Source organism: Brevundimonas sp. Leaf168 (assembly GCF_001423685.1).
Lineage (GTDB): Bacteria > Pseudomonadota > Alphaproteobacteria > Caulobacterales > Caulobacteraceae > Brevundimonas > Brevundimonas vesicularis_C.
This window is the reverse complement of record NZ_LMOY01000007.1, coordinates 439,461-488,943: the sequence shown is the minus strand read 5'-3', so window position 1 is coordinate 488,943 and position 49,483 is coordinate 439,461. Positions and strand designations below refer to the sequence as shown.

The 49,483-nt window shown below is 67.4% G+C and carries 41 protein-coding genes (1 of these 41 running past the window's edge); 19 read left to right on the top strand and 22 right to left on the bottom strand.

Annotated features, from left to right (window positions below; translation table 11 throughout):
- The first annotated feature begins 1,356 nt into the window (after positions 1–1,356).
- Genes ASF81_RS07290 through ASF81_RS07280 form a run of 3 tightly spaced genes read left to right on the top strand, consistent with a single transcriptional unit; the run spans position 1,357 to position 5,848 of the window.
- Positions 1,357–2,214: a fimbria/pilus periplasmic chaperone gene (locus ASF81_RS07290; RefSeq protein WP_162237581.1), complete on the top strand. Its 858-nt coding sequence runs from the start codon at positions 1,357–1,359 to the stop codon at positions 2,212–2,214.
- Positions 2,211–4,922, top strand: coding sequence for a fimbria/pilus outer membrane usher protein (locus tag ASF81_RS07285; RefSeq protein ID WP_156363175.1), 2,712 nt, complete (start codon positions 2,211–2,213; stop codon positions 4,920–4,922). Before ASF81_RS07290 ends, ASF81_RS07285 begins: the two co-directional genes overlap by 4 nt.
- Before the next feature lie 17 nt (positions 4,923–4,939).
- A complete protein-coding gene (locus ASF81_RS07280) occupies positions 4,940–5,848 on the top strand; it encodes a hypothetical protein (protein ID WP_055806855.1) in 909 nt (302 codons plus the stop codon).
- A 78-nt stretch (positions 5,849–5,926) separates the two neighbouring features.
- On the opposite strand, the gene ASF81_RS07275 is transcribed toward ASF81_RS07280, so the two are convergent.
- The 4 genes from ASF81_RS07275 to ASF81_RS07260 all read right to left on the bottom strand — a co-directional run bounded on the left by ASF81_RS07275 (position 5,927) and on the right by ASF81_RS07260 (position 10,914).
- Positions 5,927–6,349, bottom strand: coding sequence for a hypothetical protein (locus tag ASF81_RS07275; RefSeq protein WP_055753852.1), 423 nt, complete (start codon positions 6,347–6,349; stop codon positions 5,927–5,929).
- A gap of 188 nt (positions 6,350–6,537) precedes the next feature.
- The gene (locus tag ASF81_RS07270; protein ID WP_055806852.1) at positions 6,538–7,533 is read right to left on the bottom strand and encodes a bile acid:sodium symporter family protein; all 996 of its coding nucleotides are present in this window, start codon (positions 7,531–7,533) and stop codon (positions 6,538–6,540) included.
- Between the two features lie 68 nt (positions 7,534–7,601).
- Positions 7,602–9,557 carry an acetate--CoA ligase gene (acs, locus tag ASF81_RS07265; RefSeq protein WP_055807029.1) on the bottom strand — a complete coding sequence of 652 codons (1,956 nt, stop codon included), beginning with the start codon at positions 9,555–9,557 and terminating at the stop codon, positions 7,602–7,604.
- 4 nt (positions 9,558–9,561) lie between these two features.
- Positions 9,562–10,914, bottom strand: coding sequence for a DcaP family trimeric outer membrane transporter (locus tag ASF81_RS07260; protein ID WP_055806849.1), 1,353 nt, complete (start codon positions 10,912–10,914; stop codon positions 9,562–9,564).
- A gap of 161 nt (positions 10,915–11,075) precedes the next feature.
- Between ASF81_RS07260 and ASF81_RS07255 the strand changes: the two genes are divergently transcribed.
- Positions 11,076–11,684, top strand: coding sequence for a response regulator transcription factor (locus ASF81_RS07255; RefSeq protein ID WP_055806844.1), 609 nt, complete (start codon positions 11,076–11,078; stop codon positions 11,682–11,684).
- Here the strand turns inward: ASF81_RS07255 and ASF81_RS07250 are convergent.
- From ASF81_RS07250 to folE, 4 genes are all read right to left on the bottom strand, one after another.
- Positions 11,681–15,046 carry a PAS-domain containing protein gene (locus ASF81_RS07250; RefSeq protein WP_055806841.1) on the bottom strand — a complete coding sequence of 1,122 codons (3,366 nt, stop codon included), beginning with the start codon at positions 15,044–15,046 and terminating at the stop codon, positions 11,681–11,683. The genes ASF81_RS07255 and ASF81_RS07250 overlap by 4 nt on opposite strands.
- Positions 15,047–15,136: 90 nt before the next feature.
- Positions 15,137–16,810, bottom strand: a complete 1,674-nt coding sequence (locus ASF81_RS07245) for an MFS transporter (protein ID WP_055806838.1) — start codon at positions 16,808–16,810, stop codon at positions 15,137–15,139.
- A 159-nt stretch (positions 16,811–16,969) separates the two neighbouring features.
- Entirely contained in the window at positions 16,970–18,127 is a 1,158-nt protein-coding gene (locus ASF81_RS07240; protein WP_055806835.1) for an acyltransferase, read from the bottom strand.
- A gap of 63 nt (positions 18,128–18,190) precedes the next feature.
- Positions 18,191–18,775, bottom strand: coding sequence for a GTP cyclohydrolase I FolE (gene folE / locus ASF81_RS07235; protein ID WP_055806832.1), 585 nt, complete (start codon positions 18,773–18,775; stop codon positions 18,191–18,193).
- 298 nt (positions 18,776–19,073) lie between these two features.
- Between folE and fliQ the strand changes: the two genes are divergently transcribed.
- The 4 genes from fliQ to cckA are packed head-to-tail and all read left to right on the top strand — an operon-like array spanning position 19,074 to position 23,282.
- The gene (gene fliQ, locus ASF81_RS07230) at positions 19,074–19,337 is read left to right on the top strand and encodes a flagellar biosynthesis protein FliQ (protein WP_017505641.1); all 264 of its coding nucleotides are present in this window, start codon (positions 19,074–19,076) and stop codon (positions 19,335–19,337) included.
- A complete protein-coding gene (gene fliR, locus ASF81_RS07225) occupies positions 19,337–20,110 on the top strand; it encodes a flagellar biosynthetic protein FliR (RefSeq protein WP_055806829.1) in 774 nt (257 codons plus the stop codon). Before fliQ ends, fliR begins: the two co-directional genes overlap by 1 nt.
- The gene (gene flhB, locus ASF81_RS07220) at positions 20,103–21,179 is read left to right on the top strand and encodes a flagellar biosynthesis protein FlhB (protein WP_055753861.1); all 1,077 of its coding nucleotides are present in this window, start codon (positions 20,103–20,105) and stop codon (positions 21,177–21,179) included. Before fliR ends, flhB begins: the two co-directional genes overlap by 8 nt.
- Positions 21,180–21,230: 51 nt before the next feature.
- Positions 21,231–23,282 carry a cell cycle histidine kinase CckA gene (cckA, locus tag ASF81_RS07215; protein ID WP_055806826.1) on the top strand — a complete coding sequence of 684 codons (2,052 nt, stop codon included), beginning with the start codon at positions 21,231–21,233 and terminating at the stop codon, positions 23,280–23,282.
- Positions 23,283–23,303: 21 nt separating this feature from the next.
- On the opposite strand, the gene ASF81_RS07210 is transcribed toward cckA, so the two are convergent.
- The 3 genes from ASF81_RS07210 to chpT form a co-directional block, all read right to left on the bottom strand.
- Positions 23,304–24,119, bottom strand: a complete 816-nt coding sequence (locus ASF81_RS07210; RefSeq protein WP_055806824.1) for a protein-glutamate O-methyltransferase CheR — start codon at positions 24,117–24,119, stop codon at positions 23,304–23,306.
- Positions 24,116–24,493, bottom strand: coding sequence for a response regulator (locus ASF81_RS07205; protein WP_017505646.1), 378 nt, complete (start codon positions 24,491–24,493; stop codon positions 24,116–24,118). The genes ASF81_RS07210 and ASF81_RS07205 overlap by 4 nt, the downstream gene beginning before the upstream one ends.
- A 91-nt stretch (positions 24,494–24,584) precedes the next feature.
- The gene (gene chpT, locus ASF81_RS07200; protein WP_055806821.1) at positions 24,585–25,256 is read right to left on the bottom strand and encodes a histidine phosphotransferase ChpT; all 672 of its coding nucleotides are present in this window, start codon (positions 25,254–25,256) and stop codon (positions 24,585–24,587) included.
- A gap of 96 nt (positions 25,257–25,352) precedes the next feature.
- Between chpT and cysQ the strand changes: the two genes are divergently transcribed.
- Positions 25,353–26,180, top strand: coding sequence for a 3'(2'),5'-bisphosphate nucleotidase CysQ (gene cysQ / locus ASF81_RS07195; protein ID WP_017505648.1), 828 nt, complete (start codon positions 25,353–25,355; stop codon positions 26,178–26,180).
- Between the two features lie 3 nt (positions 26,181–26,183).
- On the opposite strand, the gene ASF81_RS07190 is transcribed toward cysQ, so the two are convergent.
- From ASF81_RS07190 to ASF81_RS07180, 3 genes are all read right to left on the bottom strand, one after another.
- Complete coding sequence (locus ASF81_RS07190; RefSeq protein ID WP_055806818.1) at positions 26,184–27,398, bottom strand: hypothetical protein; 1,215 nt, start codon at positions 27,396–27,398, stop codon at positions 26,184–26,186.
- 106 nt (positions 27,399–27,504) lie between these two features.
- Positions 27,505–27,849 (bottom strand): hypothetical protein, encoded by a 345-nt coding sequence (locus tag ASF81_RS07185; RefSeq protein WP_055806815.1) that lies wholly within the window; start codon positions 27,847–27,849, stop codon positions 27,505–27,507.
- Positions 27,850–27,903: 54 nt separating this feature from the next.
- Positions 27,904–29,547 carry a peptide chain release factor 3 gene (locus tag ASF81_RS07180; RefSeq protein ID WP_055806812.1) on the bottom strand — a complete coding sequence of 548 codons (1,644 nt, stop codon included), beginning with the start codon at positions 29,545–29,547 and terminating at the stop codon, positions 27,904–27,906.
- A 175-nt stretch (positions 29,548–29,722) separates the two neighbouring features.
- On the opposite strand from ASF81_RS07180, the gene ASF81_RS15255 reads away from it, so the two are divergent.
- Positions 29,723–29,869 carry a hypothetical protein gene (locus tag ASF81_RS15255; RefSeq protein WP_165113816.1) on the top strand — a complete coding sequence of 49 codons (147 nt, stop codon included), beginning with the start codon at positions 29,723–29,725 and terminating at the stop codon, positions 29,867–29,869.
- Between the two features lie 18 nt (positions 29,870–29,887).
- Here the strand turns inward: ASF81_RS15255 and ASF81_RS07175 are convergent, their stop codons facing one another.
- Positions 29,888–30,262, bottom strand: coding sequence for a hypothetical protein (locus ASF81_RS07175; protein ID WP_055806809.1), 375 nt, complete (start codon positions 30,260–30,262; stop codon positions 29,888–29,890).
- A 228-nt stretch (positions 30,263–30,490) separates the two neighbouring features.
- Here ASF81_RS07175 and ASF81_RS07170 point away from each other — a divergent pair, with 228 nt between their 5' ends.
- Positions 30,491–32,635, top strand: coding sequence for a malate synthase G (locus ASF81_RS07170; RefSeq protein WP_055806806.1), 2,145 nt, complete (start codon positions 30,491–30,493; stop codon positions 32,633–32,635).
- Here the strand turns inward: ASF81_RS07170 and ASF81_RS07165 are convergent.
- The 3 genes from ASF81_RS07165 to cysD are packed head-to-tail and all read right to left on the bottom strand — an operon-like array spanning position 32,623 to position 36,579.
- Complete coding sequence (locus ASF81_RS07165; protein ID WP_055806804.1) at positions 32,623–33,672, bottom strand: mechanosensitive ion channel family protein; 1,050 nt, start codon at positions 33,670–33,672, stop codon at positions 32,623–32,625. The genes ASF81_RS07170 and ASF81_RS07165 overlap by 13 nt on opposite strands.
- A gap of 40 nt (positions 33,673–33,712) precedes the next feature.
- Positions 33,713–35,626 (bottom strand): sulfate adenylyltransferase subunit CysN, encoded by a 1,914-nt coding sequence (gene cysN / locus ASF81_RS07160; protein WP_055806801.1) that lies wholly within the window; start codon positions 35,624–35,626, stop codon positions 33,713–33,715.
- Positions 35,626–36,579: a sulfate adenylyltransferase subunit CysD gene (gene cysD / locus ASF81_RS07155; RefSeq protein ID WP_162237583.1), complete on the bottom strand. Its 954-nt coding sequence runs from the start codon at positions 36,577–36,579 to the stop codon at positions 35,626–35,628. The genes cysN and cysD overlap by 1 nt, the downstream gene beginning before the upstream one ends.
- A gap of 163 nt (positions 36,580–36,742) precedes the next feature.
- On the opposite strand from cysD, the gene ASF81_RS07150 reads away from it, so the two are divergent.
- Both ASF81_RS07150 and ASF81_RS07145 read left to right on the top strand, forming a co-directional pair.
- A complete protein-coding gene (locus ASF81_RS07150) occupies positions 36,743–37,294 on the top strand; it encodes a lipocalin family protein (RefSeq protein WP_055806795.1) in 552 nt (183 codons plus the stop codon).
- A 12-nt stretch (positions 37,295–37,306) separates the two neighbouring features.
- The gene (locus ASF81_RS07145; RefSeq protein WP_055806792.1) at positions 37,307–38,629 is read left to right on the top strand and encodes a sorbosone dehydrogenase family protein; all 1,323 of its coding nucleotides are present in this window, start codon (positions 37,307–37,309) and stop codon (positions 38,627–38,629) included.
- Positions 38,630–38,687: 58 nt separating this feature from the next.
- Here ASF81_RS07145 and ASF81_RS07140 read toward each other — a convergent pair whose 3' ends face one another.
- Positions 38,688–39,251: a hypothetical protein gene (locus tag ASF81_RS07140; protein ID WP_156363174.1), complete on the bottom strand. Its 564-nt coding sequence runs from the start codon at positions 39,249–39,251 to the stop codon at positions 38,688–38,690.
- Positions 39,252–39,576: 325 nt separating this feature from the next.
- Here ASF81_RS07140 and ASF81_RS07135 point away from each other — a divergent pair, with 325 nt between their 5' ends.
- The 6 genes from ASF81_RS07135 (at position 39,577) to ASF81_RS07110 (ending at position 45,589) form a co-directional block, all read left to right on the top strand.
- The gene (locus tag ASF81_RS07135; protein ID WP_055806787.1) at positions 39,577–41,376 is read left to right on the top strand and encodes a long-chain-acyl-CoA synthetase; all 1,800 of its coding nucleotides are present in this window, start codon (positions 39,577–39,579) and stop codon (positions 41,374–41,376) included.
- Between the two features lie 86 nt (positions 41,377–41,462).
- Positions 41,463–42,329 carry a flagellar motor stator protein MotA gene (gene motA / locus ASF81_RS07130; protein ID WP_055754172.1) on the top strand — a complete coding sequence of 289 codons (867 nt, stop codon included), beginning with the start codon at positions 41,463–41,465 and terminating at the stop codon, positions 42,327–42,329.
- Positions 42,330–42,427: 98 nt separating this feature from the next.
- Complete coding sequence (locus ASF81_RS07125) at positions 42,428–42,733, top strand: hypothetical protein (RefSeq protein WP_045811531.1); 306 nt, start codon at positions 42,428–42,430, stop codon at positions 42,731–42,733.
- 85 nt (positions 42,734–42,818) lie between these two features.
- Complete coding sequence (gene mnmD / locus ASF81_RS07120) at positions 42,819–44,648, top strand: tRNA (5-methylaminomethyl-2-thiouridine)(34)-methyltransferase MnmD (protein ID WP_055806784.1); 1,830 nt, start codon at positions 42,819–42,821, stop codon at positions 44,646–44,648.
- A 26-nt stretch (positions 44,649–44,674) separates the two neighbouring features.
- Positions 44,675–45,061: a DUF6491 family protein gene (locus ASF81_RS07115; protein ID WP_156363173.1), complete on the top strand. Its 387-nt coding sequence runs from the start codon at positions 44,675–44,677 to the stop codon at positions 45,059–45,061.
- Positions 45,062–45,148: 87 nt separating this feature from the next.
- Positions 45,149–45,589 (top strand): hypothetical protein, encoded by a 441-nt coding sequence (locus tag ASF81_RS07110; RefSeq protein WP_055806779.1) that lies wholly within the window; start codon positions 45,149–45,151, stop codon positions 45,587–45,589.
- Positions 45,590–45,605: 16 nt separating this feature from the next.
- Here ASF81_RS07110 and gyrB read toward each other — a convergent pair whose 3' ends face one another.
- From gyrB to dnaN, 3 genes are all read right to left on the bottom strand, one after another.
- A complete protein-coding gene (gyrB, locus tag ASF81_RS07105) occupies positions 45,606–48,032 on the bottom strand; it encodes a DNA topoisomerase (ATP-hydrolyzing) subunit B (RefSeq protein WP_055806776.1) in 2,427 nt (808 codons plus the stop codon).
- A 144-nt stretch (positions 48,033–48,176) separates the two neighbouring features.
- On the bottom strand, positions 48,177–49,298 hold the full coding sequence (gene recF / locus ASF81_RS07100) for a DNA replication/repair protein RecF (protein ID WP_055806773.1): 1,122 nt from the start codon (positions 49,296–49,298) through the stop codon (positions 48,177–48,179).
- Positions 49,299–49,327: 29 nt separating this feature from the next.
- On the bottom strand, positions 49,328–49,483 hold the 3' portion of the coding sequence (dnaN, locus tag ASF81_RS07095; RefSeq protein WP_055806769.1) for a DNA polymerase III subunit beta. 963 nt of this gene lie beyond the right edge of the window; the window shows 156 of its 1,119 coding nt (coding positions 964–1,119); its start codon lies off the right edge, out of view; the stop codon is at positions 49,328–49,330.

Here is a 49,483-nt window from a genome sequence, read left to right as displayed (position 1 = left end):
ATGTCGCTGGACGTCAACATCCCGGTCCCCTCGAAGTCGCTGCTCGCCGGCAACTACGAAGGCCAACTGACCGTCAACATCGCCGCTTTCTGATCTTTCAGAACGGCTTGAGACCCAAGGGCGTCGACATTCCGTCGGCGCCCGCTTCTCGTTAAGGGAGAACTACTGTGAAGCTTCAAGCTCTTCTCGCCGGAGTCGCCGCTCTCGCGCTGACCGCCGCTCCGGCCCTGGCCGGCGCCCCGCTCTACCAAGGCTCGGCCAGCGGCCCGTATGACGCCAACGGCAACGCGCAAAGCACCATCGGCACCTACACCGGTACGGCCCAACTGAACCTGGCTGAAAACTACGTCAACGGCCCGAACAACCAAGGCGACGTGTCGCTGCTGCTGATCACGGGCGGCGCCGCAGACAACAACGGCACGGCCTCCAACCAGGCCGGCGCGACCTTCACCCTGAAGGGCGCCGTGTCGACGGACTGCGCCTACTACACCGGCAACGCCTCGACCACGATCGACTTCGGCACCATCGGCATCTANCGGCGCGACCTTCACCCTGAAGGGCGCCGTGTCGACGGACTGCGCCTACTACACCGGCAACGCCTCGACCACGATCGACTTCGGCACCATCGGCATCTACGCCTCGGACAACACCGGCCCGGCCAACGCCTTTGACATGACCGCCCCGGCGAACGTGTCGATCGACACCAACCTGGCCGGCTGCAACACCTCCAACACCGTGACCGTGTCCAAGAACGACATCCGCGGCCTGGTGAACAACTCGGGCGCCGGTTATGACTCCAACGTCTTCCAGGCCAACCTGCCCTACTCGGTCCAAGGCAACTACACCGCCGGCGCCGTCGGCTCGGCCACGCCCGCGACCAACGGCAACTGGATCAACCTGGGCCTGAACGCCAACTCGACCCAGGCCAGCCACGGCGCCTGGAAGTCGGCCATGTCGCTGGACGTCAACATCCCGGTCCCCTCGAAGTCGCTGCTCGCCGGCAACTACGAAGGCCAACTGACCGTCAACATCGCCGCTTTCTGATCTTTCGGATCGGTTAGATCGGAAGAGCGTNATGTCGCTGGACGTCAACATCCCGGTCCCCTCGAAGTCGCTGCTCGCCGGCAACTACGAAGGCCAACTGACCGTCAACATCGCCGCTTTCTGATCTTTCGGATCGGTTCGTCGACCTGACGCGACAGGGGGGCCTTCGCGCCCCCCTGTTTGCGTTTCGGTCACCATTGTTACGCCATGCTGGGGGTCGGCTGGCGCGACGCTTGCAAAGGATTCGGCGCGACGGCTCGCGACGGGATTCCAAAAGCCGGCGCCAGATCGGCCTTCGGGGGAAAGACTGCCATGTTTTCATCGCTGAAGCTTCGTTTCGGCCGCGCGGCCGTGACGGCGGCCTGCCTGCTGGGCGCCGGGATCTTGATCCTGGCCACCGCCGGCGCCGCCTGGGCCATGCGCGTCTCGCCAATGGTCTCGGAGCTGACCACCACCGGCGCCGGATCGGCCGCCCGGATCGAGGTCGGCAACGTCGGCTCGGCCGCCCTGCCGTTCGAGACGCGCATCACCCGCATGGACATCGACGCCGACGGCAACATCGTCGAGACCGATGCCGACGAGGATTTCCTGGTCTTCCCGCCGCAGGGCGTGGTGCCGGTGGCCGGCCGCCAGGTCGTGCGCGTCCAGTGGGTCGGCGACGCCGCCATCGACACCTCGCGCGCCTACTATCTCTGGGTCCGCCAGCTGCCGGTGGCCACCGATCCCGACGCCGTGCCCGAAGACAGCGGCGCCGTCTCGGTGCAGGTGCTCTACACCATGAAGGCGCTGATCGTGGTCGCGCCGCCTGGGGCCGAACCCAGGGTCGAGGTGGTTTCCGTGACCCCCGCCATGGTCAGCCCGCCCGCGCCCGAGATCGACCCCAGCCTGTCGAACGGCGCTGCCCCGCCGCCCCCGCCCGAGGAGCCGGGCGTCGAGGTCGTCGTCTCCAACACCGGCAAGCGCTACGCCCTGATGAGCGGCGCCACCTGGATCGTCGAAGGCACCGACACCGCCGGCCAGCCCTTCCGCCGCGAATACGACAGCGGCGAAATCTCCAAGACCGTCGGCGTCGGCTACCTGGCCCCCGGCGGCGCCAAGCGCACCTTCAAGCTGCCCACCGGCGTGGCACTGGATCCGGCCAAGCCCGTCACGCTTCGGTTCGGACGATGAGACGCCTCGGGGGAAGCGTCTCGGCGTTGGCGTTGGCCTGGGGGCTGGCGTGCCTGCCGAACACGACCGCCCAGGCGGCGGTCCAGGGCATGGGCCAGGCGGTCGACGACGCCGCACAGACCGCGCGTGACGCCACCGCCGCGTTGAACCGCGCGAGCCTGGCCGCCGCCCAGGCCGCCGTCGCCGCCGTCGAGGACGCCCCGGCGCCGGTCCAGTCGACTTCGCCGACGCCCGAGCCCGCCCCGGCCCCGGCCGAAACGCCGGCGCCGCCCGCGACCCCGGCGTCGGTTCCCGCCGCCGCGCCCGCGGCCCGTCGCGACATCAACCCCTACGACCGCGACATCCCGATGACGGTGCCGCTGAACTTCAACAGCCGCGTGCTGGGGGAACTGCCCGTCGTCCTGACCCGCGACGACCGCTTCATCGTCGAAAGCGCGGGCTTCAAGACCCTGATCGACCCGCTGCTGACGCCCGAGGCGCAGCAGGAGCTGGCCGCCCGCCTGCAGGGCGTCGACTCCTTCGCGCCGGAAGAGATCAACGACACCGGCATCCAGCTGGACTACGACCCGGAGCAACTGGCGGTCCTGGTGCTGCGCATCGACCCCACCAAACGCTCGGTCGAATCCCTGTTCCGCGGCGGCAGCCCCGAGGAACCCGGCCTGCCGCCCGAGAATTTCAGCGCTTATCTAAACACCAACCTGTCGGTCCAGCGCCGGGAATCGACCGGCGACGTTCAGACGCCCAGCGTCTTCCTGAACGGCGCCATCCGCTTCAAGCGCCTGGTGTTCGAGGCGGACGTGCAGGGCCGCGAGGACCTGTTCACCGGCGACTACGAGGTCGAGCGTCGCTACGCCCGCTTCGTCTATGACCAGCCCGAGGACTATCGCCGCTGGTACTTGGGGGATCTGGAGCCGGAAATCCGCGGCCGCCAGGGTTTTTCCGAACTGGGCGGTGTCGGCGTGTCGCGCCAGCGGATGCGGTTCGATTCCTTCCGCAACAACGTCCTGGCCGGCGGCCGCCAGCTGGTGCTGCAGGAGGCCTCGACCGTCCGTGTGCTGAGGAACGGCGTCTTCGTGCGCGAATTTCGCCTGGACCCCGGCCAGTACGACCTGACCAACCTGCCGCTGGAAACCGGCTCCAACGACATCCAGCTGGAGATCCAGAACGATTCCGGCCGCGCTGAGACCGTCTCCTACAGCGCCTATCTGGACGCGATCGAGCTGGAACCCGGCGACTATGAATACGGCGCCTATGTGGGAGCGGTGAACAACGGGGTGTTCGGCTCGCCGGACTATTCCGAGGGCAAGGTCGCTTTCACCGGCTTCTGGCGCAAGGCGTTCGAGAACCGCCCCGCCGTGGGCATCGGCCTGCAGGCGTCCGAGGACGCTCAGACCGTTTCGGGCCAGAGCCAGCTGATCCTCAAGAACGGCGCGCGGGTGCGCCTGGACGCCGCCGTCAGCAACGGCGATCCCGGCGCGGGCTACGCCTTCGCCCTGGGCTTCGACCACATCGTCGACCTGGGCGACACCTACGACAGCTGGACGGTGGTGGCCGACTACACCTCCGAGGATTTCGCCACCATCGGCAATCCCACGGCCCAGAATCCCACCTCGTGGATCTTCTCGGGCGGCTATTCCCACCAGTTCTCGCAGGACTGGCTGGCCAACGTCAGCGCCTCCTATCGGATGAGCCGCAGCGACTTCATCGACGATTCCTATTCGATCAACGCCACCAGCACCTATCGCTTCGCCCCGCAATGGAGCGCGCAGCTGGGCCTGGAGTATTCGGACTTCGGCTCGACCTTCGGCGGTTTCCGCTCGGACGGCTTCGGCGCCACCTTCGCCCTGATCTGGCAGCCGCGCTACGATCGTCGCGCCGAGGCGCGCTACAACACCGCGCGCAACAGCGGCAGCGTGCGCTTCCAGCAGTCGACCGAGAACCGCGTCGGCTCCTACGGCTATTCGCTGACCTCGACCTATGACGACGGCCCGTCGACCCTGACCGGCCAGGTCGACTACGTCGCCAACCGCTTCGACGCCAGCCTCAGCCACACCACCTTTGGCCAGAACTTCTCCGACATCACCGAAGAGCAGGTCACGACCCTGCGCGTCGGCTCGTCCCTGTCGACCACGGGCGGCAAGGTGGCGGTCGGGCGCAACATCTACGACAGCTTCGCCATCGTCTATCCGCATGAGACGATCCGCGATCACTCGGTCATCGTCGGCGACAGCTTCCAGGGCGGCCGCTACACGGGCCGCAGCGGCCTGCTCGGCGGCGCCGTCGCCAACAACCTGACCGCCTACGTAAACCAGTCCGTCCGCTACGACGTGTTGGACGCGCCGCTGGGCTACAACATCGGCGACGGCATCGCCCGCGTGCGCCCGACCTATAAGAGCGGCTACGCCATCGAGGTCGGCAGCGCCAAGTTCGTCAGCGCCCTGGGCCGCCTGGTCGGCAACGCCGGCCGGCCCGTGGCCCTGATGTCCGGGCGCATCCGCCCCGCCGACTATCCGACGGCCGCGCCGGAGCTGTTCTTCACCAACTCCGTCGGCCGGTTCGCCATGCAGAACCTGGAGCCGGGCAAGCGTTATCGCGTCGAGCTGTTCTCGACGCCCGCCCTGGGCTTCGAATTCACCGTTCCCGCCGACAACGAGGGCCTGCTCGACCTGCAGGTCGTCAATGTGCCGCTCGACGTGCCCGAAGACTGAGAGCCGAGGAGGCTGAAATGACCCGTGTCCGCACCGCCGTCCTGATGACCGCCGCCGCCGCGGCGACCCTGATCGGGGCCGCGCCCGCCCTGGCTCAGAGTCAGGGTTGTCGCCTGTCCGTCGAGTCCGGCGCCGACAACTGGGCCATGCGCTACGACCCGTTCGATCAGGACGTCGCGGTCCAGGAGTTCGACGTCGCCGTGGTCAACCAGGGCGACGCCCCCTGCACCGCCGTCAGTCGGGTCGAGCTGCGCGGCGAACAGTTCGGCCTGACGCACGATGCCGGCGGCCCGCGCATGGCCTACGCCCTGGTCGACGAACGCGGCGGCGCCGACGTGACGCCCCGCGCCGGTCAGAGCGCGCGTCGCATCGGCGTACGGCCTCTGAAACTCGCCGCGGGCGAGCGCGGGCTGATGCGCTTCTCCTTCACCGCCGCACCTTCCGAAACCCTGTCGGCCGGTCTCTATTCCCAGAACGCCTTCATCAATCTGGAAACGCCGGACGGCCGACCGCTGGCGGAAAAACCCGTCACGCTCAGCCTCCAGGTGCCTTCGGCCGCCGTTATGGGTCTGAAGGGCGAGTTTCGTCGCAACGGCGGCACGCCGACGATCGACCTGGGGGAACTGACCCAAGGTGTTCGGCAGCTGCGCACGACCCTCTATGTTCTGAGCACGGCCGGATACAGCGTCTCGGTGGCCTCGCAGAACCAGGGCCGCCTGCGTCAGGGCGCCAGCGAATGGTATGTGCCCTATGGTCTGGTGCTGGGCGATCGCGACATGGACCTGTCGCGCGGCGGTCGGGTCGATGTGGTGTCGCGTCGCGCGCGACTGGACGACTATCCGCTGACGATCAGCGTCGGCAGCACGACCGGAAAGCGCGCCGGCGATTATTCCGACATCCTGACCTTTACGGTCGCCGCGCTTTAAGCGCCGGCGCCAAACAAAAAGAGGCGGGGACGTCGCGCGTCCCCGCCTCTTTTCAATTGAGATGCATGTCGCCGTCGATCAGATCGGCTGGATCGTCAGGGCCAGGATCAAAGGCTGTTCCAGTTCGACTTCGTCGAAGCGATAGGACACCGAACGGATCGTCGCGATGCTGGAGCGGCGCAGGGTCTGCATGCCGGACTTGTCCAGATCGAACGTCCGGTCGCCATAGAACATCACTGCTTTTTCGGTCAGCGACAACGGGCGATACTGGGCCGAGACGGTGAAGCCGCCGGGGCTGTTGCAGGCCTCGACCACTTCTCCAGAGCGACCGGCGGCCGCGAGGACGGGCGAGGTGGGCTTGACCCAGCACGCGACAGGCACGGTGGCGCGAAGGCGATAGGTGCCGCCTGCGGTCGGCCCGGCGAAGGCGGGAGCGGCGGCGGCGACCAGGCCGAGCCCGAGCGTGGCGGCGGCGAGAGCGCGAAGGATACCTTGGGTCATCTGCGGTTCCGATCTGCACATTGCAGAGGAACACTAGAACGCCGCCCGTTAAGGTCACGCGAGCGAAAACGCCTAACGCGGCTTAACCTTGATCGCCGACGTTAATGCGTCGGAAGGCATGATAATGTGCACAGGAATACTAAAGCGGACCCGGCCTAATCACTGATTGAGCTCAAGTCGCGCCGGACCTATGCGGTCTGTTCGATGACTGCCACCGCTTCATTCTCACGCGCATAGCGCTGGGCGATGATGGTGCAGGCGAACAGCTGGATCTGGTGGAACAGCATGATCGGCAGGACGATCAGCGGCACCGCGTGACCGGCGAACAGGATGCCGGCCATCGGGATGCCGGTGGCCATGCTCTTCTTGGAGCCGCAGAACAGGATGACGATCCGGTCGGGTCGATCGAACTTTAGCGCGCGGCCGGCGAAAAGGGTCAGGGCCAGGACGATGGCCAGCAGGGTGATGTTCAGACCGATGACCTTGGCCAGATCCAGCGGCGCGACCTGGGACCAGACGCCGGCGACGACGCCCTCGCTGAAGGCGGCATAGACGATCAGCAGGATGGAGCCGCGGTCCACCAGCCCCGTCAGCTTGGCGTGGCGGGTCAGCCAGTCCTTCAGCAGGGGGCGGCACAGCTGGCCCACGGCGAAGGGAGCCAGGATCTGCAGGCCGATGTCGAGGATGGACTGCAGATGGATGCCGCCATTGGCGCCGCCGATCAGCAGGGCGACCAGCAGCGGCGTCACGATCACGCCCAGCAGGTTCGACAGGCTGGCGCTGGTCAGGGCGCCCGCGACATTGCCGCCGGCGATGGAGGTGAAGGCGATGGACGACTGCACCGTGGACGGCAGCAGGCACAGATAAAGCATCCCCGTCAGCAGATCGGGCTGAAGCGACCCCCGCATCAGGAAGACCAGGCCCAGCCCCAACAGCGGAAACAGCAGGAAGGTCGACAGGAAGACCGTGCCCTGAAGCCGCCAGTGCAGCAGGCCCGCGCCGATGGCCGCCGGCGACATCCGCGCGCCGTACAGGAAGAACAGCAGGGCGATGGCGGCCTTGACCACCCCGTCCATGACCACGGCCGCCTGTCCGCTGGCGGGGAACAGCGCCGCCAGGATCACCATGCCGATCAGGGCCAGCAGATAGCCGTCGATCGGCAGGCGGGACAGGAAACGAGGCATGGACGGCTCAGGCTGCGGCGGGGTGACGCACAGATAGACGCATCAGCCCCCGCATTGAACCCGCGTCTTCAGGCCCCGGCGCGGTTCTTGACCAGATCGTCTACAACCGACGGGTCGGCCAGGGTCGAGGTGTCGCCCAGCGCGCCGATCTCGTTCTCGGCGATCTTGCGCAGGATGCGGCGCATGATCTTGCCCGACCGGGTCTTGGGCAGGCCCGGCGCCCACTGGATCACGTCGGGGGCGGCGATAGGGCCGATCTCGTGACGGACGTGAGCGACCAGGGCCTTTCTCAGATCCTCGGTCGCCTCGGCCCCCTTGTTCAGGGTGACATAGGCGTAGATGCCTTGGCCCTTGATGTCGTGCGGATAGCCGACCACCGCCGCCTCGGCGACATCGTCGTGCAGGACCAGCGCGCTCTCGACCTCGGCCGTGCCCATCCGGTGGCCGGAAACATTGATGACGTCGTCCACCCGGCCGGTGATCCAGTAGTACCCGTCCTCGTCGCGACGGCAGCCGTCGCCGGTGAAGTAGCGGCCCGGATAGGTCGAGAAATAGGTGTCGAAGAAGCGCTGGTCGTCGCCATAGACGGTACGCATCTGGCCCGGCCAGCTGTCGGTGATGCACAGATTGCCGGAAACGGCGCCCTCCAGGGGCTGGCCCTCGGCGTCCACGATCTGAAGCTCGACGCCGGGCAGGGGCAGGGTCGCCGAGCCGGGTTTCAGGTCGGTGGCGCCGGGAAGCGGCGTGATCAGATGGCCGCCCGTCTCGGTCTGCCACCAGGTGTCCACGATGGGGCAACGGCCGTCGCCGACCACCTCGTGATACCAGCGCCAGGCCTCGGGATTGATCGGTTCGCCCACCGTGCCGAGCAGACGCAGCGAGGCGCGCGAAGAGGCCTTCACCGGCGCATCGCCCTCGCGCATCAGGGCGCGCAGGGCCGTGGGAGCGGTGTAGAAGATCTCGACCTTGTGCTTGTCGACCACCTGCCAGAAGCGGCCGGCGTCGGGATAGTTGGGCACGCCCTCGAACATCAGGGTCGTCGCCGCATTCGCAAGCGGCCCATAGACCATATAGGAGTGGCCCGTGACCCAGCCCACGTCGGCGGTGCACCAGAAGACCTCGCCGGGGCGATAGTCGAAGACGAGCTCGTGCGTCCAGGCGGCCCAGAACAGATAGCCGCCCGTGGTGTGCAGCACGCCCTTGGGCTTTCCGGTCGAGCCGGAGGTGTAGAGGATGAACAGCGGATCCTCGGCGTTCATCGGCTCGGGCGGGCAGTCGGCGTCGACCTTGGCGGCCTCCTGCCCATAGTCGAAGTCGCGGCCCTCGATCATCGGCACGTCGGCGCCGGTGCGACGGATGACCAGGACGGTGTCGACCTTCACCTTCGTCAGGGCCTCGTCGACATTGGCCTTCAACGGAATGTGCTTGCCGCCGCGCAGACCTTCGTCGGCGGTGATGACCAGGTTGGAACCGCAGTCCTCGATCCGGCCGCACAGGCTGTCGGGCGAGAAGCCGCCGAAGACGACCGAATGCACCGCGCCGATCCGCGCACAGGCCAGCATGGCGTAGGCGGCCTCGGCGATCATGGGCAGATAAAGGGTGATCCGGTCGCCCTTTCTGGCTCCATGCGCCTTCAGCACATTGGCCATGCGGCACACCTCGGCGTGCAGTTCGCCGAAGGTGATGTGGCGGCTGTCGGCGGGATCGTCGCCTTCCCAGATGATCGCCGTCTCGTCCTTGCGGTGCGGCAGGTGACGGTCGATGCAGTTCGCCGAGACGTTCAGCACGCCGTCCTCGAACCAACGGATGCGGAAATCTTCCTTGTTGAAGGAGACGTCCTTGATCCGGGTCGGCGGGGTGATCCAGTCCAGACGTCTGGCCTGTTCGGCCCAGAAGGCGTCGGGCGTCTCTCGCGCGGCGATCCGCGCCGCCTCGTACGCCTCCCGGTCCATGTGCGCCTTTTCGGCCCAGTCGGCGGGGACGGGATAGAGGGCGGGATCAGGCACGCGAGACGTCTCCGGCATCAAATCAGAATCCGTATTTGGCGAACAGGATCAGTCGGGTCATGTCGCCGCTGGCGCCGGTTTCGATCTCGCGGTCTGCGAACATCAGCTCGGCGCCGACATCAAACGCCGTAACCGGCGACCAGATCAAGTTGGCGTGGAGGCTCTGTGCCGAACGGTTGGCGGCCAGGCCTGTGAAGGCCAGGTCGTTGTCCACCTTCTGCGCCGACCAGATCAGGCTGGAACGCCAGCCGGGTGCCCAGACGTGGCGATAGGCGGCGAAGCCGGCGACCACGCCGATCGCATCCAGATCGCCCGAGCCGTTCAGCACCGCGTCATTGGAGAAGTTCAGACCGACATAGCGGCCGATGCCTTCGCCGCCCGTCACCATCAGGCGCAGATCGTCCTTGGCGCCGACCTTGATCTTGGTGGAGGCCGACAGGCCCCAGCCCGTCGCAGTGGAATCGATGTTCGTCGCGGGATTCTGGTATTTCAGCTGACGCAGCAGGCCCGCGATCTGGAAGTCGCCCCAGGGCTTGGACACCGCATAGCGGGCGGTGAAGTCCGGGATGCTGTTGTCGTCGGCGACGATGCGCGCGCCGCCGCCGAACGGAGTCACCGTCGTCTCCGGGTTCTCGACCGAGACCGAGAAGGGCCCGCGGGTGTAGCGGACCTGGACCTGGCGGGCGAAGACCGTGCCCTCGGCCGCGCCGATGAAGTCGGCGGATTCAGGCAGGACGGCGGTGTTCTGGAAGTTGGTCCATTCCTGGCCGATCAGCCAGTTGTCGATGGTGATGAAGGCGCGACGCAGGGCCGGGTTGGCCGGGCTGGTGGTGCGCTGGTCGCCGGCGCCGGGCAGGGTCTGGAAGTCCATCTCCATCCGGGTGCCGATCTTGTGGCCGCCGATCATGCCGTCGGTTGTCAGCCAGAACCGAGTCTGGCGGGCGTTGAAGTCGGTCGCCGTATCCTCATCGGTCCCGCCGATGGGGATGGAGCCGGGAATATGGAATTCACGCAGCGCGTCGCCATTGACCGGATCGCCGCCGGAATAGCGAGTGGCGTAGGCGTCCACCTTGACGAAGCCGCCGAACTTGACCGTGTGGTCGCCGATGCGGAAGCCGTCGCCGGGTGCGGCGGGCGCCGCCGCTTGCTGGACCGGGGCGGGCGCAGCCGGGCGGGTCTCCAGGCGGATGATGTCCTGCTGTTGCGCCGCCTGCTGGGTTCGCGCGGCGACGACCTCGGACTTCAGGGCGTTCAACTGGGCTTCGAGCTGAGCGATGCGCGCCTCGAGCGCGGCCTGGTCCTGGGCCGAGGCCAGGCTGGGCGTCGCCATCAGCGCAACGGCGGCGGCTCCCGCCATCAGGCTTGTCTTGATCATGATGAACCTCCCGCGCCCGTCTCGCGCGGGCGTCCCTTTGACGACCTTTCCGCCTCCGGCCTCGGGGAGCCATTGGCCATTGGTCTAATTTCGACCAAAGTCGAACCGCGCCATGATGGCGACGACGCGGCCGGTCAGACGCCGCGCACGGAAGGAAGCCCATGGATCGCATCGTCGTCGCCGACGACCATCCCCTGTTTCGCGCCGCCCTGCGCTCGGCCGTCGACAAGGCGACGCCGGGCGCGGACGTGGTGGAATGCGCCAGCCTGGCCGAGGCCCGGGCCGCGATGGTCGCGGGGCCCGTCGATCTGTTGCTGCTGGATCTGAAGCTGTCGGACAGCGAGGGGATGGCGGGCCTCGCCGCCGTGCGGGCCGAACAGCCGACCGTGCCGGTGGCGGTGGTCTCGGCCAGCGAGGACGCGCCGGTGGTGCGTCACGCCCTAGGTCTGGGCGCCGCCGGCTTTATTCCCAAGTCTTCGTCCCTGCCGCAGATGGTCGAGGCGATCGCCGCCATCCTGGCCGGCGACAGCTGGGCGCCGGATGTGCCCGAGGCCGACGACGATCTGGCCGGCCGCGTGGCCAGCCTGACGCCGTCGCAGCTGCGGATCCTCGAAGGGCTGAAGGCTGGCCGGCTGAACAAGCAGATCGCCTTCGACCTGGGCGTCTCCGAAGCCACCATCAAGGCGCATCTGACCAGCGTGTTTCGAAAGCTGGGCGTTCACAACCGGACCCAGGCGGTGATCCTGGCTAAGTCGCTGGACCCGGCTTAACTAGACAGGAAGGCCTTCAGCGCCGCTGGCTTGATCGGCTTGGGAAGAAGGACGGCGCCGGCCGCCGTGGCCTGTTCGTTCAGCCCGTCGCGGGTGTCGGCCGTGACCAGGGCGATGCGGCGCACGCCCTGGGGCCTCAGCCAGTCGATGACGGCGAAGCCTTCGGGCCCGTCGCCCAGATGCAGATCGACCACGGCGGCGTCGAACGGCCCTTGCGCCGCCTTGGCCGCCTCGACGCTGGCGACCAGCGTCGGCCGCGCGCCCCAGCGGGTGAGCAGGGCGTTCAGCGCGTCCAGGATCACCGGCTCATTGTCCACGCACAGCACGCGCAGACCCGCCAGCGGCAGGCGCGCCTCGCGCACCGGCGGCGCCTCGGCGGGCAGGTCGGCCGCGCTGCGCGGCACGGTGATGCGGAAGGTCACGCCGCGCCCCACACGGGAACTCAGCTCCAGCGGGTGATCGAGCAGGCTGGACAGGCGGCGCACGATGGCCAGGCCCAGGCCTGCGCCCGGTTCGTCGACAGCGCCCGGCAGACGCACGAACTCGCCGAAGACGGTTTCGTGTTCGGTGTCGGGGATCCCGCGTCCGGTGTCGCAAACGAACAGTTGCACCGTCTCGCCCCGCCGACGCGCCCCGACCAACACCCGGCCGGCGTCCGTATAGCGGATGGCGTTGGCCACCAGATTTTGCAGCATGGAGCGCAGCAGATCACGGTCGGACGCGACCCACAGGCCGCTGGACATCACGGTCAGATTCAGACCCTTGGCCTCGGCCACGGGCGCGAACTCGCGGCGCAGTTCGTCGAACAGGCCGCCCAGCGACAGCCGCGCGACATTTGTCCGCACGCCGCCGGCCTCCAGCTTGGACAGGTTCAGCAGGGCGGTCAGCAGACGGTGGGCGCTGTCGATGGCGCGGTCCGCGTTGACGGCCAGGGTGCGGCTGGTCGCGTCTTCCAGCGCCGGCTCTTCCTTCAAGGCGGCGATGAACAGGCGGGCGGCGTGCAGCGGTTGCAGCAGGTCGTGGCTGGCGGCGGCCAGGAACCGGGTCTTGGAGGCCGTGGCGTCCTCGGCCACGCGCCGGGCCTCGTCCAGTCGGGCGGTGCGGTCCGCAACGCGCGCCTCCAGCCGTTCGTTGGCCTCTTCCAGCTCACGCGCGGCCTGGCGCAGGGCGGTGATGTCGGTGTAGCTGGTGGCGTAGCCGCCGCCGGGGATCGGCGCGCCGGAGGAGCGCAGCACTCGGCCGTCGGGCTGCTGGCGTTCGTGGTCGTGGGGGATGCGGCGGCTCAGCGCTTCCAGCCGCCGCTCGACCCAGGCCTCGATGTCGTCGGGGCTCTCGCCGCGCTCGGCGTTCAGGCGATAGATGACGGCGATGGGCAGGCCGACGTGGACGAAGCCGGGCGGCAGGTCGAACATGGCGACGTAGCGCCGGTTCCAGGCGGTGACGCGCAGATCCTCGTCCACCACGATCACGCCCTGGTCGATATTGTCGAGCGTGGTCTGCAGCAGGTCGCGGTTGAACTGAACGGCCTGGGACGCCTCGTCCAGCATCCGCACCACGTCCTCGGGCGCGCGGCCGACCCCGGCCAGGGCCGCCGCGATGACCCGACGGGCAGAGGCCGCGCCGATGGCGCCGGCCAACATCCGCTCGGCGGCGCGGGCAAGCGCCGCATCGGCCGGGTCGGCGTCGCGGAGCCTTGTGTCGGTCTCATCGCCCCAGGCGGTGAAGGCGCGCTCGGCCCGTTCGTCGCCGATGAAGCGGGCGACCAAGGCGCGCAGATCGCCGACCGAGGCGCCCGACGGCGCGGGCCGGGCCTCCATCCAGTCCGGTCCCAGCCGATCCACGAAGGCGCGGGCCTGGACCCGGTCGATCAGGCGGGGCTGAGCAAACCGCGACACGCCGACATATGCCGCCAGGTTCAGCGCCAAGCTGACGAAGACGCCGAGCGCCAACGGATCCTTGACCCCCAGCATGACGTGCAGGTGCCAGGGCGCGCCGGGCGACAGCTGGGGCATGGCCAGCATGACGATCCAGACGCCCATGCCGACCGTCATGCCCGCCAGCGCCCCCTGCGCATGGCCGCCGCGCCAAAGGACCGCCCCGAACAGGGCCGGCGCCAGCTGGGCCATCGCCGCGAAGGACACCAGCCCCATGGCCGCCAGGCCGCGCGACTGGTCCGTCGCCTGATAATAGAGCCAAGCCAGCAGCAGGACCGCGACGATGGCCCCGCGCCGGACCTGAAGGATGGTCCCAGCCATGTCGGAGGCGTCGCCGCGCACCCGCCAACGCTCGCGCGCCAGGAAGGGCAGGATCAGGCTGTTGGACACCATGGCCGACAGGGCGACGGCCTCGACGATGACCATGGCGGTGGCGGCGGAAAAGCCGCCGACGAAGACCACGGCCGTCAGCAGGGTCTCGCCGCGCTGGAACGGCAGGGCCAGCACCAGCAGGTCCGGATTGACCGAGGGCGCAAACAGGGCGCCGGCCGCCACAAGCGGCAGCACCGCCAGACTGGTGAGCAGCAGATAGAGGGGAAAGATCCAGCGTGCCCGCTTCACGTCCGACGGCTGACCGCCCTCGACAAAGGCGACGTGGAACTGTCGCGGCAGGCAGAAGATGGCCAGGGTGGACAGCAGGGTGATGGCGGTGAAGCGCGGCGTGACCTCGGGCGGCGCGGCCAGGGCGCCCAGGCCCTCGATGATGCGCGGCGGCGAGCCTTCGTTCAGCAGCAGGACCAGGGCGAAGACGGCGACGAACAGCAGGGCGCCCAGCTTGACCATCGACTCCAGGCCGATGGCCTGGATCAGGCCGCGATTGTGCTCGGTCAGGTCGGGACGACGGGCGCCGAATAGAATGGCGAAGAAGGCCAGGACGCCGGCCAGCACCAGGACCGTCAGACCCTCGGACCCCGCCACCGGCGTGCCGGCGGTCAGCAGGGCGCCGGCCATCGACAGCGACTTCAGCTGCAGCGCGATATAGGGCAGCGACCCCAGGATGGCGACGACGGTGACCGCCGCGCCCAGGGTCTGGCTCTTGCCGTAACGCGAGGCGACGAAGTCGGCCATGGAGCCCACGTTCTCGCGCCGGGCGGCCGCCGCGATCCGGCGCCACAGCGGAAACAGCAACGTCAGGCCGATCACCGGGCCGATGTAGATGGGGAGATACTCCCACCCGTCGCGCGCCGCCGTGCCGACCGCGCCATAGTAGGTCCATGAGGTGCAGTAGATGGCCAACGAAAGGGCGTAGACCGACGGCCCCAGCCCCTTGCCGCGCGCGCGCGCCGACGGCCGTTCCTGAGACCAGGCGACGGCGAACAGCACCGCCATATAGGCGGCGACCAGGCCGAGGATCGTCAGGCTGAACATCGGGGCATCTGAACCGGGCACGGGGTGTTTCACAAGTGAAAGGCGGGCCGTCTTGCGACGACCCGCCCCTCATTGCGCCTGAAAGCAGGATCAGGCGTTCAGATCGACGTCCTTGCCTTCCTTGACCAGCAGGAAGCCCAGAACGACCGTCCCCAGAGCCACCACGATCGGGTACCAGAGGCCGGAGTAGATGTTGCCCGTCGCCGCCACGATGGCGAAGGCGGTGGTCGGCAGGAAGCCGCCGAACCAGCCGTTGCCGATGTGATAGGGCAGGGACATGGAGGTGTAGCGGATATTGGTCGGGAACATCTCGACCAGGGCCGCCGCGATCGGTCCGTAGACCATGGTCACGTAGAAGCCGAGGATGAACAAAATCAGCACCACCATCGGCTTGTTGACCAGGGCGCTGTCGGCCTTGGCCGGATAGCCGGCGGCGGTCAGGGCCTCGCCCAGGCTCTTGTCCCAGGTCTTCTTCTGGGCGGCGAAGTCGGCCGGGGCCATGGCGTCGCCCCGGAAGCTGGGGATGACGGCCTGATCGCCGATACGCACCTCGGCGACGGTGCCGGCCGGGGCCGCGACGTTGGTGTAGGTCACGCCCGCCTTGGCCAGATAGGATTTGGCCACGTCGCAGGAGTGGTTGAACACCGTCTTGCCCACCGGATCGAACTGCAGATTACAGTCGGCCGGATCGGCATAGACCGTGACCGGCGCAGACGCGGCGGCGGCGGCCAGTTTCGGATTGGCGGCCTGGGTCAGGGCGTTGAACAGCGGGAAATAGGTCAGGGCCGCGATCAGGCAGCCGGCCAGGATAATCGGCTTTCTGCCCACCTTGTCCGAAAGCCAGCCCCAGAAGATGAAGAAGGGCGAGGCGGCGAGAAGCGCGATGGTCAGCAGCACATAGACCAGGGTGGCGTCGACCTTCATGACCCGTTCCAGGAAGAACAGGGCGTAGAACTGGCCCGTGTACCAGATGACGGCCTGGCCGGCGGTGAGGCCCAGCAGGGCGATCAGCACCAGCTTCAGGTTGGGCCATTTGCCGAAGCTGTCCTTCAGCGGGGTCTTGGAGCCCTTGCCCTCGGCCTTCATCCGCTTGAACGACGGGCTTTCGGCCAGCTTCAGGCGGATCCACAGGGACACGCCCAACAGCAGGATCGAGACCAGGAACGGAATGCGCCAGCCCCAGGCGGCGAAGGCTTCCTCGCCCAGCGTGTAGCGAACGCTCAGGATCACCACGAGGCTCAGCACCAGGCCGGCGGTCGCGGTGATCTGGATGAACGAGGTGTAGTAGCCGCGCTTGCCCTGCGGGGCGTGCTCGGCGACGTAGGTGGCGGCGCCGCCGTATTCGCCGCCCAGGGCCAGGCCCTGGATCAGGCGCATCAGCACCAGGATGATGGGCGCGGCGATGCCGATGACCGCATAGGGCGGCAACAGGCCGACGACGAAGGTCGACAGACCCATCAGCAGCATGGTGACGAGGAAGGTGTTCTTGCGTCCCCACAGGTCGCCCAGCCGCCCGAAGACGATGGCGCCGAAGGGCCGCACCGCGAAGCCGGCGGCGAAGGCCATCAGGGCGAAGATGTAGCCGGTGGTTTCGTTGACCCCGGAGAAGAACTGGACGGTGATGATCGCCGCCAGAGAGCCGTAGAGATAGAAGTCGTACCACTCGATGACGGTGCCGACCGATGAGGCGAGGATGACCAGGCGATCGCTGCGATCGACGGTGTGCTCCTCTCCTCCGGACGCAAGGGGTGCGTCGGTTGCCATGATCCATTTCCTCCCGTGTCGCCGTTATCGGCCGTTCTGCACATCCTTGAGGATGCGTGGACGCCGACATTGACCGAGAGCGGGGCGGGTGGAGAGAGCGACTTTGGTCGAGGATCGCTGGTCGCCAAGGCGACCTTGGGGTCGAGGATCGTTGGTCGATCAGCCGTCGATGGAGATGACCGGGCCGAGCTTGGGTTGCGCCTTGCCGCGTCGGGCGCTGCGACGCTTCAGCCAGGCGCGGATGCGGGTCTGGATCGGATTGTCGATAGCGAAGTGGAAGGCGAAGGCGAAGGCGACCGCCGCCATGACGCCCAGGCCCCACAGGCCCCATTGAACGAAGAGGGGCAAGCCGACGCGGGCTTCCACCGCATTGACCACGCCGAACCAGACGATGCGGACCACCTCGTTGGAGATGAACATGGAGAAGGAGACCATGGCGGCGGTCTCGACCCACTTCGAGGGCTTGGTCACAGGCACAGCGCCGGCGGCCAGGATGATGACCGAGATCAGGGTCAGGGCGACGAGGGCGTGCTTGTCGTGAAGCTGAAGCGCGAAGAAGCCGACGGCGGCCAGCACTCCGGCCCAGCCGGCCAGGCGCGGAGCGATCCAGACCTTCTGGGCGAACCAGGCCAGGCACATGCCCAGGAAGAACAGCGGCAGGGCGCGGATGATGCCGTAGCGCATCGGCATCTGATAGACGGGATAGCCGAGGAACGACCAGCACAGCTGGTTGGCGATCAGATAGACGCCGACGCCGACGGCCAGGGCGGACCACGGACCCAGACGCATCAGGCCGCGAATGATCCAGGGGAAGGCCAGGTAGCAGCCGATCAGGGCCGAGATCGACCAGGTCGGGGCGTTCCAGCCCAGGCCGCCGTGAACGCCGTAGGACTGAAGCAGCAGCAGCTGGGCCGGCAGCTGATCCCAGGCGAACCATTCGGGATTGCGGGGCGGCGAGCCGGCGGCGGTGGCCAGAAGTACGAAGCCGAGCAGCGACAAACCCATGATCAGGTGGGCGGGCACGACGCGCAGGAACCGCTTCAGGAAGAAGTCGCCGGGCGACATCCGGCCCTTGTCCACCGCCGCGCCATAGACGCGCATCAGCACATAGCCGCTGTCGATCAGGAAGAAGTTGGTCAGCAGGAAGCCGCCGCGTTCGAAGATCGGATTGATCAGGTGGGCGAGCGGTTCGGGACCGGCGGCCTGGAAGTGATGCAGGATGATCAGGAAGGCCACGATGAAACGCAGCGCGTCCAGCCAGCCGCCGCGCGCGATCTGAACTGTCTCATTGCGGGTCGAAATCAGGGACCAGGGCATCGTCAGCGCCTCCTTTGACCCCTCTACCGCAAGCTGCGGGCCAGTTCGCCTGTCAGGCGAACATCAGCCCCGCACCAGGCGCAGAAACTCTTCGCGCGTGCGGGGGTCGTCGCGGACGACGCCGATCAGGTGGCTGGTCGACAGGCTGGCGCCCGGCGCATTGACGCCGCGCAGGGTCATGCAGCTGTGCTCGGCCTCGATGACCACGCCGACGCCGTGCGGCTTCAGCACGGTCTGGATGGCCTCGGCGATCTCGGAGGTCATCTTCTCCTGGATCTGAAGACGGCGGGCGAAGCCACGCACGACCCGGGCCAGTTTGGAGATGCCGACGACGCGGTCCGTCGGCAGATAGGCGACGTGCGCCTTGCCCACGACCGGCAGCATATGGTGCTCGCAGAAGCTGACGAAGCGGATGTCCTTCAGCACGACCAGCTGGTCGTAGCCGCCCGTCTCCTCGAAAGTCTTTTCCAGATAGGAGAGCGGATCGACCTCATAGCCCTGGAAAAGCTCGCGGTAGCTCTTGGCGACGCGGGCGGGGGTTTCCAGCAGACCTTCGCGGTCCGGGTTGTCGCCGGCCCATTCGATCAGGGTGCGGACGGCGGCTTCGGCGTCGGCCTGGGAGACTTTGGAGGCGGGGGCGTCGGTCATGGCGGCCTAGATAGCGGAGCGCTTGAGGGAAGGGGAGAGGGCGAGCCGTTCCATTACGAGGCGGACGCGCGTTCAGACGGTGGAGTCGGAAAAAGAGAGTCTAATTCGTCTAATTCGTCTGAAATCGAATGGCTGGCGCTCCCCGAGGCGAAGGCGGGGAAGTCGGCATCGAAGCGGCGCCGTTCAAGGCCGCTGACGAGATTTTTCCGTGGTCAGGTCTGCGCGAAGACGCGTCTGGTTAGCGGCCTGTTAACCATCCTGTCGGCATTTTCTGCCCAGTAGTTTGCGGGAGCAGCCGATGAACGGCGCGGAAGTTCTGGACGTTGGGCGCGACGCCATCTGGCTGACGATCCAGCTGTGCCTGCCGGTGCTGCTGGTCGGCCTGGTCGTCGGTGTGGTGATCGGCCTGTTTCAGGCCCTGACGCAGATTCAGGAACAGACCCTGATCTATGCGCCCAAGATCATCGCCATCTTCGTTTCGCTGATCCTGTTCCTGCCGCTGATGGGCGCCCTGTTGGGCGGCTTCATGCGCCAGATCGCGGCCCGCATCGCGGGGATGTAGTGGACGCTTATGCGACCGCTGATCAGGTCTGGGCCGGGGGGCTGATCTTCGCCCGGATCGCGGCGATCCTGATGCTGATCCCCGGCTTTGGCGAGGCCTATGTGCCCCCGCGCGTGCGACTGTCGCTGGCGCTGGTCATCAGTCTGGCGCTGTGGCCGGTGGTGCGCGGTTCGCTGCCGGGCCTGCCGGACAGCATGGGGCTGATGGTCGGATGGATCATCCGCGAGGTGGTCGTGGGCCTGATGATCGGCCTGCTGCTGCGCATGTTCATGAGCGCCCTGGCGACAGCGGGCGAGATCGTGTCGTTGCAGACGACGCTCAGCTTCGCCCAGACCGCCAATCCGATGCAGGCTCAGCCGGGTTCGACCATCGCCGCCTTTCTGGCCCTGTTGGGCGTGACGCTGCTGTTCGCCACCGACACCCATCACCTGTTCATCGCCGGCATGGTGGGATCGTATCGGCTGATCTCGCCGGCCCAGCCGCTGATGATGGCCGACTTCACCCAGATGGCCGTGCGGACCCTGGGCGACAGCTTCCTGCTGGGCGTGCAGTTGTCGGCGCCGGTGCTGGTCTTCGCCTTGATCTTCAACCTGGCGTCCGGCCTGGTGGCGCGGGTCATGCCGTCGTTCCAGGTCTATTTCGCCGCCGCGCCCTTGAGCGTCATCCTGGGCCTGTCGATCTTTGCCCTGAGCCTGGGTGCGCTGGGCACCCTCTTCATCGACCGCTACCGCCGTCTGGCGGAGTATTTCGTGCTGGGAGGCCCTAGTGGCTGAAGGCGCGGATCCCGAGTCGAAAACCGAAGAGGCGACCCCGCGAAAGCTTGAGGACGCCCGAAAGAAGGGCGATGCGGCCAAGTCGCCCGACGTCGCCCAGGTGCTGTCGCTGGCGGGGGCGGCGGCGGTGATCCTGATGGGGGGAGGTTGGTTCGCCTCGTCCATCGCCGAACAGATGCTGCCCTTCATCGCCGCCCCGCACGAGATGCTGGGGGTGCTGAACTCGGGCGCGGGCAACCAGATCATGGTGCGCGCCGTCTGGGCCGTGGCGCCCTTTCTAGGAGCCGTCATGCTGGCGACCATCCTGGGCGGAGTCGGGGGCAATGTCGCCCAGTCAGGCCTGATCTTCACCGCCGAAAAGCTGAAGCCCAAATGGTCGGCGGTCAGTCCGATGCAGGGGTTCAAGCGTATCTTCGGCCCCGACGGCCTGGCGCAGTTCGTCAAGACCTTCCTGAAGCTGATCGCCGTGTGCGCCGTGTGCTGGATGGTGTTGAAGCCGCACCTGCGCGAGTTCGAGAACATGGCCTCGATCAGCCCGCTGGCGATCCTGCCGCTGGCGCGCGACATGGCGATCTCGCTGTTCGTGGCCTCGATCATCCTGCTGGGCGCCACGGCCGGAGCCGACTTCATCTGGCAGAAGATGCGCTTCGCCAAGCGGATGCGCATGACCAAGGAAGAGCTGAAGGAAGACTTCAAACAGTCCGAAGGCGACCCGCACATCAAGGCCAAGCTGAAGCAGATCCGCATGCAGCGCAGCCGCCAGCGGATGATGGCCAATGTGCCCAAGGCCACCGTCATCGTGACCAACCCGACCCACTACTCGGTCGCCCTGCGCTATGAGCCGGATCAGGGCGACGGGGCGCCGATCTGTGTGGCCAAGGGCGTCGACGCCCTGGCCCTGCGCATCCGCGAAGTGGCGACCGAGCACGGCGTGCCGATCGTCGAGAACGTGCCGCTGGCGCGCGCCCTGTACGCCACCGTCGAGGTGGACGAGGTCATTCCGCGCGAACATTTCGACGCCGCCGCCAAGATCATCGGCTTCGTCTTCCAGTCCCGCAAGCGCCGGTAAGGCGGCGTCAGGATTTGGGCGTATGATCGCAACACTGATTCGCGAGGCTGTATGACGTCCACCCGCCGCCCTTCGTTCGACCTGTTGTCCGGCGTGATGGCGTTCGGCGTCGTGGCGGCGATTGCGGCCCTGGCCTATCCGGCGTTTCGCGCCAACCCGACCTCGGCGCCGGGACTGGTGCTGATCCTGACCGTGGGCGCCATCGCCCTGATCGGTCTGTTCGGCTTCCGTCGGGCGGCGGACGCCAAGCCGAGCAGCGACGCGGCCATCGAGGTGCTGGACGCCATGGCCGAACCGGCGGCGCTGGTCTGGGATTCAGGGCAGATCCTGGCCTTCAACGCCGCGTGGTCCGAGGCCAATGGCGCGACCGGCGCCCTGCCGCGCGGCAAGTCGGCCCAGGCGCTGTACATGGCCTTCGCCCAGGCGCGCAAAGGCGAGCCGGGCCGCGCCATCGTCATGATCGGACAGCGCGAGGTCGAGGTCGTCATCGGCCAGATCGGCGATGGAAAGACGGGCGAGGGACGGTTCCTGATGCGCGCCGCGCCGGACGCCGTCCTGCCCATCGCCGCCGCGCCCGTTCACACGCCCGCCGCCGCGGCGACCGGCGAGGCGCGAGCCATGGCGGCCGGGGCGCCGTTCGGCTCGGCCGTGATCGGCGGCGACGACCTGTTTTCCGGCCGGGCGGAAGAAGCTAATCCGGCGCTTGCCGTTCTGACCGGACCGGGGGCGGCGCGCGATGCGGCCTTTGGGCATTTGTTCGATCCGGGCGGCATCGCCGAGGCGCGGCTGAAGCTGGCGGGGGGATCGTCGGGCCCGATCGAACTGGTCGCGCGGGCCTATCCCGACAAGATGCTGCATCTGTATGTGGCGCCCGAGGGCGACAAGCGGCGCATCTGGCTGTTCGACGTCTCGGGTCAGAAGTCGATGGAGCTGCAGCTCAACCAGGCCCAGAAGATGCAGGCCGTGGGCCAGCTGGCCGGGGGCGTGGCGCACGACTTCAACAATCTGCTGACGGCGATCCAGCTTCAGCTGTCGGGTTTGCTGGAACGGCACCCGGTGGGCGATCCTTCGTACGAGGGGCTGAACGAGATCCGCCAGACGGCCATTCGCGCGGCCGATCTGGTGCGCAAGCTGCTGGCCTTCTCGCGCAAGTCGACGGTGCGGCGCGAGCGGCTGGACCTGGGCGAACTGGTCGGCGAGTTCGCCATCCTGCTGCGGCGGCTACTGCGCGAGGACGTGCGGCTGGAGACCGACTACGGACGCGACCTGCCGGTCGTGCTGGCCGACAAGTCTCAGCTGGAGACGGCGGTGATGAACCTGGCCGTCAACGCGCGCGACGCCATGCGTGGCGTGGTCGAGCCGGGCGCCGGCGTCGTCACCATCGCCACGCGCCGCCTGACGGGCGACGAGGCGCGGGCCCTGGGCTGGGTCGATGCGCCGACAGACGAGGTGGCCCTGATCGAGGTGTCCGACACCGGACCCGGCGTGCCGCCCGAACTGGCGGACAAGATCTTCGAACCCTTCTTCACCACCAAGGCGGTGAACGAGGGGACCGGCATGGGCCTGGCCACCGTCTATGGCATCGTGCAGCAGGCGGGCGGCCACATCACCGTCAGCAATATCGAGGGGGCGGGCGCCGCCTTCCGCATCTTCCTGCCGGCGGCGGGCGAGGCGGAGCTGGCCGAGGTTCAGCCGGTCGAGGTCAAGGCCAAGGCGCCGCGCGACCTGTCGGGCGCCGGCCGCATCCTGTTCGTCGAAGACGAGGACGCCGTGCGCGGCATTGCCGCCCGGCTGCTGCGCCAGCGCGGCTATGAGGTCATAGAGGCCGCCGACGGCGAGGAGGCCCTGCTGCTGGCCGAGGAACACGCCGGCCAGATCGACATGATGATCTCGGACGTCATCATGCCGGGGCTGGATGGGCCGTCCTTGCTGAAGAAGGCGCGCAAATATCTGGGCGACGCGCCGGTCATGTTCATCTCGGGCTATGCCGAGAGCGACTTCTCGGACCTGCTACAGGACGAGACGGGCGTGTCCTTCCTACCCAAGCCGCTGGACATCAAGACGCTGGCGGAACGGGTGAAGCAGGAGCTGCACGCGGGCTGATCGCCCGCATGAAGGGCGGGGTCAGGCGGCGCGTCGAAGCGCGGACGGCGCCTTGACATACAGGCCACGGCGGCCGTTCACGGCGCGGAAGGCGACCGTCTCGCCTTCCAGACTTTCGTCCACGCCCAGAAGCAGGCAGCCGTCATCGACCAGGCGGCGCTCCAGTCCGTCCAGCAGACGCGCCCGGCGCGACGGGTCCATATCGGTCATGACATTGCGGCAGAAGATCACGTCGAAACGGGCGTCATCGGTCGGTTCGTCCAGCAGGTTGGCGCGACCGAAACGCACGGCGTCGGCCAGTTCGGCCTTGACGATCCACTGGTCTTCTCGTGGTTCGAACCAGCGCAGCATGGTCTTGGCCGTGAGCCCGCGCTGGATCTCGAAGCCGGTATAGAGGCCCGAGCGCGCCTTCTCGATCGCGCGCTGCGACAGGTCGGTGGCGACCAGATCGACATCGACGCCGATCTCCCTGGCCGCCATGGCGATGGACCAGGCCTCCTGGCCGGTCGAGCAGCCGGCCGACCAGATCTTGATCCGCCCGTCAGGCCGCGCCTTGGACAGGGCCGGCAACAGTTCGGTCTCTAGGATGCGGAAGGGGGTGCGGTCGCGACGGAACCAGGTCTCGGCGTTCAGCAGGGCCTCGATCACCGACCATGCCAGCGAAGCGACCGGATTGGCCCACAGGTTCGTCAGCAGAGCCTCGACATTGGCGTAGCCCTCGCGCCGCGCGATCGGACCCAGCCGGTGTTCAGCCAGGTGGATGCGATCCCGCGACAGCCGATAGCCGGCGCGGGTGGCGAGAAGGGACTGCAGCTTGTCGAAGTCCTCAGGCGTCATGCGGCGATCGCTCCGACCTCCGTCAGCTTGGACTGCAGGATTTCGCCGTCGAACGGCTTCATCACATAGTCGTCGGCGCCGGCGGCCAGGGCTTCGGCGATCCGCTCGGGGCGGGTCTCGATCGTGCAGAACAGCACCTTGGGTTGCTTGCCGCCCGGCATGGCGCGCAGGCGACGCAGGAAGGTGATCCCGTCCATCACGGGCATGTTCCAGTCCACCAGCAGGACGTCGGGCATGGCGCCGGTGCAATAGGCAAGGGCTTCGGAGCCGTCCGCCGCCTCATCGACCTCATAGCCCAGGCCCTCGACGATGCGGCGCGCAACCTTGCGGATGATGCGGCTGTCGTCGACGATCAGGCAGGTTCGGAAGTCCAAGGTCGATCCCTCAATGACACGACGGCTTTCGCCCGTGGCGCATGGACTGTTTTTATCTCAAACGCCAGTTAATGAGTCGTTTGGAAACGCCTCAGGCAGGCATTCGCGCGACCAGTGCGACCTTTCCGTCTTCAACCTTGACGCGTAGAGCGCCGCCGGCCTCGTTCACGGTCAGCCACAGCCAGTAGGGCTGGATCCATTGACCGGCCAGGCCCTCGACCAGGCGTTCGCCGGCCAGACCCGTGACGGCCTCGGGCTTCAGCCGGGCGCGGGCGCCCTCGGCGAAGCCTTCCAGATAGAGCAGGCCGTTTTCCACCCGCGACTGAATGGTGGCGACGCCGCCCATCGGCAGGGCGCCGACGGTCAGATAGGCGAGGTTGGTCAGGGCGCGGGCCTGGGGCTTGGTGAACTCGCCGTCGGCGATGCGCCAGTCGAGCGAGGCGCGGCCCCCCTGGACCATGCCGGACACCAGGCCTTCGATCTCGCGGGCTGTGAACTTCTCGCTGGTGGTGGCGGCGCCGAAGGCGACGCGAGCGAAGTGAACCAGGGCGACCATCTTCCTGGCGCTCTGCTCGATCAGGGCCAGGGCGTCGTCGCGCATGTCCTGAGCTGTCGGGTCCTGCATCAGGTCGAGGCCCGAGACGATGGCGCCCGACGGGCTGATGAAGTCATGGCACAGCTTGGCCGCGATATAGGTCGCCAGCTCCGTCCCATCGACCGGAAGGTCCAGCGGAGCGGCGTCTGTGTCGTGGGGGGAGGTCATGATGTCTGGCGCGCTCAGGTCACAGTTCGTGTCGCGCGCGAAGTTGGAGTGATTTGCCGGTTCATGGAACCGCCCGGATGGTCTATCGACCCGCCAATGACGACCTCTTCCACACCTGCTCTTGAGCGCGATCTGACGTCCGGCGCGCTGTCCCTGGCCATCGCCGAGATCGCAGAGGAGGCCGCGCGGCTGATCCTGCCCTATTGGCGCGCAGGCACGGCGGTCGAGACCAAGTCCGACGACAGCCCGGTGACCCAGGCCGACCGGGCGGCCGAAGCCCTGATCCTGGAACGGTTGGCGGCCCTGTATCCGGGCGTGCAGACGGTGGCGGAGGAAGCCGTGTCGGCCGATGGCGCGCCTGAAACCGCCGAGGACTGGTTCTGGCTGATCGATCCGCTGGACGGCACGCGCGGCTTCGTGCGCGGCGGCGAGGCCTTCACCGTCAATATCGCCCTGATCCATGACGGCTATCCGGTCGCGGGCGTGGTGACGGCGCCGGCGACGGCGACGACCTGGCGCACCGACAAGCCCGAGGGCGGCGCCTTTCGGCGTCAGTTCGGCGCCCTTCAGGCCGGCGAGGCGCATTCGGGCGAGGACTGGCGTCCGATCCGGGTGCGCGACCGGCCGCAGGAAGGCATGGCCCTGCTGAGCCACAGCGTCACCGACGAAGAGGCGACGCGTCTGGCCGCCCGTCACGGCTGCTCGCGCTGGCAGGGGACGGATTCGTCGCTGAAGTTCTGCCTGATCGCCGAGGGGCGGTTCGACGCCTATCCGCGCACCGGTCCGACCTCGGAATGGGACACCGCAGCAGGCCAGGCGGTGTTGGAAGCCGCCGGCGGACGGGTTCTGGCCGATGACGGGCAGCGGATGGCCTATGGCAAGACGCGGTTCCTGAACGGGGCCTTCGTCGCCATGGGCGGCTGAGGTCTAGGACCTCAACAACGCCTCGGCGCGGTCGGCGAGGGCGTCGACGCCCATTTCCCGGGCCGTCATCGCCGCCTCGCCCAGGATCAGCCCCAGATCGGTCGGGACGACGCCGCCAAGCCGATGCCGCGCCAGCATGATCTCGGCCATGCCGATCTGATCGGCGGCCCAGTCGAGCGGCGTCGCCGTCGCCATGCGCGCCCGCAACCGGGTCTCCAGCGTCATCAGGGCGGTCAGGTTCTTGACCGCCTCTGCCAGTGCCACCTCACGCGTGATGCGCCGCTCGCGCGCCAGGGCGCCGATGATCAGTTCGCCGCCCTGCGTCAGGGCCTCCGCCTGGGTCAGCAGCATCAGCGGCTGGGCGTCGTCGCCGACGCGAAGCACCTGGATCGCGGCCCAATCCAGCGGGCTGTGATCCGGCGTGAACTGATCGGCGGCGGCGTCGAACATGATCCGCCCCTGATTGCGGGCCTCGTCATGCCCCGCGATGGCGGCCAAGGCCGACAGGCCAGCGCCGCATAGAGCCAGGGCGCGGGCGCGGGTCAGGGGGCGATGGTCAGGGGATGCGGCCTCGACCAGGGCGCCCAGGTCGCGGCCGGCCTGATCCAGAAGATGCACGTCGCGCTGCACCACGCCCATTTCCAGCGACAGGGCCGCGCGATCCATACGCAGATCCATGTCCTCGGCGTCGTCTCTGCGCACCGCCTCATCCATCAAGACAGCCGCCTGATGAAGGCGGGCGATGTCGCCGCTCAGCCGGGCGGTGCGGACCGTCAGCCGGGCGTGAAGCGCGGCCATGCTGATCGCGATGCGTCGGCTGCGCGGCTGTCCGACCGCCGCAAGGGTCGTCGCCGCGCGATCCAGACGGGCGGGATCGCCGCACAGATCAAAGCGCAGCATCAGCACCGCCGCCTTGGCCATGGCCGCCCGCGCGATCTGATCCTCGCCCACCGCTGAACGCGCCAGGCTGTCTGCGCAGCGTTCGGCCCGGTCCAGACTGTCGGCGGCGCCGGTGCGCCGGGCGTGTTCACGCCACAGGGCGCAGGCGCGGTTCTCGGTCTCGAAGGGACGGGCGCAGGAGACGCGTCCGGCGTCCGTGGCTTCGCGTCTCGCCTCGGCGCGCAGCAAATCCGCGCCGATCAGTTCGACCCAGCCCAAGTCTTCGCTCTCTCGCGCCTGGGCGAAGAGTTTTCGAAGATCACGGCCGAATTCGAACATGCTGGACCTCGGTTATCCCGCTTCGGGACGCAGACTGCGTCACCTGCGGCGTCCAATGCAAACGCAGCGCCGGGAATGCGGTTCGGCTTGGCCTTAAGCCGGCGACCTAGTCGAGTTTCGGCGTCTTCTGCTGGCAGCGTTGCAGGTTGGCGCGCGCCTCGGGCGCATCGGCGTTGAGCTGACGCACTGCGGCGATGCGCGCGCGGGTCTGATCGGCCTCGGCGGCCGGCGCCGCCTTGCCCGCCGCCGTCGCGGCCTGCATGGCCGCAAGGGACCAGTAGAGCGCGGCGTCATACAGCCGCCGCCCCTGGGCGCTCTCGCCGCCTTCAAGCTCCGACGCGGCCTGGGTCAGGCCCGCACAGCGCACCGCCTCCTCATACGAAACCAACCCCACGGAAGGGGCGGCCTGCAGCATAAAGACGGTGCTGGCGAGGGCGAGAAGCGTCGACATGACCTCAGAATGGCTCAGCTGCGTGACCAAAGGAAGTCGTTTGCGGCGCCGGCCTTAGCCGCGCTCCTTCGTCTTGGTGAAGGCGATCTTGGGGAAGCGTTCGCCGACATAGCCGGTTTCCCAGCTCGACTTGGCCAGGAAGACCGGGGCCTGGTCGATGTCGCGCGCCATCTGGGGACGATATTTGCCGCTGAAGTCCTCGACGTCCGCGTCGGAGCCCTCCGCGCCTGGAGCGATCCAGCGCGCCTCGGCGTAGGGGGAGGGTTCGAAGACCACGTCCAGGCCGTACTCCTCGCCCAGACGGTCGGCCATGACCTCGAACTGCAGCTGGCCCACGGCGCCGACGATGAAGTCCGAGCCGATTTCGGGACGGAACAGCTGGGTCACGCCTTCCTCGGCCAGACCTTCCAGCGCCTTCTTCAGGTGTTTGGCCTTCAGGGGATCCTTCACGCGAACCCGTTGCAGGATTTCCGGCGCAAAGTTCGGCAGGCCGGCGAAACGGACCACGCCGCTCTCCGACAGGCTGTCGCCGACGCGCAGCACGCCGTGGTTCGGAATGCCGATCACGTCGCCGGCGAAGGCGTCGTCGGCCAGTTCCCGATCCGAGGCGAAGAACATAATCGGCGCATTGACCGACAGGGACTTGCCGGTGTTCTGCACCTTCAGCTTCATGCCGCGCTTGAAGGCGCCCGACGCCATACGGAACATCGCGATCCGGTCGCGGTGGTTGGGGTCCATGTTCGCCTGAACCTTGAAGACGAAGCCGGTGACCTCGTTGGATCCCGGTTCGACCTCAGTCTCGACAGGGGCGGGGGCGTTGCGGGTCTCGGGTGGGGATTCCTTTTTGGCCTTCATGACCTTGGGCGCCGGGGCCCAGTCGCCGATGGCCTTCAGCAGTTCGTCGATGCCGAAGTGGCGAAGCGCCGATCCCCACAGTACCGGGGTCATGTGACCTTCCAGGAAGGCCTGGCGGTCGAATGCCGGATAGCCGCCCTCGACCAGTTCGACGGCCTCGGCAAGGTTGTCTTGCTCGCCCGCCTCGAAATACCGGGCCGCCTGGTCCAGCGGCAGGGCGGGGGGGTGTTCGGGATCCTCGGCTGAACCGGCGGCCTTGCGGGTATAGGGCTGGAACCGGCCGGTTCCGACCTCGACCATGCCGCGCAGGCGATTGCCGCTCTCGGCCGGCCACCAGATCGGGGCGGGGTCCAGCTGAAGGCGTGACGCGATGTCGTCCAGCAGAGCCATCGGGTCCTGGGCCTCGCGGTCCAGCTTGTTGATGAAGGTGATGATCGGGATGTCGCGCAGGCGGCAGACCTCGAACAGCTTCAGCGTCTGCGGCTCGATCCCCTTGGCGGCGTCCAGCACCATGATGGCGCAGTCGGCGGCGGTCAGGGTGCGATAGGTGTCTTCGGAGAAGTCCTCGTGCCCGGGCGTATCGAGCAGGTTGAACATCTTGCCGTCGTGCTCGAACGTCATGACCGAGGCGCTGACCGAGATGCCGCGCTCCTTCTCGATCTTCATCCAGTCCGAACGGGTGCGGCGGTTCTCGCCGCGCGCCCGCACCGCGCCGGCCGCACGAATGGCGCCGCCGGCCAACAGGATATGCTCGGTCAGGGTCGTCTTGCCCGCATCCGGGTGGGCGATGATGGCGAAGGTCCGGCGGCGGGCCGCTTCTTCAGGCAGGGTTAGTGAGGACATGGCGCGCGACTAGCGCGGACACGCCTCAAAGTCACGGGATTGCACCGGATGAAATAACCCCTCGCCACGAAGGGCTATCGGAGTCATGCTCGGTTCTGGAGGAGACGATCAGGCCGTCAGAGTCCGACGCTCCCCTCCCGGATCAATCCGGGATCATAGGGAAAGGACAAGGACGATGGCTGTCATCCATCCTCAAGACCGTATCGCCCATGCGCCGCGTGAGCGGGCGCCGCTGCATCCGGCGGTGGGGCTGGTCGTCGGCTTCGGCTTTATCGTAGCCGTGGCGACGCTGGTCCATGTGGTGTTCAACGCCGTCTTCTGACGGCGTTTCAGGCCGCGATCAGGCGGCCAGGCGGTTCCAGACGGCGCGGTCGGCGGAGACGGCGTCGAGGCGACGACCCTTGGCCTGAAGCTGGCGCATCACCTGTTCGGGCAGGGTGCAGAAACGCGGTTCGACGAGGTCGGGATTGCAGGCGGCGGCGGGCGCGGCGAACAGGGCGGCGTTCACGTCCGAGCTGCGCTCGGCGATCAGCCAGGCCAGGCGGCGGGCGCGTTCGGGATCGTTGCGGTGAAGCAGCGGGTCCTCGGCGAACAGTTCGCAACCCAGTTCCAGCAGATAGTCCAGACCCAGCTTCTCGAACCGGCGCGCGTCGGCGGGCGTGACCGGGCAGGCCTCGTCCAGGTCGAACACGACATCGTTCAGAAGAAACAGCATGGGCGAGACGCTCGACTGGCCGGACGCGAGTTCGTCCGTAAGCTCACAATAGGCGCCGCCGCTTGCAGTCCCGTTCACGGACGCGGTTAAGAGTTTCTGACCAGCCGGCCGTCGCCTTGTAAGAAAAGCGACGGCGATGACGCGACGTTACCCTTGCGCCAGTGTGCGGCCTCAGCTTACCTGATCACGCATTGTTACAGGCCGGCGTCGCGCCGGAGAGAGGCCGTCATGACGACCCATGAAGATCGCGCCGGGCTGAAGGTCGCGGGCGAATTGATCGCCCTGATCGAGCAGGACGTACTGCCTGGGCTGGGACTTGATGCGGCGGCCTTCTGGAGCGGAGCGGCGGCGATCTTCGAGCGGTTCGCGCCCGAGAACCGGGCGCTTCTGGCGCGACGCGACGCCTTGCAGGCTCAGATTGACGACTGGCACCAGGCGCGGCGGGGCCAGCCGTATGATGTGGCGGCGTCCGAGGCGTTTCTGAAAGAGATCGGCTATCTGGTGGAGGAGCCGGCCCCGTTCACGATCGGGACCGAAGGCGTGGACGCCGAGATCGCGCGCATGGCCGGCCCGCAGCTGGTCGTGCCAGTGCTGAACGCCCGCTTCCTGCTGAACGCCGCCAATGCGCGGTGGGGCAGCCTGTATGATGCGTTTTACGGCACCGATGCGTTGGGCGACCTGCCGGCTGGCGGCGGCTATGACGCAGCGCGCGGCGCGCGGGTCGTCGCGCGGGCCAAGGCCTTTTTGGACGAGGCGGCGCCGCTGGCGGAGGGTTTGCATACGGATGTCGCCGGCTGGTCGGTAGTTGATGGCGCACTGTCGCCCGCGTTGAAGGATGCAGGACAGTTCGTCGGTTTTACCGGCGAGACGACGGCGCCGTCTTCCATCCTGCTGGTCAACAACGGGCTGCACATCGAACTGGTGATCGACCGCAGCCATCCGGTGGGGCGCAGCGACGCGGCGGGGCTGGCGGATGTGGTGCTGGAATCGGCCCTGTCGACCATCGTCGATCTGGAGGATTCCGTCGCGGCCGTCGATGCGGCCGACAAGGCCGAGGCCTATCGCAACTGGCTGGGTCTGATGCGCGGCGACCTGTCCGCGACGTTCAAGAAGGGCGGCGAGACCCTGACCCGCGCTCTGGAGCCGGATCGCCAGTGGACGGCACCGGGCGGGTCGTCGGTGATGCTGAAGGGACGCAGCCTGCTGTTCGCGCGCAATGTCGGCCATCTGATGACGACCCCGGCCATTCTTCTGGCGGATGGGTCGGAGGCGCTCGAGGGGATCATGGACGCCATCGTGACCAGCCTGATCGCCCTGTATGACATCAAGGGTCTGGGTGGGTTCGGCAACAGCGCGACGGGCTCTGTCTATATCGTCAAACCCAAGATGCACGGGCCGGAAGAGGCCGCCTTCACCGATCGGCTGTTCGATGCGGTCGAGAACCTGCTGGCCCTGCCGCGCCATGCGATCAAGGTCGGGGTGATGGACGAAGAGCGGCGGACCTCAGCCAATCTGGCGGCCTGCATTCAGGCGGTGAAGGACCGGATCGTCTTCATCAACACCGGCTTTTTGGACCGCACCGGCGACGAGATCCACACGGCCATGCAGGCCGGCCCGGTGGTGCGAAAGGCGGACATCAAGTCCAGCGCCTGGATCGCGGCCTATGAGGCGAGGAACGTCGCCATCGGCCTGAAATGCGGCCTGTCGGGCAAGGCCCAGATCGGCAAGGGGATGTGGGCGGCGCCGGACCGGATGGCGGACATGCTGGAGCAGAAGATCGGTCATCCGAAGACGGGCGCGAACACCGCCTGGACCCCCTCGCCGACGGCGGCGACCCTGCACGCGCTTCACTATCATGCGGTGGATGTTTTCGCGGTTCAGAAGGATGTAGCTGGGCGCGAGACGCCGGGGCTGGAGGCTTTGCTGACCCCGCCGCTGGGGAATGGCGTCAACTGGTCCGAGGACGAGGTGGCGGCCGAGTTGGACAACAACGCCCAGGGCATACTGGGCTATGTCGTGCGCTGGATCGACCAGGGGGTGGGGTGTTCCAAGGTGCCGGACATCCACGACATCGGCCTGATGGAGGACCGGGCGACGCTGCGGATCAGTTCGCAGCATATCGCCAACTGGCTGCTGCACGGGGTCTGTACGGCCGATCAGGTCGAGGCGGCCTTCCAGCGCATGGCGTCCAAGGTGGATGGGCAGAATGCGGGCGATCCGCTGTATCGGCCGATGGCGACGGACCCGGATAACAGTCTGGCCTATCAGGCGGCGCGGGCGCTGGTGTTCGAAGGCGTCGAGCAGCCGAACGGTTATACCGAGCCGTTGCTGCATGCCTGGCGGTCGAAGGCCAAGGCGGCTCACTCCGTCTGACGCGCCTTGGGCGGAGCGGGCGGTTCCGGCGTCTCGGCCTCGTCGTCGGCCATGACGTCGTCGGCGGCGTCGTTGGCGGTTCGGGCGGGACTTTGCGGGCCGGTCGGTCGCGGCGGTGACCCGACGCCGTAGCCGAGGCGCTTCAAGGCCTCTTCGCCGTCCAGGCCGAAGGCGGTGCGCAGGCGAAGGTCGGTCTGAGGCACCGGCACCTCGACGCCCGCCGCATCCAGGGCGTCGGCGATCAGCCAGGTGTAGGCGGCGTGCATGGCCGCTGGGCGTTTGACGGCGTCGCGCGTCGGCCAGACCACCAGTTCGAACGACAGGCCGCGATCGCCGAAGGCCACCAGCCAGACCTGGCTCTTGCGGGCCTCCGTCTCCGGCAGGGTAAAGGGGCTGGCGCGGGCGGCGGCCAGAACCGCATCGCGCACCTGTCCCCGTTCCGACCCATAGGCGACGGTGAAGGGCACATGGATGCGACGGGTGTCGCCCTTCATCGTCCAGTTGGTGACGGGCTGTTCGATGAAGCGCGAGTTGGGCACCAGGACATTGACGTTGTCATTGGTGCGGACACGGGTGGCGCGCGGGCCGATCTCCATGATGGCGCCGCGGATGCCGATGTCCTCGATCTCGATATAGTCGCCGACCGACACCATCCGGTCGAAGATCAGGAACAGGCCGGAGACGAACTCCTTGACCACTCCCTGCAGCCCGAGACCCACGCCGATGCCCAGCGCGCCGGCGAATACGGTCAGGGACGACAGGTTCAAACCCGCCGCCGACAGAGCCGACATGACGCCCACGACGATAATGCCGTAGCCGGCCAGACGCTCCAGCAGATAGATCGCCTGACGGCTGCGGTCCGAGCGTTCGCGCACCCGGCGCAGCGACCGCGTCACCAGCCAGTGGGCGGCGAAGGCGATTAGGAGGATCACGCCCGCGCTGACCAGACCGCCCAGCGTCAGATTGATCCCGGCGATGCGGGCGATCTGCGACTGCTCGATGGTGTCGAGGCCCAGCTTCTGGATCGGATTGGTCATCGCGTCCTAGAGCGTCCGGCGAACGGTCAAGGTTCCGAACCTAGATGGCGAAGTCCTCGGTCGAGAAGCGCCCATCCAGCCAAGCGACGATGCGCTCGGCGGCGTCCTCGGGCGACATGGTGGTGGTATCCACGACGATTTCGGGGCTTTCGGGGGCTTCATAGGGGCTGTCGATGCCGGTGAAGTTCTTGAGCTCTCCCGCGCGGGCCTTTTTGTAGAGGCCCTTGACGTCGCGCGCTTCAGCGACCGCCAGGGGCGTATCGACGTGGACCTCGACGAACTCGCCCTCGCCCAGCAGGTCACGGGCCAGGCGGCGTTCGGCGCGGAAGGGCGAGATGAAGCTGACCAGGACGATCAGGCCGGCGTCCACCATCAGTTTCGACACCTCGGCGACGCGGCGGATGTTTTCGACCCGGTCCTCTTCGGTGAAGCCCAGGTCGCGGTTCAGGCCGTGGCGGACATTGTCGCCGTCCAGCAGATAGGTGTGGCGACCGTCGGCGTGCAGCCGTTTTTCCACCAGATCGGCGATGGTCGACTTGCCGGCGCCCGACAGGCCGGTCAGCCAGACGACGCGGCCCGTCTGGTTCTTGATCGTGGCGCGAGCGGCCTTGTCCACGGACAGGGCCTGCCAATGGATGTTGTGGGCGCGGCGCAGGGCGAAGTGCAGCAAACCCGCCCCGACCGTCCGGTTTGAGATCCGGTCGATCAGGATGAAACCGCCAAAATCCTTATTCTCGTCATAGGGGGCGAAGGCGACGGGGGCGTCCAGCGACAGGTTGCAGACGCCGATCTCGTTCAGCTCCAGCCGTTTGGCCGGTTGTTGCTCCAGGGTGTTGACGTTCACCTTGTGCTTGGGCTCGGTGATCGTGGCGCCCACCAGCTTTGCGCCGATCTTGAGCAGGTAAGGCCGGCCCGGCAGCAGGGGCTCGTCGTCCATCCAGATTACGGTGGCCTCGAACTGGTCGGCCGCCTCGGGCGGGGCGTCGGCGCTGGCCAGCACGTCGCCGCGCGAGACATCGATCTCGTCGGCCAGGGTCAGGGTGATCGACTGTCCGGCCACGGCCAAGCTCAAGTCGCCGTCGGCGGTGACAATGCGGGCCACGGTCGAGGTCTTGCCGGACGGCAGGACGCGCACCGGATCGCCCGGCCGCACGGTCCCGGCGGCGATCTGGCCGGAGAAGCCGCGGAAGTCGAGATTGGGCCGGTTGACCCACTGCACCAGCAGGCGGAACGGATCGGCCTGAAGAGCGTCGCCGACCTCCAGCGTTTCCAGCAGGCTCATCAGCGGCGGGCCGGCGTACCAGGGCGAATAAGCGCTGGGTTCGGTGATGTTGTCGCCGCGCAGGGCCGACATCGGAATGGCGTTGAAGGCCTGAAGCCCGATCTGACCGGCGAAGGCGCGAAAGTCGGAAACAATGGAATCGAACACGGACTGGGACCAGCCCATCAGGTCCATTTTGTTGACCGCCAGGACGACGTGGCGGATGCCCAGCAGGCTGACCAGATAGGCGTGGCGGCGGGTCTGGGTCAGCACGCCGCGCCGGGCGTCGATCAGGATGACGGCGGCGTCGGCGGTCGAGGCGCCGGTGACCATGTTGCGGGTGTACTGTTCGTGGCCTGGCGTGTCGGCGACGATGAACTTCCGTTTTTCGGTGGAGAAGAAGCGATAGGCGACATCGATGGTGATGCCCTGTTCCCGCTCGGCGGCCAGGCCGTCGACTAGCAGGGCGAAGTCGATGTCGCCGCCCTGGGTGCCGCCGCGGCGACTGTCCGCCTCCAGCGCCGCCATCTGATCCTCGAAGATCATCTTGGAGTCGTACAGCAACCGGCCGATCAGGGTGGACTTGCCGTCGTCCACGCTGCCGCAGGTGATGAAGCGCAGCAGGCTCTTGTGCTGGTGAGCGTCCAGATAGGCGTCGATGTCGCGCGCGATCAGGTCGGACTGGTGAGCCATCAGAAATAACCCTCCTGCTTCTTCTTCTCCATCGAGGCGGATTGGTCGTGGTCGATCACCCGGCCCTGGCGCTCGGATGTGGTGGTCAGAAGCATTTCCTGAATGACCTCGGGCAGGGTCGCGGCCGTACTCTCGACCGCCCCGGTCAGGGGGTAGCAGCCCAGGGTGCGGAAACGGACGGACTTCATCTGCGGCGTCTCGCCGGGGCGCAGCCGGAACCGGTCGTCATCGACCATGATCAGGGCGCCGTCCCGCTCCACCACCGGCCGGTCGGCGGCCAGATACAGCGGCACGATGGGGATCCGCTCCAGGTGGATGTATTGCCAGACGTCCAGCTCGGTCCAGTTTGAGATCGGGAAGACGCGGATGCTCTCACCGGGATTTTTGCGCGTGTTGTAGAGCCGCCAGAGTTCAGGCCGCTGGTTCTTGGGGTCCCAGCGATGTTCGGCGGTGCGGAAGGAGAAGATCCGCTCTTTGGCGCGCGACTTCTCCTCGTCGCGACGCGCGCCGCCGAAGGCCGCGTCGAAGCCGTAATGATTCAGGGCCTGTTTCAGACCTTCGGTCTTCCACAGATCCGTGTGCAGGGCCGAGCCGTGATCGAAGGGGTTGATGCCGCGTGCGAGGGCGTCGGGGTTCTGGTGGACCAGCAGCTCGACGCCCAGATCGGCCGCCGCCTGTTCGCGCATCGCGTACATGGCGCGGAACTTCCACGTCGTGTCGACGTGCAGAAGCGGGAAGGGCGGCCTGGACGGATAGAAGGCCTTCTTCGCCAGATGCAGCATGACGGCCGAGTCCTTGCCGATAGAATACAGCATGACCGGCCGCTCGGCTTCGGCCGCCACCTCGCGCAGGATGTGGATGCTCTCGGCCTCCAGGCGCTGAAGGTGCGTCAGGCGTGCGGGGGGTAGAGCGTTTCGGCTTCCGGTCAGAATGGCAATGTCCACCAGCGGTATCTCCGTCGAACGGAGGTGAGAACGGCAATGTGCGCCAAGGAACAAGCGATGGATACTGCACTCGGCTGTGAGATTTTCGGCCCGCAGCGTCCGATTTCGTCATCGGAGCGTAACGGAACCAGGGTCGCTGAAAGCGGCTTATGGCATCAAAACGGAAACGCCCATGTCCAGCCTGAAATCCTTCGCCGCATCCGCCGCCGCCGCGATCGCGCTGGCGGGATGCGTGACCGCACCGTCGCCTTCCGAATATCGCGCGCCCCAGCCGGCCAAGCCGGTGGACGTGCAGCGTCTGTGGTCCGGGCGCTGGCACGAGATTGCGCGCCTGCCGGATCGGCTGACCGACGGCTGCGTCGCCGGCGCGTCGATCTATACGCCGGTCGAGGGCACGCGGGTCGATGTGCGCGACACCTGTCAGCTCGGCACGCCGGACGGCAAGGAAAAGGCCATCGGCGGACGGGGTGAAATCCTCGATCCGGGCACCAACGCCAAGCTGAGGGTCAAGTATCTGGCCGGGTTCGTGACCTGGGATTATTGGGTGCTGGATCGGGCGGACGACTACAGCTGGTTCATCTCGGCGGATCCGACCTTCAATCGCCTGTTCATCTATACGCGCGACCTGCCCAGTGAGCAGCAGGTGCGCGCCTTGACTGAACGGGCGCGGGCCCTGGGGTACGACGTCAGTCGTCTGGAGTTCCCGGCCCAACCGGCGCGGTAAGGATCAAAGGCCATGCGCTCTTCCCGGACGGTTTTGTTCGCCTCGACACTGCTCGCGACGGTGATCGGTTTGGGAGCCTGCGCGGGCGGGACAGCCTTGCCCGTCGCGGCGGGGTTTGGTCCGGACCCGCAACTACCGGCGCCGCGTCAGGGCTTGCTGCCGACCGTCAACATCGCCCCGGCGTCGAGCTGGCCCGAAGGCGCGACGCCGGTCGCGGCAGCGGGATTGCGCGTACAGGCGTTCGCGACAGGCCTGGATCACCCGCGCTGGCTCTATCGCCTGCCCAACGGCGATATTCTTGTCGCGGAGTCGAATGCGCCGCCCAAGCCCGAAGACAAGAAAGGCGGTCTGCGTGGCTGGGTGATGGGGAAGGTCATGGCCAAGGCCGGCGCCGGCGTCCCAAGCCCCAACAAGATCGTCCTGCTGCGGGATGCGGACGGCGACGGCGCAGCGGAGACCAGGAGCGATTTCCTGACAGAACTGAACTCGCCGTTCGGCATGGCGCTGGTCGGCGATCGGCTGTACGTCGCCAACGCCGATGCGGTGGTGGCCTTTCCGTATCGGAGCGGCCAGACCCGGATCGACGCGGCGGCGACAAAGATCACAGACCTGCCAGCCGGCCGCAATCACCACTGGACCAAGAGCCTTGTCGCCAGCCCGGACGGCCGGCGGCTTTATGTCGGGGTCGGATCGAACTCCAACGTCGGCGAAAACGGCCTGGATGAGGAAGTCGATCGCGCCGCCATCCTGGAGATTGATCCGGCGACGGGCGCGCGGCGGGTCTATGCCTCGGGCCTGCGCAATCCGGTCGGCATGGACTGGAACCCGCAGACCGGCCAGCTGTGGGTGGCGGTCAACGAGCGTGATGAAATCGGCGACGATCTGGTGCCCGACTATATGACCTCGGTGACGCCGGGCGCCTTCTACGGCTGGCCGTGGAGCTATTACGGTCAGACGGTCGATAGGCGTCCGCCCGCCAATCCGGCGATGGTCGCGCGCGCGATCCGGCCGGATTACGCCCTGGGCGCGCATACGGCGTCGCTGGGGCTGACGTTCGGACATGGCGCGAGCCTGTTGCCGCCAGCCTTGCGCTCGGGCGTTTTCGTCGGCCAGCACGGGTCGTGGAATCGCAGCGTGCGCAGCGGCTACAAGGTGATCTTCGTGCCGTTCGTCGATGGGCGTCCCGCCGGGCCGCCGCAGGATGTTCTGACCGGATTTCTGAACGCCCGGGGTCAGGCACAGGGCCGGCCCGTCGGGGTGCAGATCGACCGGCAAGGCGCGCTGCTGGTCGCCGACGACGTGGGCAATGTCATCTGGCGCGTCAGCGGCGCCTGAACCGCGATCATGAAAAAAGCCCCGGCCGAAACCGGGGCTTTCCATTCTTCCGCTGAGATCAGTTCAGCGGCTGGACCGTGATCGCCGGAGCGGCGGGCGTGGTCACGACCGGAGCCGGAGTTGAGGCTGCGGGCGCGGTGTTCAACTGGCTGGTGCTCGACGTCGAAGCCGCCGGCGCGGCGTAGGGTTGCGGACCCGCAGGCGTAGCCGGCGTCTCAACACGGGCGGCGGCGGGCCGTTCGACGGCAGGCGCAGCGCGACGGGCCACGGGTTCGGCGCGGCGAGCGACCGGCGCAGGCGCAGCAGCCGGCGTCGGAGTCGCAGCGGGCGTAGACGCGACCTCGACCGGAGTGGGCGTGACCGGCGCCTGAGCGGCCGTCATCGCGGCCGGCGCGGTCTGCATGGCCGGTGCAGCGGTCTCGGCGGGTTGGGCCGGAGCGGCCTGTTCGCCGCCCATCATCATGGCGACGCCGCTGCCCAGCAGCACCACCGCGCCGATCGGGGCAAGGATCATCCAGGTCTTCACCGACTTCTTGGACTTGGTCGTGCGGGCGTAGCGCGGAACGAAGGTCGTGTCCTCAGCGCGGGCTTCGGTATTGGCGTTGGCATAGGTCATAGACATTGTTTCTGTCCTCCATAACGTCGATCAACCAACCCGCCGTCCCGCAACGCCGTTCCGCGTAAAGGGCAAAAGCCCCGAAGAAACACCGTTTCCGCCCGGAATGCGGCGAAGACCGTGCGTCCGCCCGCCGCATTTGCCGTCAATGCGGCAATAAAAAGCAGGGCGGCGCTCTGGATTTCCGCTGCGTCAACCGAACAAATGGATCACGGCCGGACGGCAATTCGTCGTGTTCGCGACGGATTGCGGACCCTACGGTTGACCCGACCGGCCGCCTTCGTCCATCACCGGACCGGGTGGAACACGCATTGACCGGAGTACGGCGCGCATGGGTTTTGTAGCCAATATCCGCAGGGATGTCCGGTTCGCGCGCGGCCTGTTCCGTCTGTTGAAACGCATCAAGCCGATCGAGTTGGACAGCGACGTCCTGCTCTGCGACGACTTCGAAGAAGCCGTCGACAAGTTCGCCGACAACATCGCCATAGACGACGGTCAGCGCACCCTGACCTATCGCGACCTGGACGCCATGGCCAACCGCTTCGCCCACTGGGCCAAGAACCGGGGCCTGCGCCGCAGCGACACCATCGCCCTGATGATGACCAATCGGATCGAGTATCTGGCGGCGTGGATCGGCTTCTCCAAGGTCGGCATCGCCACGGCCCTGATCAACACCAATCTGAACGGGCAGGGGCTGGCCCACTGTCTGGCCATCTCCAAGGCGTTCAACGTCGTCGCGGACGAGGATTGCTGGCGTCAGATCGAGGAGGCGCGGCCTCTGGTCGATCACAACCTGGCGCTCTGGGTTCTGGGCCTGACCGACGATCTGGAGACCAGCGACCGTCGCGGCCTGGACAAGCCCGTGCGCGGCGGGTCTTCGGTGCGGCCGTCCAAGTCGGCGCGCGAAGGCCTGACCAACCGCGACACCGCCCTTTATATCTACACCTCCGGCACGACCGGTCTACCCAAGGCGGCGCGCATCCCGCATTCGCGCGCCCGGACCTATATGCGCGCCTTCGCCGGCGCCACGCGTTCGACGCCCGAGGACAGGATCTTCAACGTCCTGCCGCTGTATCACTCGACCGGCGGTCTGGTCGGGGTTGGCGCGGCGCTGCTGAATGGCGCGCGGCTGGTGATCCGCAAGAAGTTCTCGGCCAGCACCTTCTGGCCCGACGTGCGCTCGTCGGGCGCGACCATGTTCGTCTATATCGGCGAGCTGTGCCGCTATCTGGTCAACTGCCCTCCGCACGAGGACGAGACCAAGCACAAGCTGCGTCTGGCGTTCGGCAACGGCCTGCGCGCCGATGTCTGGCCCGACTTCCAGAGCCGGTTCAAGATCCCCGACATCCTGGAGTTCTACGGCTCGACCGAAGGCAATGTCTCGCTGTTCAACTTCGACGGCAAACAGGGCGCGATCGGTCGGGTGCCGAGCTTCCTGAAGTCGCAGATCAATATCCGCCTGGTCGAGTTCGACGTGGAGACCGAACAGCCGATCCGCGGCTCGGACGGTCTGTGTCGCCTGGCGCGCGTCGGCGAGGTCGGCGAGGCCATCGGCCTGATCGGCAACGACATCCGCCACGACTTCTCGGGCTACGCCGACAAGGCTGCCTCGCAGAAGAAGATCCTGACCGACGTGTTCAAAAAGGGCGACCGCTGGTTCCGCACCGGCGACCTGATGAAGCAGGACAAGGAAGGCTATTTCTACTTCGTCGACCGGATGGGCGACACCTTCCGCTGGAAGGGCGAGAACGTCTCGACCTCCGAGGTCGAACAGGTGCTGATGGACGCGCCGGGCGTGACCGAAGCCATCGTCTATGGCGTGCCTGTGCCGGCCCAGGACGGCAAGGCCGGCATGGCGGCCCTGGTGGTCGAGGGCAAGTTCGACGCCCAGGCCTTCTCCGACCATGTCGAGGCCAAGCTGCCCGCCTATGCTCAGCCGGTCTTCGTGCGGCTGATCAAATCGGCGGAGACGACCGGCACCTTCAAATACCGTAAGGCCGATCTGGTGGTCGATGGTTTCGATCCGTCCAAGACCGGCGCCGCCCTCTATGTGCGGGGCGGGGCTGCGGGTTATCAGAAGCTGACGGCGGCCGGGCGCAACGCCATCCTGAAGGGCGAAAGCCGTCTGTAACGACTGGGAAGGCGGCGTTCGCGAAACGCCGTCTTAATGATTAATGGCGATAGTCCCGACCTCTCGCGTCAGGATTGTTCGCCTCCATGTTCCAGATCATCGGCATCGTGCTGCTGTTCGGCCTCGTCTTCGGCAGCTACGCCATTTCGGGCGGCAAGTTCGAAGTGATCCTGCACGCCGCGCCGCACGAGCTGATGGCCATCGGCGGGGCGGGCATCGCCGCCTTCCTGATCTCCAACTCCCTGCCGGTGATCAAGGGTTCTATGGCGGGTCTGGGCAAAACCTTCGCCGGGCCGAAGTGGAAGAAGCAGGACTATAAGGACCTGCTGTCGCTGCTGTTCCAGCTGACCAAGACGATGAAGTCCAAGGGCGTGGTGGCGCTGGAAAGCCATATCGAAAAGCCCAAGGAATCGACCATCTTCCAGAAGTATCCCAAGGTGCTGAAGGACCATTTCGCCGTCGACTTCATCTGCGACACCCTGCGGATGATGACGATGAACCTGGAGGATCCGCACCAGGTCGAGGATGCGATGGAAAAGCAGCTCGAAAAGCACCATCACGAGCATCTGGAAAACGCCCACGCGCTTCAGAACCTGGCCGACGGCCTGCCTGCGTTGGGCATCGTCGCCGCCGTGCTGGGGGTCATCAAGACCATGGGTTCAATCACTGAGCCGCCCGAGGTTCTGGGCGGCATGATCGGCGGCGCCCTGGTCGGCACCTTCATGGGCGTGTTCCTGGCCTATGGTCTGGTCGGTCCATTCGCGGCGCGCCTGACGGCCATCATCAACGAGGAAGCCGCCTACTATAAAATCATTCAGTCTGTGCTGGTGGCCCACCTGCACGGCAACGCAGCCCAGATTTCGGTCGAGATCGGCCGGGGCGACATCCCGTCGTCGGCGCAGCCGTCGTTCGGCGAGATGGAAGAGGCGCTGAACAGCATCACTGCCGACTGATCCCGACTTTCCTGATCTTAACTTGCCCTGCCGCGCGCGGCGGCCCTATCGTTTGCGCCAAGAGACGTTCCGCTCTCGCAAGCTTCGGAGACATCTTCATGCGTATCAAAGCCCTCGTCGCCGCATCCGCTGCGCTCCTGGTCCTGGCCGCCTGTAGCAAGGCCCCGGAAGAAAAGGCCGAAGCGCCGGCCACCGATGCTGTCGAGGCCGCCGGCAGCGCTGAAGAAGCCGCTTTGACGGTCGATCAGGCGGCCAAGGACGCCGAAGCGGCGGCCAATCAGGCCATTCAGGAAGACACCGCCGCCCAGGCCGCCACGACGATGCAGGGCGCCGACGCCTCCGCCGCCGCGCCCGCGCCTGTCGCGCCGGCCGAACCTGCGCATGGTCCGGCGGCCGCCCACTAGGCCGCGTCGAAACCAAAGCCCAAAGAGGCCGCTCCGACGGGGGCGGCCTTTTTCATGTCGGCGACGAAGGTGCTAGAGCCGCGCGATGACGCCTGATGATGACGCCTCGCCCCTGCTCACCTGGACCGAAGAGGGCGAGCCGCGCTCCGGCCGATTCGGCGACGTCTATTTCTCGCGAGACGACGGGTTGGCTGAAACGCGGGCGGTATTTCTGGAAGGTTGCGGCCTGCCGGACGCCTGGATGGGGCGAGATCATTTCACGGCGGCCGAGCTGGGGTTCGGCACGGGGTTGAACATCGCCGCCCTGCTGGACCTTTGGCGACGAACGCGGCCCGAGGGCGGGCGGCTCAACATCTTCTCCATCGAGGGGTTTCCGCTGACGGCGGCGGAAGCGGCGCGGGCGCTGGGCGCCTGGCCCGAGCTGACGGAGGCGACTGAGGCCTTGATCGCAAACTGGCCGGCCGCGACGCCGGGCTTTCACCGGGTGGACCTGCCGGGCTTCGACGCCGTGCTGGACCTGGCGGTGGGCGATGCGGCCTGGGCGCTGGAGCAGTGGTCGGGATCGGCGGACGCCTGGTTCCTGGACGGTTTCTCGCCTGCGCTGAACCCGGGCATGTGGTCGCCCGAAGTGATGGCCTTGATCGCCGAGCGCTCGGCGCCGGGCGCGCGTCTGGCCACCTTCACCGTCGCCGGAGCCGTGCGGCGCGGCCTGGCCGAGCATGGCTTCGTCGTCGAGAAGCGCCCCGGCCATGGCCGCAAGCGCGAGCGGCTTGAGGCGCGTCTCCCCTCAGTGTTCGAACCGTCACCGCCGCCCCGTGTCGCCGTGATCGGCGCGGGTATCGCCGGCGCATCGGTGGCGCGCGCGCTGAAGGCGCAGGGCCTCCGGGCCGTGGTGTTCGAGGGTGAGCGTCCCGGCGCGGGCGGCTCCGGCTTTCCGGCGGCCCTGGTTACGCCGCGTCTGGACGCCGGCGACCTCGGGATCGCCGCCCTGCACGCCCAGGCGCTGGAGCGGGCGGCACATCTGTATGCCTCGATCCCGGATGCCGTAACGGGCCACGGCGTGCTGCAACTCCCCCAGGCGCCGCGCGATGCCGCCCGGTTCGAAAAGATCGCTCGCCAGCCGATCTGGAATGACGATGACATGGTGGTGCTGGACGACGGGGCGGCGTCCGCCGCCGGCGAAGCGACGGGGCAGGGCGGTTTGCTGATGAAGGGGGCGTTCGCGCTGCGCCCTGCGGCGGTGCTCTCGTACTGGCTTTCGGACGCGGAGATGCGCTCTGAGCGCGTGATGCGGCTGGAGCGCGCCTACGGCCGCTGGCGGCTGATCGGCGAAAACGACGCGGTGCTGGGCGAGGTCGATGCGGTGGTTCTCGCCGCCGGTTGGGGATCGGCCGCCCTGTTGGAAGGGTTCGACCAGACGCCGCGCCTGTCGCCCGTGCGGGGGCAGGCGGACTGGATCGACGGGGACGTGACCATCCACCCCATGGCTTGGGGCGGCTATGCGGTTCCGACGGGCCAAGGCGTGCTGTTCGGCGCGACCCATGATCGGGGCGACACCGGCACGGCGCCGAGCGACGACGACAGCGCGCGAAATCTGGCGACCTTGGAAGCGCGCTTGCCGGCGTTGGCCAAGCGCATCACGGCGGCCGGGACGGTGCAGCATCGGGCTGCAGTCCGCGCCACGACGCCGGATCGCCTGCCCGTGGCGGGCGCTCTCGATGACGGCCTCTATGTGCTCGGCGGTCTGGGGTCGCGCGGCTTCTGCGTCGCGCCTCTGCTAGGCGAGCATGTCGGCGCCCTCATCCTGGGTCAGCCCTCGCCCCTGCCGGGCGATCTGGCGGCGCGCGTGTCGCCCCGTCGGTCTTCGGTGCTGGCGGAGGCTCTTGCATCGTCCTCACCCACGCGCGCAGGATGAAGCGGGGGCTTGTTCAGGAGTTGACTATGCATCGCCTAATTCTGTCGTCGGCTGCTCTCCTCGTACTGTCGGCCTGTGCGCCGTCGCCGGGCGTGACGACGGCCAGCCGCGCCGACGCCGGCCAGTGCTTCCGGCCCAATCTGGTGCGCAACTTCACCGCGCCGAACGACCAGACCCTGTATGTTCGCACAGCCGACGCGGGGGTGTTCCAGATCGAAACCCCCTTCTGTCGCGACATGACCCGCGCCCTGTCGATCGCGCTGGAACCTGTCGCCGGATCCAGCCGCCTGTGTCCCGGCGATCAGGCCTCACTGCTCAGCCCGGCGACGGGCCCTCAACCGTGCCGCGTGCGCATCGCCAGGAAGCTGACGACTGCAGAGATCGAGGCCCTGCCGTCTCGCGATCGGCCCTGATCAAAAACGCTTTCGGAGTCTTCGGGAGAGATTGAATTCTCGCTTGCGCAGGTATGAAATGATCGTCTTGCCTGGGGAGGGAAGAGGATGATCAGAACAATCGGCGTGGTGGCGATCCTGGCGACGGCGGCGATCGCATCGCCATCGGCGGCCGAAAGCTGGGCCACGTTTTCACGCAGCGACACCACCGTCTATCTGGTGGATATCGATGCGCTGACGCCGGTGGACGGCGTGGCGACGACGCGGATGGCGCGGGTGCCCGCGCGCGGCGAGGCGACCAATCTCAGCCATGAGACCGAAGAGGTCATGGTGCGGTGCTCGGACGGCCAGTCGCGTTCAGGCGCGACGGTGACCTATGGCGCGGACGGGGCGGAAACCGATCGCTATTCCGAGGATACGCCGTGGGAAGCGACACCGGCCGGCGGCATCTATGGCGCCATCAAATCCTTCGCCTGCGAGGACATGCGGCCCCGGACAGAGGCCTTCCCGACCATCCAGGCCTTCATCGCGGGCGGACGCGGCCAGTAGGCCGCCCCTTTCGCCGTCAGACGTCGACGGCGGCGTCCAGGGCGTTGTCCTGGATGAACTCGCGCCGGGGTTCGACCACGTCGCCCATCAGTTTGGCGAACAGGTCGTTGGCGTCTTCCTCGTGTTCGACCGAGACCTGCAGCAGGGTGCGGGCGTTGACGTCCAGCGTCGTCTCCCACAGCTGCTCGGGGTTCATCTCGCCCAGGCCCTTGTAGCGCTGGATCGACAGCCCCTTCTTGCCGGCGTCCAGCACGGCGGTCAGCAGGTCCAGCGGACCGCGAATGGTCGTCGACTTGTCCTTGCGGCGGTAGGTGGCCGGGGCGCTGAAGACGCCGTCGAAGGCGCCGGCGCGTTCGGCCAGACGACGGGCGTCGAGCGAACGGATCAGGGTCTCCTCCAGCACGATCGTCTCCTGCACTGCGCGACGGGTGCGGCTGAAGACCACGGCGCCCTGTTCGCCCGGCGCGCCCGCCCACTCCCCATCGCCCTCTTCGGCATAGAGGTTCAGGCGCACGGCGGCGGCGGCCGAGGCGGCCGCCATGTCTGCGTTGTCGGCGAACAGGCCGGCGAGCGCCGCCTGTTCGATGGCGAAGGCGGGAGCGCGTTGGCTGAGGCGATCGACGCCCGCGCTGAAGGCCTTGGCCTCGCGCACCAGGGATTGCAGGTCCAGACCCAGGCGACGCTCGCCCGTGGACAGATCCAGTTCGGCCTCTGACGCGCCTTCCTCGATCAGATAGGCGTCCATCTCGGCCTGATCCTTCAGGTAGCGCGACTGCTTGCCCTTGGAGACCTTATAGAGCGGCGGCTGGGCGATATAGACGTGGCCACGCGTGATCAGCTCGGGCATCTGACGATAGAAGAAGGTCAGCAGCAGGGTGCGGATGTGGGCGCCGTCGACGTCGGCGTCCGCCATCAGAATGATCTTGTGATAGCGCAGCTTGTCGGCGTTGAAGTCGTCGCGGCCGATGCCGGTGCCGAGCGCCAGGATCAGCGTGCCGATCAGGTCCGACGACAGCATCCGGTCAAAGCGCGCGCGCTCGACGTTCAGGATCTTGCCGCGCAAAGGCAGGACGGCCTGGTTCTCGCGGTTGCGCGCCTGTTTGGCCGAGCCGCCGGCGGAATCACCCTCGACGATGAACAGTTCGGACTTGGCGGGATCGCGTTCCTGACAGTCGGCCAGCTTGCCCGGCAGGCTCGAGATTTCCAGCGCGGACTTGCGCCGGGTCAGGTCGCGGGCCTTGCGGGCGGCCTCACGGGCCGACGCCGCCTCGATGATCTTGGCCACGATCTGCTTGGCCTCGACGGGATGTTCTTCAAACCAGGTCGCCAGGCCTTCCGAGCACAGGCTTTCGACGGCCGGACGCACTTCGGAGGAGACCAGTTTGTCCTTGGTCTGGGAGCTGAACTTGGGATCCGGCACCTTGACCGACAGGACGCAGGTCAGGCCCTCGCGCGCATCCTCGCCGGTGACAGACACTTTCTCTTTTTTGCCGGCGCCCGAGCTCTCGATATAGCCGCCCATGACGCGCGTCAGGCTGGCGCGGAAGGCCGACAGGTGGGTGCCTCCATCCCGCTGGGGGATGTTGTTGGTGAAGCACAGCATGGTCTCGTGGTAGCTGTCGTTCCACCACAGGGCGAGATCCAGTTCGATCCCTTCCTTCTTGCCGCGAATGACGATGACGTCCTTCAGGATCGGCGTCTTGGACTTGTCGAGGTGGCGCACGAAGGCTTCGACCCCGCCCTCGTAGTGCAGGATCATCTCGACCGGCTCGGCGTGGCGCTGGTCGGCCAGCTTGATGACCACGCCCGAGTTTAGGAAGGCCAGTTCGCGCAGACGGTGTTCCAGCGTCTTCAGGTCGAAGTCGATGTGGCTGAAGGTCGTGACGGACGGGAAGAAGGTGACCTCGGTGCCGCTCAGCGGCTTGCCGGTGTCCTCGCGAATGGGGGCGTCGCCGGTGACTTCAAGCGACTTGACCGTGTCGCCGCGCTCGAAGCGCATCTGGTGCGCCTTGCCGTCGCGATAGATCTTCAGCTCCAGCCAGTCGGACAGGGCGTTGACCACGGACACGCCCACGCCGTGCAGACCGCCGGACACCTTGTAGGAGTTCTGGTCGAACTTACCGCCGGCGTGCAACTGGGTCATGATGACTTCGGCCGCCGAGACGCCTTCGCCTTCGTGGATGCCGGTGGGAATGCCGCGGCCGTTGTCGGTCACGGTGACTGAGCCATCGCTGTTCAGGATGACCTGGACCAGGTCGGCGTGGCCGGCCAGGGCCTCGTCGATCGCGTTATCGACCACCTCATAGACCATATGATGCAGGCCCGAGCCGTCGTCGGTGTCGCCGATATACATGCCGGGGCGTTTGCGCACGGCGTCCAGGCCTTTGAGAACCTTGATGGAATCGGCGCCGTATTCGGGCAGGTCGGCAATCGGATCGGTCATGAAGTCATTGGCTCTGAAGTCCCGACCGGGACGGGGATGGAGCGCCGGACCTGGCGCTCGAATCGACGGCGGGATCGCACCGCGCCGAAGCCCGCAATATATAGGAAATTCCGGCGAAAAAGCGAGGAATTCCGCGATTGGAGCCTAGTCGGTTTCCAGCGCGCCGCCGGCCACGCGGACGAACTGGGCGCGGCCTTCCAGACCGGCGAACAGGTCGCGTTCGGTCCCGGTCATGAAGGCCTGCAGACCCAGCGCCGTGATCTCGTCGAACAGAGCCGTGCGGCGCGCCTCGTCGAGGTGGGCGGGGGCTTCGTCCAGCAGCAGGATCGGGCGCGCAGCATGATCTGAAAGCCGCGCGATCTGGGCCAAAATCAGGTTCAGGACCAAGGCCTTCTGCTCACCGGAAGAGCCCTCGGCCGCAGGGCGCTGTTTCTCGCGGTGAAGCGCGGTCAGGTCGGTGCGGTGCGGCCCGAACAGCGAGCGGCCGGCGGCGCCGTCGCGGGCGCGGGCCTTGGTCAGGCCCTCGCGGATGGCGGCGGCGATCTCGTCCTCCTCGGCGCCCGCTTCGGCCATCTGTTCGGCGGCGCCGTCCAGACCCAGGTCGGCCTGGGGGAAGGGCCGATCGCTGCGGGCGTCGATGGCGGCCTGAAGCGCGTGCAGGGCGGCGACGCGGGCGAGAGCGGCGCGGGCGCCGGCCTCGCCCAGCCGAAGCTCCAGGGCGTCCAGCCAGACGGGGTCGGCCTCACGGCCGTCCTGGGCGTCGTTTAGCAGGCGCAGTCGCTCGCGCAGCGCCTTTTCATAGGCGGAGACGCTGGCGGCGTGATCGGGATCGGCGGCGAAAACCAGTCGGTCGAAGAACTTCAGCCGCTCGGCGCGCGCGTCGGAAAACAGCCGGTCTTGTTCCGGCGTCGCCCAGACGGGACGCAGATAATCGAGCAGCCGCCCCGGCTGGGCCGTCTCGCCGTCGATCCGCACGATGCGCCGCGCGGCGCCCGCCGTCTGAACGCCGGTGCCCAGCCGCGTCTCGTCGTCCAGTTCGACCATGACGGCCCAGGCGCGTCCTGTCGCCTCGCCCGGCTCGCGCCGACCCATCTCGGCGGCGGTGGCGCCCCGCAGCCCCTTGCCGGGGGTCAGGAGACTGATCGCCTCCAGAAGATTGGTCTTTCCCGCCCCGTTCGGGCCATGAAGCACCAAAGGCCCGGAGGTCATCTCCAGCCGCGCCCCTGCATAGGAGCGGAAGTCGGTGAGGGTGAGGGAGCGGATCACGCTCGCTCTCTAACGCGCGTGAGGCAGGATTACACCCGCAGCGGCATCAGCACATACTGAACGCCGGGATCGCCCGGATCGAGCACCAGGGTCGGCGAGGCCGGGTCGGCGAAGCGGAAGGCGGCGTTTTCGCCCGTGATCTGGCCGGCGACATCCAGCAGATAGCGGGCGTTGAAGCCGATCTC

Coding starts and splice junctions, on each gene's coding strand:
- cysQ (WP_017505648.1), top strand. CDS start 25,353: ATGACGACCTCTTCCACACCTGCTCTTGAGCGCGATCTGACGTCCGGC.
- ASF81_RS07275 (WP_055753852.1), bottom strand. CDS start 6,349: ATGACCCAAGGTATCCTTCGCGCTCTCGCCGCCGCCACGCTCGGGCTC.
- folE (WP_055806832.1), bottom strand. CDS start 18,775: ATGACCGACGCCCCCGCCTCCAAAGTCTCCCAGGCCGACGCCGAAGCC.
- ASF81_RS07255 (WP_055806844.1), top strand. CDS start 11,076: ATGGATCGCATCGTCGTCGCCGACGACCATCCCCTGTTTCGCGCCGCC.
- chpT (WP_055806821.1), bottom strand. CDS start 25,256: ATGACCTCCCCCCACGACACAGACGCCGCTCCGCTGGACCTTCCGGTC.
- ASF81_RS07170 (WP_055806806.1), top strand. CDS start 30,491: ATGACGACCCATGAAGATCGCGCCGGGCTGAAGGTCGCGGGCGAATTG.
- ASF81_RS07150 (WP_055806795.1), top strand. CDS start 36,743: ATGTCCAGCCTGAAATCCTTCGCCGCATCCGCCGCCGCCGCGATCGCG.
- ASF81_RS07280 (WP_055806855.1), top strand. CDS start 4,940: ATGACCCGTGTCCGCACCGCCGTCCTGATGACCGCCGCCGCCGCGGCG.
- ASF81_RS07140 (WP_156363174.1), bottom strand. CDS start 39,251: ATGTCTATGACCTATGCCAACGCCAATACCGAAGCCCGCGCTGAGGAC.
- ASF81_RS07165 (WP_055806804.1), bottom strand. CDS start 33,672: ATGACCAATCCGATCCAGAAGCTGGGCCTCGACACCATCGAGCAGTCG.
- motA (WP_055754172.1), top strand. CDS start 41,463: ATGTTCCAGATCATCGGCATCGTGCTGCTGTTCGGCCTCGTCTTCGGC.
- ASF81_RS07240 (WP_055806835.1), bottom strand. CDS start 18,127: ATGCCCTGGTCCCTGATTTCGACCCGCAATGAGACAGTTCAGATCGCG.
- acs (WP_055807029.1), bottom strand. CDS start 9,557: ATGCCGGAGACGTCTCGCGTGCCTGATCCCGCCCTCTATCCCGTCCCC.
- ASF81_RS07245 (WP_055806838.1), bottom strand. CDS start 16,810: ATGGCAACCGACGCACCCCTTGCGTCCGGAGGAGAGGAGCACACCGTC.
- ASF81_RS07250 (WP_055806841.1), bottom strand. CDS start 15,046: ATGTTCAGCCTGACGATCCTCGGCCTGGTCGCCGCCTATATGGCGGTG.
- mnmD (WP_055806784.1), top strand. CDS start 42,819: ATGACGCCTGATGATGACGCCTCGCCCCTGCTCACCTGGACCGAAGAG.
- ASF81_RS07260 (WP_055806849.1), bottom strand. CDS start 10,914: ATGATCAAGACAAGCCTGATGGCGGGAGCCGCCGCCGTTGCGCTGATG.
- cysN (WP_055806801.1), bottom strand. CDS start 35,626: ATGGCTCACCAGTCCGACCTGATCGCGCGCGACATCGACGCCTATCTG.
- ASF81_RS15255 (WP_165113816.1), top strand. CDS start 29,723: ATGGCTGTCATCCATCCTCAAGACCGTATCGCCCATGCGCCGCGTGAG.
- fliQ (WP_017505641.1), top strand. CDS start 19,074: ATGAACGGCGCGGAAGTTCTGGACGTTGGGCGCGACGCCATCTGGCTG.
- ASF81_RS07285 (WP_156363175.1), top strand. CDS start 2,211: ATGAGACGCCTCGGGGGAAGCGTCTCGGCGTTGGCGTTGGCCTGGGGG.
- ASF81_RS07270 (WP_055806852.1), bottom strand. CDS start 7,533: ATGCCTCGTTTCCTGTCCCGCCTGCCGATCGACGGCTATCTGCTGGCC.
- ASF81_RS07185 (WP_055806815.1), bottom strand. CDS start 27,849: ATGTCGACGCTTCTCGCCCTCGCCAGCACCGTCTTTATGCTGCAGGCC.
- cckA (WP_055806826.1), top strand. CDS start 21,231: ATGACGTCCACCCGCCGCCCTTCGTTCGACCTGTTGTCCGGCGTGATG.
- ASF81_RS07125 (WP_045811531.1), top strand. CDS start 42,428: ATGCGTATCAAAGCCCTCGTCGCCGCATCCGCTGCGCTCCTGGTCCTG.
- ASF81_RS07190 (WP_055806818.1), bottom strand. CDS start 27,398: ATGTTCGAATTCGGCCGTGATCTTCGAAAACTCTTCGCCCAGGCGCGA.
- ASF81_RS07135 (WP_055806787.1), top strand. CDS start 39,577: ATGGGTTTTGTAGCCAATATCCGCAGGGATGTCCGGTTCGCGCGCGGC.
- ASF81_RS07290 (WP_162237581.1), top strand. CDS start 1,357: ATGTTTTCATCGCTGAAGCTTCGTTTCGGCCGCGCGGCCGTGACGGCG.
- ASF81_RS07175 (WP_055806809.1), bottom strand. CDS start 30,262: ATGCTGTTTCTTCTGAACGATGTCGTGTTCGACCTGGACGAGGCCTGC.
- gyrB (WP_055806776.1), bottom strand. CDS start 48,032: ATGACCGATCCGATTGCCGACCTGCCCGAATACGGCGCCGATTCCATC.
- ASF81_RS07115 (WP_156363173.1), top strand. CDS start 44,675: ATGCATCGCCTAATTCTGTCGTCGGCTGCTCTCCTCGTACTGTCGGCC.
- ASF81_RS07210 (WP_055806824.1), bottom strand. CDS start 24,119: ATGACGCCTGAGGACTTCGACAAGCTGCAGTCCCTTCTCGCCACCCGC.
- ASF81_RS07180 (WP_055806812.1), bottom strand. CDS start 29,547: ATGTCCTCACTAACCCTGCCTGAAGAAGCGGCCCGCCGCCGGACCTTC.
- ASF81_RS07110 (WP_055806779.1), top strand. CDS start 45,149: ATGATCAGAACAATCGGCGTGGTGGCGATCCTGGCGACGGCGGCGATC.
- ASF81_RS07145 (WP_055806792.1), top strand. CDS start 37,307: ATGCGCTCTTCCCGGACGGTTTTGTTCGCCTCGACACTGCTCGCGACG.